Source organism: Arthrobacter sp. Marseille-P9274 (assembly GCF_946892675.1).
Classification (GTDB): Bacteria; Actinomycetota; Actinomycetes; order Actinomycetales; family Micrococcaceae; genus Crystallibacter.
Map to the genome: position 1 here is coordinate 224,197 of NZ_CAMPOV010000002.1, position 57,671 is coordinate 281,867.

At 65.4% G+C, this 57,671-nt stretch carries 54 protein-coding genes and 1 pseudogene (1 of these 55 running past the window's edge); 20 read left to right on the top strand and 35 right to left on the bottom strand.

The window, feature by feature from the left end; translation table 11 throughout:
• Positions 1–56: 56 nt before the first annotated feature.
• On the bottom strand, positions 57–620 hold the full coding sequence (locus OC550_RS14250; protein ID WP_262106557.1) for a nuclear transport factor 2 family protein: 564 nt from the start codon (positions 618–620) through the stop codon (positions 57–59).
• A gap of 168 nt (positions 621–788) precedes the next feature.
• On the opposite strand from OC550_RS14250, the gene OC550_RS14255 reads away from it, so the two are divergent.
• From OC550_RS14255 to OC550_RS14275, 5 genes are all read left to right on the top strand, one after another.
• Positions 789–1,967 carry a thiolase family protein gene (locus tag OC550_RS14255; RefSeq protein WP_262106558.1) on the top strand — a complete coding sequence of 393 codons (1,179 nt, stop codon included), beginning with the start codon at positions 789–791 and terminating at the stop codon, positions 1,965–1,967.
• 19 nt (positions 1,968–1,986) lie between these two features.
• Positions 1,987–2,745, top strand: coding sequence for an SDR family NAD(P)-dependent oxidoreductase (locus tag OC550_RS14260; RefSeq protein ID WP_262106559.1), 759 nt, complete (start codon positions 1,987–1,989; stop codon positions 2,743–2,745).
• Between the two features lie 31 nt (positions 2,746–2,776).
• The gene (gene npdG, locus OC550_RS14265) at positions 2,777–3,445 is read left to right on the top strand and encodes an NADPH-dependent F420 reductase (protein ID WP_262106560.1); all 669 of its coding nucleotides are present in this window, start codon (positions 2,777–2,779) and stop codon (positions 3,443–3,445) included.
• On the top strand, positions 3,442–4,215 hold the full coding sequence (locus OC550_RS14270; RefSeq protein ID WP_262106561.1) for a crotonase/enoyl-CoA hydratase family protein: 774 nt from the start codon (positions 3,442–3,444) through the stop codon (positions 4,213–4,215). Before npdG ends, OC550_RS14270 begins: the two co-directional genes overlap by 4 nt.
• A gap of 169 nt (positions 4,216–4,384) precedes the next feature.
• A complete protein-coding gene (locus OC550_RS14275) occupies positions 4,385–5,650 on the top strand; it encodes a CynX/NimT family MFS transporter (protein ID WP_262106562.1) in 1,266 nt (421 codons plus the stop codon).
• Positions 5,651–5,782: 132 nt separating this feature from the next.
• On the opposite strand, the gene OC550_RS14280 is transcribed toward OC550_RS14275, so the two are convergent.
• From OC550_RS14280 to OC550_RS14305, 6 genes are all read right to left on the bottom strand, one after another.
• Positions 5,783–7,450 carry an FAD-dependent oxidoreductase gene (locus OC550_RS14280; RefSeq protein WP_262106563.1) on the bottom strand — a complete coding sequence of 556 codons (1,668 nt, stop codon included), beginning with the start codon at positions 7,448–7,450 and terminating at the stop codon, positions 5,783–5,785.
• 246 nt (positions 7,451–7,696) lie between these two features.
• Entirely contained in the window at positions 7,697–8,428 is a 732-nt protein-coding gene (locus tag OC550_RS14285) for a FadR/GntR family transcriptional regulator (RefSeq protein WP_262106564.1), read from the bottom strand.
• 97 nt (positions 8,429–8,525) lie between these two features.
• Positions 8,526–9,794 (bottom strand): NAD(P)/FAD-dependent oxidoreductase, encoded by a 1,269-nt coding sequence (locus OC550_RS14290; RefSeq protein WP_262106565.1) that lies wholly within the window; start codon positions 9,792–9,794, stop codon positions 8,526–8,528.
• A 5-nt stretch (positions 9,795–9,799) separates the two neighbouring features.
• Positions 9,800–10,120, bottom strand: a complete 321-nt coding sequence (locus tag OC550_RS14295; RefSeq protein WP_262106566.1) for a (2Fe-2S)-binding protein — start codon at positions 10,118–10,120, stop codon at positions 9,800–9,802.
• 111 nt (positions 10,121–10,231) lie between these two features.
• Complete coding sequence (locus tag OC550_RS14300; RefSeq protein ID WP_262106567.1) at positions 10,232–10,723, bottom strand: HtaA domain-containing protein; 492 nt, start codon at positions 10,721–10,723, stop codon at positions 10,232–10,234.
• Positions 10,724–10,853: 130 nt separating this feature from the next.
• A complete protein-coding gene (locus tag OC550_RS14305) occupies positions 10,854–12,119 on the bottom strand; it encodes a cytochrome P450 (protein ID WP_262106568.1) in 1,266 nt (421 codons plus the stop codon).
• Positions 12,120–12,331: 212 nt separating this feature from the next.
• Here OC550_RS14305 and OC550_RS14310 point away from each other — a divergent pair, with 212 nt between their 5' ends.
• Positions 12,332–12,529, top strand: coding sequence for a ferredoxin (locus tag OC550_RS14310; protein ID WP_262106569.1), 198 nt, complete (start codon positions 12,332–12,334; stop codon positions 12,527–12,529).
• Positions 12,530–13,296: 767 nt separating this feature from the next.
• On the opposite strand, the gene OC550_RS14315 is transcribed toward OC550_RS14310, so the two are convergent.
• The 3 genes from OC550_RS14315 to OC550_RS14325 all read right to left on the bottom strand — a co-directional run bounded on the left by OC550_RS14315 (position 13,297) and on the right by OC550_RS14325 (position 16,016).
• Positions 13,297–13,959 (bottom strand): IS3 family transposase, encoded by a 663-nt coding sequence (locus tag OC550_RS14315; RefSeq protein ID WP_262106570.1) that lies wholly within the window; start codon positions 13,957–13,959, stop codon positions 13,297–13,299.
• Positions 13,956–14,282 (bottom strand): helix-turn-helix domain-containing protein, encoded by a 327-nt coding sequence (locus OC550_RS14320; protein WP_262103508.1) that lies wholly within the window; start codon positions 14,280–14,282, stop codon positions 13,956–13,958. The genes OC550_RS14315 and OC550_RS14320 overlap by 4 nt, the downstream gene beginning before the upstream one ends.
• A 258-nt stretch (positions 14,283–14,540) precedes the next feature.
• Positions 14,541–16,016 carry an aldehyde dehydrogenase gene (locus OC550_RS14325; RefSeq protein ID WP_262106571.1) on the bottom strand — a complete coding sequence of 492 codons (1,476 nt, stop codon included), beginning with the start codon at positions 16,014–16,016 and terminating at the stop codon, positions 14,541–14,543.
• A gap of 389 nt (positions 16,017–16,405) precedes the next feature.
• Here OC550_RS14325 and OC550_RS14330 point away from each other — a divergent pair, with 389 nt between their 5' ends.
• From OC550_RS14330 to OC550_RS14350, 5 genes are all read left to right on the top strand, one after another.
• A complete protein-coding gene (locus OC550_RS14330) occupies positions 16,406–17,989 on the top strand; it encodes a GMC family oxidoreductase (RefSeq protein WP_262106572.1) in 1,584 nt (527 codons plus the stop codon).
• 18 nt (positions 17,990–18,007) lie between these two features.
• Positions 18,008–18,454 carry a nuclear transport factor 2 family protein gene (locus tag OC550_RS14335; RefSeq protein ID WP_262106573.1) on the top strand — a complete coding sequence of 149 codons (447 nt, stop codon included), beginning with the start codon at positions 18,008–18,010 and terminating at the stop codon, positions 18,452–18,454.
• Positions 18,455–18,587: 133 nt separating this feature from the next.
• A complete protein-coding gene (locus OC550_RS14340; protein ID WP_262106574.1) occupies positions 18,588–19,025 on the top strand; it encodes a nuclear transport factor 2 family protein in 438 nt (145 codons plus the stop codon).
• Between the two features lie 54 nt (positions 19,026–19,079).
• Positions 19,080–20,033, top strand: coding sequence for an alpha/beta hydrolase (locus OC550_RS14345; protein ID WP_262106575.1), 954 nt, complete (start codon positions 19,080–19,082; stop codon positions 20,031–20,033).
• Positions 20,030–21,628, top strand: a complete 1,599-nt coding sequence (locus OC550_RS14350; RefSeq protein ID WP_262106576.1) for an NAD(P)/FAD-dependent oxidoreductase — start codon at positions 20,030–20,032, stop codon at positions 21,626–21,628. Before OC550_RS14345 ends, OC550_RS14350 begins: the two co-directional genes overlap by 4 nt.
• A 227-nt stretch (positions 21,629–21,855) precedes the next feature.
• On the opposite strand, the gene OC550_RS14355 is transcribed toward OC550_RS14350, so the two are convergent.
• From OC550_RS14355 to OC550_RS14475, 25 genes are all read right to left on the bottom strand, one after another.
• The gene (locus OC550_RS14355) at positions 21,856–23,343 is read right to left on the bottom strand and encodes an aldehyde dehydrogenase family protein (RefSeq protein WP_262106577.1); all 1,488 of its coding nucleotides are present in this window, start codon (positions 23,341–23,343) and stop codon (positions 21,856–21,858) included.
• Positions 23,340–23,813, bottom strand: a complete 474-nt coding sequence (locus tag OC550_RS14360) for a MaoC family dehydratase (protein WP_262106578.1) — start codon at positions 23,811–23,813, stop codon at positions 23,340–23,342. Before OC550_RS14360 ends, OC550_RS14355 begins: the two co-directional genes overlap by 4 nt.
• On the bottom strand, positions 23,810–24,700 hold the full coding sequence (locus tag OC550_RS14365; RefSeq protein WP_262106579.1) for a CoA ester lyase: 891 nt from the start codon (positions 24,698–24,700) through the stop codon (positions 23,810–23,812). Before OC550_RS14365 ends, OC550_RS14360 begins: the two co-directional genes overlap by 4 nt.
• Entirely contained in the window at positions 24,700–25,866 is a 1,167-nt protein-coding gene (locus tag OC550_RS14370; protein WP_262106580.1) for an acyl-CoA dehydrogenase family protein, read from the bottom strand. Before OC550_RS14370 ends, OC550_RS14365 begins: the two co-directional genes overlap by 1 nt.
• A gap of 33 nt (positions 25,867–25,899) precedes the next feature.
• Positions 25,900–27,555, bottom strand: a complete 1,656-nt coding sequence (locus OC550_RS14375) for an AMP-binding protein (protein WP_262106581.1) — start codon at positions 27,553–27,555, stop codon at positions 25,900–25,902.
• Positions 27,556–27,888: 333 nt separating this feature from the next.
• The gene (locus tag OC550_RS14380; RefSeq protein ID WP_262106582.1) at positions 27,889–28,935 is read right to left on the bottom strand and encodes an LLM class flavin-dependent oxidoreductase; all 1,047 of its coding nucleotides are present in this window, start codon (positions 28,933–28,935) and stop codon (positions 27,889–27,891) included.
• A 41-nt stretch (positions 28,936–28,976) separates the two neighbouring features.
• Entirely contained in the window at positions 28,977–29,735 is a 759-nt protein-coding gene (locus OC550_RS14385) for an SDR family NAD(P)-dependent oxidoreductase (protein ID WP_262106583.1), read from the bottom strand.
• Positions 29,736–29,925: 190 nt separating this feature from the next.
• Positions 29,926–30,735 carry an enoyl-CoA hydratase/isomerase family protein gene (locus OC550_RS14390; RefSeq protein WP_262106584.1) on the bottom strand — a complete coding sequence of 270 codons (810 nt, stop codon included), beginning with the start codon at positions 30,733–30,735 and terminating at the stop codon, positions 29,926–29,928.
• A complete protein-coding gene (locus OC550_RS14395) occupies positions 30,732–32,312 on the bottom strand; it encodes an AMP-binding protein (protein WP_262106585.1) in 1,581 nt (526 codons plus the stop codon). The genes OC550_RS14390 and OC550_RS14395 overlap by 4 nt, the downstream gene beginning before the upstream one ends.
• A 21-nt stretch (positions 32,313–32,333) precedes the next feature.
• Entirely contained in the window at positions 32,334–32,807 is a 474-nt protein-coding gene (locus tag OC550_RS14400; protein WP_262106586.1) for a thioesterase family protein, read from the bottom strand.
• The gene (locus tag OC550_RS14405) at positions 32,804–33,301 is read right to left on the bottom strand and encodes a MaoC family dehydratase (protein WP_262106587.1); all 498 of its coding nucleotides are present in this window, start codon (positions 33,299–33,301) and stop codon (positions 32,804–32,806) included. Before OC550_RS14405 ends, OC550_RS14400 begins: the two co-directional genes overlap by 4 nt.
• Positions 33,298–33,744 (bottom strand): hypothetical protein, encoded by a 447-nt coding sequence (locus tag OC550_RS14410; RefSeq protein ID WP_262106588.1) that lies wholly within the window; start codon positions 33,742–33,744, stop codon positions 33,298–33,300. The genes OC550_RS14405 and OC550_RS14410 overlap by 4 nt, the downstream gene beginning before the upstream one ends.
• A 29-nt stretch (positions 33,745–33,773) precedes the next feature.
• Positions 33,774–34,250 (bottom strand): nuclear transport factor 2 family protein, encoded by a 477-nt coding sequence (locus OC550_RS14415; protein ID WP_262106589.1) that lies wholly within the window; start codon positions 34,248–34,250, stop codon positions 33,774–33,776.
• 42 nt (positions 34,251–34,292) lie between these two features.
• Complete coding sequence (locus OC550_RS14420; RefSeq protein WP_262106590.1) at positions 34,293–35,456, bottom strand: ABC transporter substrate-binding protein; 1,164 nt, start codon at positions 35,454–35,456, stop codon at positions 34,293–34,295.
• A gap of 53 nt (positions 35,457–35,509) precedes the next feature.
• A complete protein-coding gene (locus OC550_RS14425; protein WP_262106591.1) occupies positions 35,510–36,226 on the bottom strand; it encodes an ABC transporter ATP-binding protein in 717 nt (238 codons plus the stop codon).
• Entirely contained in the window at positions 36,219–36,956 is a 738-nt protein-coding gene (locus OC550_RS14430) for an ABC transporter ATP-binding protein (RefSeq protein WP_262106592.1), read from the bottom strand. The genes OC550_RS14425 and OC550_RS14430 overlap by 8 nt, the downstream gene beginning before the upstream one ends.
• 32 nt (positions 36,957–36,988) lie before the next feature.
• Complete coding sequence (locus tag OC550_RS14435; RefSeq protein WP_262106593.1) at positions 36,989–37,948, bottom strand: branched-chain amino acid ABC transporter permease; 960 nt, start codon at positions 37,946–37,948, stop codon at positions 36,989–36,991.
• Positions 37,945–38,832 carry a branched-chain amino acid ABC transporter permease gene (locus OC550_RS14440; RefSeq protein WP_262106594.1) on the bottom strand — a complete coding sequence of 296 codons (888 nt, stop codon included), beginning with the start codon at positions 38,830–38,832 and terminating at the stop codon, positions 37,945–37,947. Before OC550_RS14440 ends, OC550_RS14435 begins: the two co-directional genes overlap by 4 nt.
• A gap of 80 nt (positions 38,833–38,912) precedes the next feature.
• Positions 38,913–40,082, bottom strand: a complete 1,170-nt coding sequence (locus OC550_RS14445; RefSeq protein WP_262106595.1) for an ABC transporter substrate-binding protein — start codon at positions 40,080–40,082, stop codon at positions 38,913–38,915.
• A gap of 97 nt (positions 40,083–40,179) precedes the next feature.
• Positions 40,180–41,916, bottom strand: coding sequence for an FAD-dependent oxidoreductase (locus OC550_RS14450; protein ID WP_262106596.1), 1,737 nt, complete (start codon positions 41,914–41,916; stop codon positions 40,180–40,182).
• Between the two features lie 556 nt (positions 41,917–42,472).
• On the bottom strand, positions 42,473–42,979 hold the full coding sequence (locus tag OC550_RS14455; RefSeq protein ID WP_262106598.1) for a pyridoxamine 5'-phosphate oxidase family protein: 507 nt from the start codon (positions 42,977–42,979) through the stop codon (positions 42,473–42,475).
• Positions 42,980–42,989: 10 nt separating this feature from the next.
• Positions 42,990–43,796, bottom strand: coding sequence for an amidohydrolase family protein (locus OC550_RS14460; RefSeq protein WP_262106599.1), 807 nt, complete (start codon positions 43,794–43,796; stop codon positions 42,990–42,992).
• Positions 43,793–44,974 (bottom strand): acyl-CoA dehydrogenase family protein, encoded by a 1,182-nt coding sequence (locus OC550_RS14465; RefSeq protein WP_262106600.1) that lies wholly within the window; start codon positions 44,972–44,974, stop codon positions 43,793–43,795. The genes OC550_RS14460 and OC550_RS14465 overlap by 4 nt, the downstream gene beginning before the upstream one ends.
• A gap of 123 nt (positions 44,975–45,097) precedes the next feature.
• The gene (locus OC550_RS14470; protein WP_262106601.1) at positions 45,098–46,261 is read right to left on the bottom strand and encodes an acyl-CoA dehydrogenase family protein; all 1,164 of its coding nucleotides are present in this window, start codon (positions 46,259–46,261) and stop codon (positions 45,098–45,100) included.
• A gap of 178 nt (positions 46,262–46,439) precedes the next feature.
• Positions 46,440–47,228 carry an enoyl-CoA hydratase/isomerase family protein gene (locus OC550_RS14475; protein WP_262106602.1) on the bottom strand — a complete coding sequence of 263 codons (789 nt, stop codon included), beginning with the start codon at positions 47,226–47,228 and terminating at the stop codon, positions 46,440–46,442.
• A gap of 172 nt (positions 47,229–47,400) precedes the next feature.
• Here OC550_RS14475 and OC550_RS14480 point away from each other — a divergent pair, with 172 nt between their 5' ends.
• From OC550_RS14480 to OC550_RS14520, 9 genes and pseudogenes are all read left to right on the top strand, one after another.
• A complete protein-coding gene (locus OC550_RS14480; RefSeq protein ID WP_262106603.1) occupies positions 47,401–49,437 on the top strand; it encodes an FAD-dependent oxidoreductase in 2,037 nt (678 codons plus the stop codon).
• On the top strand, positions 49,430–51,577 hold the full coding sequence (locus tag OC550_RS14485) for an acetate--CoA ligase family protein (RefSeq protein ID WP_262106604.1): 2,148 nt from the start codon (positions 49,430–49,432) through the stop codon (positions 51,575–51,577). Before OC550_RS14480 ends, OC550_RS14485 begins: the two co-directional genes overlap by 8 nt.
• A gap of 12 nt (positions 51,578–51,589) precedes the next feature.
• Positions 51,590–52,603, top strand: a complete 1,014-nt coding sequence (locus tag OC550_RS14490; protein WP_262106605.1) for an LLM class flavin-dependent oxidoreductase — start codon at positions 51,590–51,592, stop codon at positions 52,601–52,603.
• Positions 52,604–52,692: 89 nt separating this feature from the next.
• Positions 52,693–52,758 (top strand): annotated as a pseudogene (locus OC550_RS14495) (hypothetical protein); the annotation flags it as partial.
• Positions 52,759–52,813: 55 nt separating this feature from the next.
• On the top strand, positions 52,814–53,404 hold the full coding sequence (locus OC550_RS14500; protein WP_262106606.1) for an SDR family NAD(P)-dependent oxidoreductase: 591 nt from the start codon (positions 52,814–52,816) through the stop codon (positions 53,402–53,404).
• A 51-nt stretch (positions 53,405–53,455) separates the two neighbouring features.
• Positions 53,456–54,721 (top strand): acyl-CoA dehydrogenase family protein, encoded by a 1,266-nt coding sequence (locus OC550_RS14505; protein WP_262106607.1) that lies wholly within the window; start codon positions 53,456–53,458, stop codon positions 54,719–54,721.
• A gap of 65 nt (positions 54,722–54,786) precedes the next feature.
• Positions 54,787–55,971 (top strand): thiolase family protein, encoded by a 1,185-nt coding sequence (locus OC550_RS14510; protein ID WP_262106608.1) that lies wholly within the window; start codon positions 54,787–54,789, stop codon positions 55,969–55,971.
• A complete protein-coding gene (locus OC550_RS14515) occupies positions 55,971–56,837 on the top strand; it encodes a 3-hydroxyacyl-CoA dehydrogenase family protein (RefSeq protein WP_262106609.1) in 867 nt (288 codons plus the stop codon). Before OC550_RS14510 ends, OC550_RS14515 begins: the two co-directional genes overlap by 1 nt.
• 438 nt (positions 56,838–57,275) lie before the next feature.
• Positions 57,276–57,671: the 5' portion of a DUF5129 domain-containing protein gene (locus OC550_RS14520; RefSeq protein WP_262106610.1), read on the top strand. It continues 1,035 nt past the right edge of the window; 396 of the gene's 1,431 nt are visible here — the first part of the coding sequence; its start codon is at positions 57,276–57,278; its stop codon lies off the right edge, out of view.

Sequence of the window (57,671 nt, forward strand, 5' to 3'; positions counted from 1 at the left end):
GGCCGCTTGAACAACCGCCGCCACGGGCCCGCTCGCGCTGATCGTCCGCGGACTGCTTAGAGGTAGGCCTTGAGCCAGTCGCTGCCGCTTTCCGAGTAGAGGGCTTCCGGCCAATCGGCTGGGCGGTGGTCCCCGTAGGCCCGAACGCTGTTGGGGTCCCCCAGCCCCTCGGCGAGCTCGGCGACGGGAAGGTAGTACATGTAGGACATCAGCCGATCCGCGAACTGCCACTTGCCATCCACGCGGCGGTAGGTGTCCTTGTACCTGAGCGCCACCTGCATGGCGACGCCATTGCGCGACACCTCCGCATGGGAGGCCAGCAGGCCGGTAGCGACGTTTGGATCGGCGTCATCGAACCGCACGACGTGTCCGTGGCTGTAGTGGTTCGTCGGGCCGAGGGCGGCGAAGCGCCCCAGGTACGTCTGGACGATCTCCTCGATTCCCGAGGCGGAGAAGACGCCGTCCTGCGACCGCAGCGTCGCGTCCGCCGCAAAGATCTGGCGAATTCCGGCCTCGTCGCGTTCGTCCATAACGAACCCGTAGAGGATTCCGAGTTCCTGGATCGCCGCGCGGTCCTCAAGCCGCCGGATGCGCTCTTCCATCAACGTTGATGCTGTCATCTGCTACTCCTAGGTTGTGATTGCCGGGCGAATTGGCCTCACCGCCCATCCAGTATAACCGTATACATGAATTGAGGATAGGGCCGGAGCCGGAGCCTCGTCATGCGGCAAATTCTTCATTGCCTCCTTCATGACAATCATGATAAGCAATATGCAGGAGGTTGACCCATGACTATTGATGCCTTGATTGTCGACGCACTACGCACTTCCACCGGGCGCGGCCGCACCGGCGGAGCGCTCGCCGAGATCCATCCCGTGGATCTGCTCGCGCAGGCACTGACCGCACTGGTAGAGCGCAGCGGGATCGACCCCGGGGAAGTCGACGACGTTCTGATTGGATGCGTCTCGCAGACCGGCGAGCAATCCGCGACCCCGGGTCGAATGGCCTGGTTGGCCGCCGGGTATCCGGTCCACGTGCCGGCAACCACAATCGATCGCAAGTGCGGCTCCTCGCAACAGGCCGTTCATTTCGCGGCGCAGGGCATCCTCTCCGGCGCCTACGACATGGTCATCGCCGGCGGCATCGAATCGATGAGCCGGGTCCCCATGGGCTCCGCCAGGGCAGGAGCCGATCCCTTCGGCCCAACTGTCACAGCACGCTATTCCCCCGGCCTCGTGTCCCAGGGCGTGGCCGCGGAATTGGTGGCCGCCAAGTTCGGCGCCAGCCGCGAGGCTCAGGACGAATACGCCGCCCGGTCGCACCGCCTCGCCGCGGCCGCTTCCGCTGCCTTCGAGCGCGAAATCGTCCCGGTGACGACCCCGGACGGCACCATGGTGGAGCGCGACGAGACCCCGCGGCCGGACACCACCACCGATCGCCTGGCCGGGCTCAAGCCGGTCTTCGAGACGCCGGAACTCGCCGCACGGTTCCCCCAGGTGAACTGGTCGGTCACGGCAGGGAACTCATCGCAGATCTCCGACGCCGCGAGCCTCGTCCTGATGGTGAGCGACCGCAAGGCGCGCGAGCTGGGGCTCGAACCCCGCGCCCGGGTACACGCCATGGCCGCGGTCGGGGACGACCCGCTGCTGATGCTCACTGCGCCCATCCCGGCCACGGAAAAGATCCTTGCCCGCTCGGGCATGCAGCTGGACCAGCTGGACCATTTCGAGGTCAACGAGGCGTTTGCCCCGGTTCCGCTGGCGTGGCAGGGCCACTTCAACCTGGACATCGAGCGGGTCAATCCCCGGGGCGGGGCCATCGCCCTCGGCCACCCCTTGGGCGCCTCCGGCACCCGGCTGCTGACCACCATGCTGCACGCGCTGGAGGACAACCGGCAGCGCTACGGACTTCAGGTCATGTGCGAGGCCGGCGGCATGGCCAACGCGACCATCATCGAACGTCTCTAACCACCCGAGGAGAACAGCCATGAACATTAACGGAGCATCCGTCGTCGTCACGGGAGGGGCATCCGGCCTCGGGGCCGCGACGGTCCGCCGGCTCACGGAAGAGGGCGCGAAGGTCGTCATCCTAGATCTGCCCTCGTCCCCCGGCGAGCAGGTGGCCGCCGATCTCGGCGCCGTCTTTGCGGCCGCCGACGTCACCGATACAGACAGTGTCAATGTCGCGCTCGACACGGCCGAGGGACTTGCCCCGCTGCGCGCGCTGGTGCACTGCGCCGGCCGGGGAGGCGCCGTGCGCCTGGTCGACCGCGACGGCAACCCCGGTTCCCTCGAGGCCTACGAGGGCGTTGTCCGGACAAACCTCATCGGCACGTTCAATGTCCTGCGGCTCGCCGCCGCCCGCATGGCCAAGAACGAAGAACTGGACGGCGAACGCGGCGTATGCGTCCTCACCGCTTCGGTGGCAGCCTACGAGGGACAGATCGGCCAGATCCCCTACGCGTCGGCCAAGGCCGGCATTGTCGGCATGACACTTGTGGCCGCACGGGACCTGGCCAGCAAGCGCATTCGGGTCATGACCATTGCCCCCGGGCTCTTCGACACGCCGATCCTGGCCCGCCTGCCGGAAAACGTGCGCGACTCACTGGCGCAGAGCATCCCCCACCCCAGCCGGCTGGGGGTTCCGGAAGAATACGCATCCCTGGCCCAGCACATCATCGCCAACCCCATGCTTAACGGAGAAACCATCCGGCTCGATGGAGCCATCCGGATGGCTCCGCGCTAGATCCACGCCGCACGAAGGAACGGAAGAGAACATGACGCACAAGATCGCAGTCGTTGGCGGCACCGGACCGCAGGGACGGGGCCTGGCCTACCGTCTGGCAATGGCGGGCCACGCCGTAACCATCGGTTCACGGGACGCCTCGCGGGCTGCCGAAAAGGCCGAGGAGATCGCGGCTAAGATCGACGGCCCGGCGACCATCGTCGGGGCTGAGAACGCCAACGCCGCTGCCAGTTCCGAGATCGTACTGCTGGCCGTCCCTTGGGACGGCCATGCCGAACTCGTCTCCTCGCTGGCGTCCGAGCTCCGCGGAAAGACAGTCATCAGTTGCGTCAACCCGCTCGGCTTTGACCAGAACGGGCCCTACGGTCTGACGCTGGAGGAGAGCGCCGCCGAAGAAGCCCAGCGGCTCGTCCCGGCGGCCGCCGTCGTCGGCTCCTTCCACCACGTGGCCGCGCTGTCGCTGTGGAAGAATGAGGGCCCCCTCGACCATGAGGACATCCTGGTTTGCGGCGACGACAGCGAGGCGAAGGACGTGGTCATGGACCTTGCCGCGGCCGTAACCGGAAAGCGTGGCATCGATGCCGGCGCCCTGCGGTTGGCGAGGCAGCTGGAACCCCTAACCGCGGTGCTGATCAACGTCAACAAGAACTACAAGACCCGCTCGGGCCTGGCCGTTACCGGCATCAAGGAGCACGCATGAGCCGCGAAGAAAAGCCGCTGATCGTCGAAGAGCGCGGCCGGGTGCTGGTCCTGACCCTGAACCGCCCGCACGCGAAGAACGCCATGTCATTGCAGCTCTCGGAGGAACTGGCAGAGGCTTTCGAGCTCCTCGACACGCGGAAGGACCTCAGCCTGGGAGTCATCACCGGGGCCGGAGGCACCTTCTGCGCCGGGATGGACCTGAAGGGGTTCGCGCGCGGCGAAATCCCGATCGTTCCCGACCGCGGCTTCGCGGGGTTGGTCCAGCGCCCCCCGCGCAAACCTCTGATAGCTGCCGTGGAGGGCTACGCTCTGGGCGGCGGATTCGAGATCGCTCTGGCCTGCGACCTCATCGTCGCTGCGGAGAACGCGACCTTTGGACTGCCCGAGGTGAAACGCGGGTTGACCGCCAACGCCGGTGGGTTGCTGCGGTTGCCCGACCGGCTTCCGTACCATTACGCCATGGAGTTGGTCCTCACCGGGCGCATGCTGCCGGCTCCGGAGGCCGGCGAGCTGCACCTGGTCAACCGGGTGACGGAGCCCGGAGCGGCCCTGGACGCAGCGCTGGAGTTGGCCGAGGAGATCGCCAGGAACGCGCCGCTCGCCCTGGCCACTTCCAAGCAGGTCATGGTGGAGTCGGTCGACTGGCCGGTGGAGGAGAAGTTCGCCCGCCAGCACGCCTTCGTCGACCCGATCCGCAAGTCCAACGACGCCGCCGAGGGGGCGCGGGCTTTCGTCGAAAAGCGCGTTCCCGTCTGGACCGGGAGCTAGCCAGAAACCTCGGGTTCCCCGTTGCTGCCCGCACCGCACCACACAGCAAGGACGGCATCCGTCCAAATGGATGCGGTGGGGACCGCAGCGCTCAGGCGCCTCATACCTCGCAGGGTCCGCCGTCCTGGATCCGTGCGGCAATACTTCGGCACGAGCACAGGAGGCAGCTTTGAGCGGTGGAACGGCGCCTCCGAGCAGTGCCCTAGGATCGCGCCCCCTCTGGGCAGGAAGGGCCCTGGCACTTACGGGCATCGTGCTGGTGGCGCTCAACCTGCGCTCGGCTGTCACCGCCATGTCGCCGATCGTCGGCCGGATCGACGCAGACATTCCGTTGAGCGATGTTGCACTGGGGTTCATCGGCATGCTTCCCCCGCTGATGCTGGCGTCCGGCGGCCTGCTGGGTCCGATCCTCTCCCGTTGGATCAGGCTGGAAACCAATCTGGTGCTGGCGTGCGCCGGAATGGCCGTCGGACATCTGGTTCGCTCCCTGGCTGGCGACTTCACGCAACTGCTGGCGGGCAGCATTGTGGCGATGCTTGCGATGGGCGTGGGAAACGTCCTGCTACCGGCGCTGGTCAAGAAGTACTTTCCGGACCGGATTGCCCTAATAACCAGCATCTACGCCATGCTGTTCTCCGTCAGCACCGCCATCCCCGGCACCGTCTCACCCATGGTCGCCGATGCGGCGGGATGGCGAAATTCCCTGCTGATGTGGGGCATCGCGGCCGCCATTGCGGCGCCTCCATGGATTGCGCTGGCTCTCAGGGGCAGGTCGAAGGCGCGCCAGGAGCCGGATGGTTCGGCGATCGTCTCCGCCGACCGCACCGCGGGCGCCAGGCTCTGGCGTTCGCGCGTGGCATGGGGGCTGATGCTGATGCATGGACTCTCCGCGCTCAACGGATATGCGATGCTGGCCTGGCTGCCTGAGATTCTGGCGGATATCGCGGACACTTCGGGCGTCGAGGCCGGCATTCTCCTGTCCCTCTACGCCGTGACGGCTGGCCCGCTGGCCCTCATCGTTCCAGCGATCGCCCTGAGAATGCGCAACCCCGGAGTGCTCGCCTACCTCGGCGCAGCCATGTTCGTAGCAGGCTATGCGGGTCTGATGATCTCCCCCAACTTCCTAACGCCGCTCTGGGTCCTCGTCTCGGCGTCGGGCACCGGACTGTTCCCCGTGATGCTCACATTGATCAATGCCAGGACCCGGACCCCCGAAATGACCGCCGCGCTGAGCGGTTTCGTACAGGGAAACGGAGCACTCATTTCCGTTGCCGGCCCCCTGGTCGTCGGCCTCCTCCACGACTGGACCGGTGGATGGACGATTCCGTTCTGTTTCCTCATCGCAGCCGCGGTGGGCATCGTACTCGGCGGGATGCAGCTGCGGAGCCCGCTCTCCGTCGACGAGGAGCTCCTGGAGTACGCCGACCGTCGCTGAGGGCACGCGTCAACACGCTGCCCTCCCGCGCCGGGGGCCCTATACCGCAGGGCAGGACCATAGACCGGGGACAGGAAGACACCAAAGGTCCGGCACCGTTCACGGTGCGGACCTTTGGCGTGTTGTGTGGGCTTAGGCGCAAACGGCCGCGGCGGACTCCTCCTGCACGTCCGCCGTCGTCCTGCCCGCCGCGGTGCGCCCCGCCAGGTAACCGAACACGAGGCCCGGCCCGAGGGTTCCGCCGGCGCCGCCGTAGACCATGCCGGTGGGGCCTGCCATGACATTACCCGCTGCAAACAGGCCCGGGATGACCTCGCCGTCGACGGAGAGGACCTCCGATCTGGGCGTTGTGCGCGGGCCGCCCTTGGTCCCCAGCGTGCTGCTGTGCAGTTCCACGGCGTAGAACGGGCCCCGCTCCAATGGTCCGAACGTCGACCCCGCTCCGGGATAGGCATCCCTGTTGCCGACGAAGCCGTCGAAAGCGCTCTCGCCGCGCCGGAAATCGGGGTCCGAACCCACCCGGGCGTGGCCGTTCCAGCGCTCGACCGTCTCCACCAGCGCGTGGGCCGGCACTCCGATCTTACCCGCCAGGCCGGCAAGATCGTCGGCGCGGGTGACCCATTCGGGCACCGCGGAGCCCGGCGCGGCGCCGAAGCCGCCGAAACGCTCCACCATCTGTGCGTCGAATACCACCCAGCAAGGGAGGTTCCGGTAGTCGAACGAGGTGGGATCGAGTTCGTGGAAGGCCCCGCCCATCGCGTTGTAGTTCGCGGCCTCGTTGGCGAATCGCTTGCCCTCGCGGTTGATCATGATCGAATGCGGCACCGTGCGCTCGCGCTGCACCAGGTACACCGCCTGGGAACCGTAGGCGTTCTCCCCCGGCAGCGTGCAAACCGGGACCCACCAGGCCTCACGCATGTTGCCGAGGCTGGCTCCGACACGCATTGCCATCCGCAACCCGTCGCCCGTGTTGGTGGGAACGCTCGCCGGATGGCTGATCGGCCCGCGCAGGAAATCCCGGGCAAGATCCTTGTCCCACTCGAATCCACCCGTCGCCAACACGACGCCTTGGCGCGCCAGCACCTCATGCCGGCCCAGCGGCCCCTCAAGGCAAACGCCGCCAACGGCTCCGTTCTCAAGAAGAAGTTCGACGGCCCGCTCCCCGAGATGCACGTCGACGCCCTTATCCAGGCATCCCTGCAGCAGTGCGGCGACCATCGCGCGGCCCAGCCCCTCGACCTGCCGCTCCTCGCGCTCGCGTGCCACCTCCGGCGCCAGGAATCCGGACCCACCGCCTATGGGCGTCTCTCCCACGAGCATGCGGCGCGGAGTGCCACCGAGTCTTGCCGCCCATTCGCCCAGGCGCTGTAGCGAAAACAGTTGCGGCTCGAGCGAGCGTCCCCCGCCTGGTTTTCCGCCCTGCTGCTCGGGGTGGTAGTCCGGGTAACCCGGAACCAGCGACATCTTCAGCGGCGTGGTGTCGAGCCAGTCCAGCAGTTCCGGGATCGTGTCGACGAAGGCCTCCACCATCTCCGGGAGGATCATGCCGTTGGACAGGGACTGCAGATAATCGAGCGCATCGGTGCGCGAGTCCCGGACCCCCTGTTCGCGCGCATACTTGTTGTCCGGCATCCACGCGACGGCGCTGGATAGGCACGTGGTGCCGCCAACGACCTGCGCCTTCTCGAAGACCGCCACCTTCGCGCCATCGTCCGCCGCCGCCAGTGCGGCACAGAGGCCCGAGGCGCCACTACCCAAGACAACGACGTCGTATGCGGTACTACCTGCAATAGTGCTCACTTGCTCACTCCCCGTTCTCGTCATCGATGTGGGGCTGCAGACGCGGCCCGTCGTCAGATGTACGGCGGGATTCGCCGCGGCATGGCTGGGTCGCATCGTGCACGGCTCCCGCGGATCGGAGCCCGCACGCGGGACCCGACGCCCCAAAGACCTACGTCACAAGGAGAAGCTAACACTAAACGGCGATCATCACAATCGTTATACTAGATTCTGGAAAGCTTCCTTCAACACCACGAAGCGGCCTGGCTAGAGCGTCCAGGAGATCGGAGTGTTGAGGACCTCGGGGAACTTGCGTTCAACATAGTTCGCGTACTCGATGATGTGGTCGTGCATGGCGCTCGCAGCAGCGGTCGGATCCTTGGCTGCGAGGGCCTCATAGATGGCCGCGTGCGCTTTGTGGACAGCGACCCTGCGGTGTTCCGGATAGTCGACGCCGATGGCCGTGCCGTCCAGCATTCCCAGGAGGGTATCGATGAGGTGTCCGAACAGGGCGTTGCCGGAGTTGTGCGCGATGATGTCGTGGAACCGCTTGTTCATCTCCAGAAAGACCGATTCGTCCCCGACCTTGTCGAGCATGTGGTCCACGCTGTACTTCAGCTCCGCCAGCTGCTCCTCACCCATGCGCAGCGCCGCGAGCTGGGCCATCATCGGCTCCAGGGCCGTCCGGGCTTCGGTAATGGTGCGGAACGGGGCGTTCTCGAACTGCAGCAGCAGGGTCAGGGCGGTCGCGAGGCCGCTGCCGTCTGGCTGCTGGACGACCGGACCTCCGCCAGGCCCGGGCTTCAGCACGATGATGCCCTGCAACTCCAGGAAGCGCAGCGATTCCCGCAAAGTCCCGCGCCCGATGTTGTACTCCTCCAGCATCACGCGCTCGGGAGGCAGCCGATCCCCCGGCTTGTTCCCCCTCTGCTGGATGTCGGCGACGATTCGCTTGGCCACCAGCACGGCCGTCTTCTGCGGCCGTAACGAGGTCTGCATGGATCTCCTTCACAAACGGGGTTTTGGCGGCGCGGACGCCGTAATAATCGAATCATAAGTATAGTCCGACTATTAGACTTCTCCGCGCCGCGGCCCGTCAGAAGATTGGTTCCAATTCCACCATCAATTTCTTGAGCGGCGTCCCCGCGTCCCCGGCCCTGTCGACCGGCACGTTGAGACCCTTGGCCAAGAGGGTCTTGACGGCCATGAAGTCGACGGGGTTATTGATGCAATCCACCGCAATGACTTGCCCGGCGCGGTAATAGACCACCGAGAACTTCTCATCGGACATCGTGCCTCGCACCACCACCTGGTCGTGACCCGCCGAGAGTCCGGCCATCTGCAGTTTCAGATCGCCTTGGTCAGACCAGAACCACGGCACCATGCGGTAGGCGACCTTGGAGCCCATGATCGTGGCGGCGGCGTTCCGCGCCTGTTCGACGGCGTTGTTGACGCTCTCGAGCCGCAAGCGCTCCGGCGCACCGTCGCGCGGCAGCGGATTCGGCATGTCTGCGCAGTCGCCAGCGGCCACGGTGGTGCCGTCAGAAGCCAGCGAATGCTCATCCACAACTATCCCGTTGCCGCAGGTCAACCCAAGGGATTCGGCGATCTCCGTCCGCGGAACAACCCCAATGCCGACCAGGACGACGTCGGCCGGCACGATTTGACCACCTTCGAGTTCGACGCCGGCGACCCGGCCGTTGCCGTCGCCGGCGAAGCGGACGATCCGCGCGTCCAACGTGACGTCCAGGCCTCGCGACCGGTGCGCTTCGAGGAAGAAGTCCGAAGTGGCCTCCCCCACCGCCCTGCCGATGAGCCTGGGGGCCGCTTCAAGGACAGATACCGTCTTGCCCAGCTTCCGGGCACTCGCCGCAGCCTCCAGCCCCACGAATCCGCCGCCTACCACTACGACGTTTTTCGCGCGTTCCAACCGCGCCTTCAAGTCGTCCGCATCGTCGGCGTCGCGCAGATAGAGCACTCCATCCAACTCCGCGCCATCGACGTGCAGCTGCCGCGGCCGGGCACCTGTCGTCAGCGCCAAGCGGCTGAAGGCGAACTGGCTGCCGGAAGCAGACGTCGCCACGCCGGCGCCGTCGAGCCCCTTGTCGATCGAGACGATGCGCTCGCCCAGGACCAGTTGAATGTTGTTCTTCCCGTAGAAGTCCTGGGTCCGGTACGCCAGCGTCTCCGGCGTGACGAGCCCCTGCAGGTAAGCCTTGGATAGGGGCGGACGCTGGTATGGGGGGTGCCGCTCCGCCCCGACGATGATGATGGGCGCCGCGTAGCCCAGCTCGCGGAGGGAGCTGGCAAGTTGCACACCAGCCTGTGAGGCCCCGACAATGAGGATCCCGCTGTTCTCGGACATGGTGATCAGACCTGGCTTTCCGGCGTTTCGACGTAAACGTGGTCGCCCTCTTCGAGCTTCAGCTGGCACGATAGCCGCGAGTTGCTGCGACGCTCCTCGGTGGTGCCGTCGAGCATCTCATCCTCGAGTTCGCTCATGGCTGTCAGCCCTTCCAGATCCTCCTCACGGACGAAGACGTGGCAGGTGGAGCAAGCCAAGGATCCGCCACAATCGGCCACGATTCCGGGGAGCCCGTTTCGTACCGCGATCTCCATTACGGAGTCCCCGGCATTGCCACCGAGAACATTGACATCGCCCGCAGCCGATGCATAGGTCACCTTTGGCATAGTCTTTCCCTTTCCATCCGGAAGATTGCCCAATTCATGATCATGATTGTAACTATAATTGGCGGAATGCAAAAGGGGTGCCGCGAAGTTTCGCCCAAGGAGCCGCGACGCCTATGCTGCAGAGAATCTGACCGGTTCCAGAAGTTCGCCGATTGCATAGACGCCGTTGAAGACCTCAACGCCGGCCGGCAACAGCTGCGCCTCCCACTGCTCCCAACCTTCCGGGAGGCGGTCCGCACCCGGCCCGACCGGGACCAGCGTTGCCAACTCGATGCGGTGCTCCCTGTCGGGCCAGTGTTCGGCGTCGATCACCGTCAGCACCGCCCCTGCCTCTCGGAACTCGATCCAGGGGTCGACGATCATCACGAAGAGCATGCCCCCGTGCCCCTTGTACCGGAGGTCACCCCGGTACTTGACGAGCCCTTTGCGGCGTGCCGGATCGTAGCCCGAGGCGTCGTCCAGCTCGAAGAAGTAGACCCCGTGTCCGGTGTCCGTGGCGCCATAGCCCGCGCCCCTCCGGCCGTCCGGCATGGAGTCGATGTAACGCGTGAAGCTGCCCTTGACCCCCCAGGAAAGTCCCGCGCGGTTCACTGGCTCGTCCATGCTCGGCACCTGTGGGGCATTCATACTAATATCCGTCATCCTCTTCGATGTCTTTAAGCGCGGCCGGACCGCCGCCCGGAAAGGGCAGCAGTCCGGATCGCCCGCCCGCCCCGCGTGCCGGAGCAGATTGCTAGAGCCGCTCTTCCAGCAGGCGCTTGCCCGGGGTGAACGTCGCCGGCAGCTTGTCAAACCCCGTGTTGACTCCCTGCCGCGGGTAACGGACCACATTGGCATGGTCCACCTTGTAGTCCGGCATGCGTTCCAGGACCTGCGTCAGTATGGTCTTAGCCATGAGGCGGCCCAGATGGGAACCGGCACACCGGTGGCTGCCCACCCCGAAGGACATGTGGCGGTTCGGCATGCGCTCGATGTCCACCTCGTCCGGGTTATCGAAACCACCGGCGGCGTCGCGGTTGCCCGAGGACCAGGCGAGCAGCGCCCGGTCCCCCTTCTTGATCTTGACGCCATGGAAGTCCGCGTCCTTGCCGACAGTCCGGGCCAGGGCTTGAGTCGGCGAGAAGAAGCGCAGGAACTCTTCAACGGCGTTCTGCATCAGGTCGGGATTGTCGATCAGCCGCTGCCGCACATCCGGGTTCGCGGACAGCCACTCGAGCGTCTGGCCGCTGAGGGAGGCCACGGTGCCAACGCCGCCGGAGATGATCAAGTCGACCATGTTCAGCACTTCTTCCTCGGTGATCGGCCTGCCGCCGATCTCGTGGCTGAGGATGAAGCTGATCGGATCGTCTCCGGGGTTGCGCTTGCGCTCCGCGATGACCGCCTTCACCCTCTCGGTAAGCGCGGGGATCTCCTCCTGCGTGACCTTGATGTATTCGGGGCTGCCCAGAGGAGCCGAGAGGACCTTGCGGTGGGCGAAGGAGTATCGGCGCCAGTCCTCGACCGGCAGGGACAGCCAGTCGATCGTGATGATGGAGGGGATGCCAGTCAGCGTCGCGAAGTCAGCCTCTCCGTTTTCAATGATTTCGTCGATGAACAGGGTGGTGTACTTCTCCACCATCGGCCGCATGGCCTCGACCCGCGAGGGCGTGAGCAGCTGGTTCATGATCCGGCGGTACGGCATGGACGCCGGCGGGTCGAGGTCGATGGGGAAATGCTCGGTGATCGGGCGCTTGGGGATCAGGATGGCCTGGCCTTCGCCGCCGTGGGGACTGCGAGCCGAGGAGAACATCTCGTCGTCGCGGGCGGCATCGAAGATCGCCTCGTACCCGCTCAGCACCCAGTAGCCGCCCCACGCCTCAGTCCAGGTGATCGGACCTTTGGACCGCATCCTGCGATAGCTCGCCACCGGATCCTTGCCGTGCTCGTCCGCGTTGTGATCGAAGTCGACGACCGGGCGATCGGTCCGTGCCGCTGCCTCAACGACCGTTTGCTCTGTCATGGAACTCCCCTTTACTTCCGGCTTCGCGATTCGCGCGACCCAGAGGACCCGGCGTCCGCAGCGAAACTCGTCCTTGTATCTACTAATTATTATAATAGAATCGAGATTAAGCCCAGTCTAGGGGTCCGCCATCAGATTTCGCGAACGTTTTTCGGTGCGGACCGCGAGACCGGCCCACCACCGTTCGGGTAGGACAACCAGAAGGAGTACCGATGCGCATTGAACTTGACCGCAACGTCTGCCAGGGACACGGCGTTTGCCAGATGACCGCCGCGAACCTGTTCACGCTCTCCGACGACGACGGCCTGGCAATCCAACCCCCGAACCCGATCGACCCGCAGTTCCAGGATGAGGGACGCCTGGCCACCGCCAGCTGCCCGGAACGCGCCCTCAGCGTCATCGAAGACTAGCGGGACGGCGGCGGGTCGGATACGGTCCGCCGCCGCATCCGGGACACCTCGCACGCTAGCCTCAGTGGTCTTGGCTACAGCCGAGGACCGTGGCCGTTGCCGGGCCATGCCGCACTGGCAATGCCGAACCAATCAAGACGCCGGCTCGGGGCTCCTCATCGCTGGTCAGGCCTCGCATTGGCGAGCTGATCCCGTCGAGCCTAATAGGCCGGAAATTGAGCGAATCGAGTTCCAGGTTGCCCGCCAGACGGACGTTTCGCTGCCCGCGGGACGTCGACCCCTTACCCAGACGAACACATCGGAGTGCCCTGGACCTACCGCTCCGCAGGGACATCAGGTGGCTCGTTCCGGTGGCATTTACCGCGAAACGCAGGTCTGGTCGAGGCTCGGCCCGCCCCGGCACGACGAAACCCTGCCCTAAGGGCCCGCGCCAGGCGAACAATCTCGAGGGCAGGATCGGCGCCTCCACCCGGTTCCCCGAACGCGGCCAGGGGCCGTTGCCTTCCGTATCGAAAACGTCGGTTGCTCCCGTATCGCGCCAGCCAGGCACCCGGAGGACTACCGGTCGACGGCGGCGGTCCGGCCGCACCGATCACGCGGGGCGCCCATCACCGCTTGATCGATCACGACCGCACTTGGTGAGCGCATCATTGATAGATCGTGGAATGCCGGGAAACGTCGGGCCTCGCCATACATGGCTCAACCGGACCAGGAAGGGCGCCTCGGATTGAACTGGTCCCCTGAAGCTGGACTGGGTAATTAAGAGCCTAAACCTTGAGGGCCTGAGCACGGTATTGCACCGGGCTCAGGCCCTCGAGCTTTGTGGAGATCCTTTCGGTGTTGTACCAGCGGATGTATTCGTGGATGGCTGATGTGAGTGCGCCGGTGCTGAGGAATCGGACATGGTGGAAGAGCTCTTCCTTGAGGTGTCCGAAGAAGTTTTCCATCACTGCGTTGTCGTAGCAGTTGCCCTTGCGGGACATCGATTGGATGGCGTTGGCGCCCTGCAGGAGTCTCCGCCATGAGGCGTGCTGGTATTGGAATCCCTGGTCTGAGTGCACGATCGGTTTCTGCCCATACTCGAGCGTTGCCAGCGCCATACGCAGTGAGGTGTTGGTGAGCGCCAGGTTCGGGGACAGGCCGACGGTGTAGGAGAGGATCTGCCGGTCGAAAAGGTCCATGACGGGTGAGAGGTAGAGTTTTCGACCGTCGACTCTGAACTCGGTCACATCCGTTACCCACTTCTGCCCGTATCTGCCGTGGTTCTTTGTGAAGATGGTCGTGGCAGCGCTCTTGACTGCTTCCTTCGGGTCGGGAGCCCTGAGTCGGGCCTGGTGGTAGAAGAACGTCGAACGGGCCAAGCCGGCGACCTGCAGCAGAACCGGCAGCGAAAAGTCGGCCTTGAGGGCGATGATGGCCTGAACCTTCACCGTTGTTTTGGTGCCCTCAAGGCCCGCAATTTTCCCAGGTAGGCCACTTCCGCCCGCAGCCGTTCATTCTCCCGGCGCAGCCGCTCCAGTTCAGATGGCTCCGCCGGCGGTGGAGCGCCGGGCTTCCTCGGTCTGCCTTTAGGCTTCGGACGCAGGGCGTCCGCGCCCTGGCGGTGATATACCCGTACCCATGTCTCGAGCAGACGAGGTGAGGACAGGTCCGCCTCAGCCGCGAGGTCCGAAGCGCTCTCACCGGCCAGGAACTTCTCTACCAAGGCGAGCTTAAACTCGAACGAGTACGCCTTTTTTGTCGGTTTGCCCACGAGCGCTCCTCGACCATGGATCCTCCACCGCCGATAAAGGTGCCTAACCGGCCAGCGGGCCACGCCCAGTATGGTTGCGGTCGCCGTATCTGCGATGCCCTTCTCGAACCACGCTACAGCGGCCTCCCGCTGCACAACCGACAACGAACTACGTGCATACATAAAAGTGCTCCCCGGATGTCGGAACTGAATTTCTCAGTCCAACTTCCGGGGAGCACTTCAGATCTCCCGACGGCGCCCTTCCCGTAGCTGCCGCGCCTACGGAAGCTGGATGAGTTTAGTTTCGTGGAACTCGTCAAATCCTTCGATGCCGCCTTCGCGGCCGAGGCCGGACTGCTTGTAGCCGCCGAAGGGCTGCAGCACGTTCATGCCCCAGGAGTTGACGGAGATCTGTCCGGTGCGCACCTGTCGGGCGATCGCTTCGGCGGTGGCACCGTCACCGGCGAACACTGCGCCGGAGAGCCCGTACTCGGTGCCGTTGGCGATCTGTACGGCCTCCTCGATGGTGTCGAACGGGATGACCGAGAGCACGGGGCCGAAGATCTCCTCCTGTGCGATCCGCATGTCCGGGGTGACGTCGGCAAACAGAGTCGGCTCGACGTACCACCCGGTTTCCAGATGCTTCGGCCGGCCGCCGCCGGTGACCAGGCGCGCGCCCTCGGCCTTGCCGATTTCGATGTAGTTCTCCACGCGCTCGCGCTGGCGCTCGGCCGCCAGCGGGCCCAGCACGGTGTCCGACTCGCGCGGGTCGCCGATCTTCAGGCTCTCCATCACGGCCTTGATTCGCTCGACCACCTCGTCCTGGCGCGAGCGCGGGACCAGGATCCGGGTCAGGGCGGCACAGACCTGGCCGGAATGCCCGACACCGTAGAACACCAGTTCCGGGAACACCGTGTCCAGGTCGACATCATCGGTCAGGATGGCCGCGGACTTCCCGCCCAGTTCCAACGTAACGCGGGCGATCCGTTCGGCCGCGATGCCCATGATCTTCCGGCCCGCGGCGGTGCTGCCGGTGAAAGTAATCATGTCGACGTCCTTGTGCCGGACCAAGTACTCCCCGACCTCGCGGCCTGCGGGCAGAAGGCTGATCACGCCCTCGGGAAGTCCGGCTGCCTCCAGCGCCTCGGCAAAGATCATCATGCTCACCGGCCCTTCCGGCGCCGGCTTGACAACCACCGTGCACCCGGCGGCCAGGGCCGGGGCGAACTTCAGCGATGCCGTAGCCACGGGGCCGTTCCAAGGCAGGACCGTAGCGACAACGCCGATGGGCTCGCGGACTAGGCGCCCCTGGCCACCCGGCCAGGAACGCTCTTCCTCGAAGCTGAACCGCTCGTGCAGGGTGACCACGTCCTCCCACACCTTGACCGCGTTGTCATGGAAGGCCGTGCTGGCCGCTGCCGGAGCACCGATCTCGGCAGTAAATGCCGCAGACATTTCCGGGATGCGCTTCTTGACCTCTTCCCCGACGCGGGCCAGCACTGCGGCACGTTCTGCCGGGCTCATGCGCGGCCAAGGGCCCGCATCGAAGGCCTTGCGCGCTGCCGCTACGGCCGCATCCATGTCCGCTTCCTGTGCATCCGGGACCGTTGCGATCACCTGGCCGGTCATCGGCGACACGACCTCGATCACGCTGTCGCTGGACGGTTTGACCCACTGGCCCCCGATGAAGAGCCGGTCAAAACTACGCAGCCTTTGGGATGCCTCTGCCGATACCGCCGAAGTTGCTGTTGTCATTTCTGCTCCTAACCTCCAAAACGCTTCCCTGACTCGCGAGGCGCCAAATCCGCGCCCCCGCGACCTCACTTGGCCGTGAGGACGGGTGATCCCCGGCGGCAACGCGCATGAGCATGCGGATGCTCAAACCTATGAATGATATGCAGCATTTGTCAATGGTGCGAACGGAGTTTCGAAGCCGGAGAACCGGGCGGCATGGCAAGAGGGAACGAAAGGCGAATCGAGCGCCGAGGCTTAAATGTAACCGTTGACACATTCCGTCCCCATCCATACGGTGTGAATCATGCGCCTGGATTGACTACACGTATACGTGCTGCGTCTGGGGCCAGGAGCATCAGAGTGCGCACTATTCCAAGAGAAATTCCACTACTCGGCTGGGAGATACACCCATGGCTAAAACGACAGTGATCATTGGGGCAGGAAGCGGCGGCGGTGCGTTAGCAGCGCGTCTGACCGAGGACAAGGACCAGAATGTCATTCTGGTAGAAGCAGGTCCGGACTATGCGGAACTGGCGCTGGTGCCGGACGACGTCCGCGACGCCGGCGAGATGAGCGTGGAGAAGCATGACTGGGGCCTGAAGGCCTACTTCCTTGAGCCGCAGGACGCACGCGAGGCAATGCCTTACCCCCGCGGACGAATCGTCGGCGGATCCTCGGCGGTGAACGCCGCGATCGCTGAACGGGCCACGCGGGAGGATCTGGACACCTGGGTTGCCGCGGGCAACCCGGAATGGTCCTACGAAAAGACGCTGCCGTACTTCATGCGCTTGGAGAATGACCTGGACTTCCCGGACGCCCCGGGACACGGCTCGTCGGGTCCTATCCCGATCAAGCGGCACTTTGACGACAACTGGCCCGCCGCCACCCATGCCTTCGCCCAGGCATGCGCGGACCGGGGCTTCTCCCGTTCGGACGACGCCAACGCCGATTCCGCTACCGGCTTCGGCCCGACCCCCCGGAACCTGATCGGCGAGGAGGAGCTGCGTGCCAGTTCACTGCTGACGTATCTAGCCGAGGCCCGTAAGCGCCCCAATCTGACCATCCGGCCCGACACCCTGGCCCGGCGGGTTGTCTTCGAGGGGACCACGGCCGTCGGCGTCGAGGTTGAGCATGACGGCAGGATAGAGGTGATCTCCGCGGACCGCGTGGTCCTCGCCGGCGGTGCCATGCACAGCCCGCATCTGATGATGCTCTCCGGCATTGGCCCCCGCGATATCCTGGAGCGCCACGGCATTGAACCGGTCATCGTCAACGAGGCGGTCGGCCGGAACTTCCAGGACCATCCCTTCGCCCCGATGGTCGCGCTGCTGAAGGAGAAGACGGACCGGAACGGTGTCCGTGCGCGCCTGAAGTACAGCACCGGCACGGACGATCTGGTGGACGACATGATGATTTTCGCTGCCGTCCTGGATCCGTCGACCATGAACATCCCTGCCGACACCAAGGGCCGCAAGGCCCTGATGATGAACAACCTGCTGGCCAAGCCCCGCTCGGTCGGCTGGATCACCCTGTCATCGCCGGATCCGAAGGTGCAGCCCGAGCTGCACGTGAACTTCCTCTCCCACCCCAGCGACATCGAGCGGCTGAAAGGGTCGCTGCGCCTGTCCTGGGACATGATCACTTCGTCGCCGCTGGCGGACGAAATCCAGGAGATCTGTTTCCTGGACGCTGAGACGGTCGCCGACGATGCCAAGCTCGAGGCCTATATCCGCGCGTTCGCCTCCACCTCACTGCACGCCGCGGGCACCTGCCGGATGGGACCGGCAGGCGATCCCACCGCCGTCGTCGATCAGCATCTGGCCGTGCACGGCGCGCAGAACCTCTGGATTGCCGATGCGTCGGTCATGGTCAACGTGACCACCGGCCTGACCAACCTCACCGCCTACATGATCGGCGAACGGCTGGCCGAATGGCTCAAGAACGGCACGGACGCCCCCTCGGACGAGACCGAACTCGTCTCGGTGGCTCCTTAATCAGGAAGCGGGGAAACCATGACAGCAGCAGAAACAACGACGGCGGCGCGGAGCGTGGAGACGCACGTGGAAGCGATCCGCCGCCTGACCCACGAATACTCGTGGGCCGTGGACAATTCCAGGCTCGACGACATTGTGGCCCTCTTTACCGAGGACGCGGAGTGGGATGTCACGGCTTTCGGCATGGATACAGTGCGGGGGGCGGATGCGATCCGCGCTTTCTACGCCGGCCTGATCGAAAACACCACGCACCGCTGCCACCTGGCGCTGAACCATCTAATCGACGTCGACGGCGATACCGCCGTCGCCCGGGTCTATATTCATGCGTTCGTCACCATGCCCGACGGCAGGCGGGACGAATCCCTGGGCTACTACTCGGACAACTACATCCGGACCGGACAGGGCTGGAAGTTCCAGCGGCGCGCAGCCTATCCGCTGCTGCCCGCGCCGCCGGCACCGGTGTAGCCAAGGCCCGGACACAACCGGGCCGGACATGCCGCGGGGTTTCCCCCGGGCGGGAAACCCCGCGGCACCAGCAATAAACCGATGGGCCTGGACAGCGAACGCTGCGCCGGACCCGAAAGATAAGGGAGCAGACATGTCCGCAGTACAGACACCCGAAACGACCGTCGACGTAGACGTCGAGCAAATCCGCCGCCTGGTCCACGAATACTGCCGGGCGATCGACACCTTCCAGCTCTCCGGCGTGGTCGGAACCTTCACCGACGACGCGATCTGGGACATGAGCGCACTGGGGGCCCCGAAGGCCAGCGGCATCGACCAGGTAAGGGCTTCATTCGGTGCCCTGATCGATAACCTCACGGCCTGCTGCCACTTCACGACGAACCATCTGGTCGACGTCGACGGCGATACCGCCACGGGAACGGTCTACTGCCATGCCTTCGCCGACGGCATCGACGGCAGCCGGGTGGAAAACCTGATCCTGTATACGGACGGCTACACCCGGACGGCGGACGGCTGGAAGTTCCAGCGCCGCACCGTCACTCCGCTGATGCCCGCGGCCGCCGCCGGATAACCCGTCTCCGCACCAGCCTTACCTGCCATACAACTCAATGAAGAGGAACTAACCATGGCACTTGACAACGCAACTCTGGCCTTCCTGGCCGCCGCGGCCGAAGCCGCGGGCCCGGACGCGAAACCGATGTGGCACCTCGAACCTGCCGACGCGCGCGCGGTTTCAGCAGGCATGACACCGATGTTCGGCACCGGCCCCGACATGAATTCCACCCAGGAGCACCTGCTCACCGGCATAGACGGCGGACAGTTCGCCGTCCGCGTCCACATCCCGGTCGAGAACCCGGCAGGCGTGTTCGTCTATCTCCACGGCGGTGGGTGGGTCCTCAGCGACATCGACGCCTTCGATACCCTGGGCCGGCAACTGGCCGCCAAGTCCGGCTGCGCGGTGGTCCTGGTCAACTACCGCAAGGCCCCCGAATCCCGTTTTCCCATCGCCGTCGAGGATTCCTGGACCGCGCTGCAGTGGGCCGCCAGCCACCTCGAGGAGATCGCCGGTGCGCAGGTGCCGCTCTTCGTCGGCGGCGACAGCGCCGGCGGCAACCTGTCCGCCGTCATGGCCCTGCGGGCGCGCGACAACAACGGCCCGCAGTTGGCCAAGCAGATCCTCGTCTACCCGGTCGCGGATGCGGACTTCAGCCGCGGCTCCTACCTGGAGGATGAGAACCAGACGCTGCTGACCACGGAATTCATGCAGTGGTTCTGGGACCACTACGTGCCCAATCCCGAGGACCGAGGGCACCATGAGGCCTCGCCGCTGCGCGCCGAAAGCCTCGAAGGCGTGGCCCCGGCGCTAGTGATCACCAGTGCGCACGATGTGCTGCGCGACGAAGGCGAGGCCTACGCCCAGCGCCTGCGGGAAGCCGGCGTCCCCACCGAGCACCGGCGCTGGGAGGGCCAGATGCACGGCTTCTTCTCCATGGTCAACGTCCTGCCCGCGGCGGCCGCAGCGATGGACTTTGTCGCGGCCAGAGTCCGCGCCGACCTGAAGCAGGAGGCAACCCGGTGAGCACCACCCGTGAATTCGACGTTGCCATCGTCGGCGCAGGCTTTTCCGGCCTGTACATGCTGCACAAGCTCCGCGGCCAGGGGCTTTCCGCCGTGGTCTTCGAAAAGGGCGACGGCGTCGGCGGCACCTGGTACTGGAACCGCTACCCGGGCGCGCGCTGCGATGTGGAGAGCCCTCACTATTCCTACGCATTCTCCCCCGAGCTGGAGCAGGAATGGGAGTGGACCGAGCGTTATCCCTCCCAGCCGGAAATCATGTCCTACCTCAATCATGTCGCGGACCGCTTCGGCCTGCGCGACGGCATTGAGCTGGAAACCGAGGTCACCGCGGCGGCTTTCGACGACGATACCAACCGGTGGAGCGTCAGCACGGACCGGGGCGAAACGGTGAGCGCGAAATATGTGGTGATGGCGACGGGGTGCCTTTCCGCCGGGCGCATTCCGGAATTCGACGGGCTGGAATCGTTCGCAGGGGAGATCTACCACACCGGCTCCTGGCCGCACGATGGCGTCGACTTCACCGGCAAGCGCGTGGGCGTGATCGGCACCGGTTCCTCCGGCATCCAGGCCATTCCAGAGATCGCGAGGCAGGCGAAGCAGCTGACTGTCTTCCAGCGCACCGCCAGCTTCAGCGTCCCTGCAAGGAACGCGCCGCTTGACCAGAAGGAATGGAAGGAGATCAAGGCGAACTACCGCCACCTGCGGGAACTTGCCCGGCATTCGGCAACCGGCCTGCCCTTCACCGGCGGAACGACGTCGGCCCTGGAGGCCACGCCTGAGGAGCGCAAGGCCAACTACGAGGCCCACTGGGGGCTCGGCGGCTTTAGGATTGGTGCGGCCTACAGCGACCTGATCCTGAACAAGGAAGCCAACGACACGCTGGCGGAGTTCATCCACTCCAAGATCGACGAGCAGGTGAAGGATCCGGAAACCGCGGAACTGCTCAAGGCCCGCGATTACCCGGTGTCCACCAAGAGGATCTGCGTGGACACCGACTATTACGCGACCTTCAACCGCGACAACGTCTCGCTGGTGGACGTACGCAGCGCGCCCATTGTGGGCCTGAGCGAACACGGCCTGAAAACCGAAGACGGCGAATATGAATTCGACGTGATCGTCTTCGCCACCGGTTTCGATGCTATGACCGGATCCATGCTGAGGGTCGACATCACAGGTTCGGGCGGCCTCTCGCTGCGGGACAAGTGGGCCGCGGGTCCCCGCACCTACCTGGGCCTGTCCATCGCGGGGTTCCCCAATCTGTTCTCCGTGGCCGGGGCCGGCTCACCGTCCGTGCTGACCAACATGGTCACGGCCATCGAACAGCACGTGGAATGGATCAGCGACCACATCGCCTACCTCGAGGAGCGCGGTCTCAGCCGGTCCGAGGCCTCTCCGGAGGCGGAGGACCGATGGGTGGACCACGTGAACGAGGTCGCAGGGATGACGCTCTTCAACCAGGCCAACTCTTGGTACCTCGGCGCCAATGTGCCCGCCAAGACGCGAGTGTTCATGCCCTACGCCGGCGGCCTCGGAGCCTACCGTGCCAGATGCGATGAGGTTGCCTCGTCGGATTATGAAGGCTTCACGCTGAGCTAGACGTCAGCCCGGCTCTGCGAGAGCCGCGGAACTGCTCCTCGGAAGTTGGACTGGACAATTCAGTTCCGGCAAACGGGGAGCAGTTTCGTGTGCTCAACTCGTCCGCGCTACGAGGCCCAGCGGGCTGCGTGGAGCGCTGGCGGCCCGGCGCCGTTACGCTCCCCTACAGCAGCAAGAAAGTCCGGCGGCCGATAACGGCCGCCGGACTCCTTACTCTGTGGCGCTGCCTATACGCGCCACTGGATGTGCTTGGTTTCCAGGTATTCCCGGATACCCCATTCGCCTAGTTCGCGGCCGACGCCCGAGCGGCCGTAGCCGCCGAACGGGGCATCGGGACGCATGGCGCCGCCGCCGTTGATCCACACAGTGCCAGCGCGGATCTGCTCTGCCACCCGGCGGCCCTCGGCCAGGTCCTCGCCGCACCACACGTTCGCCGCCAGCCCGTAGGGGGTGTCGTTGGCCAGCCTGACCGCTTCTTCGGTGTCTTTGAACGGCACGATTACTGCGACCGGGCCGAAGATTTCCTCCTGCACGGCGCGCGCGCTGTGCGGCAGTCCGCCGAGCAGCACTGGATTGACGAACCAGCCCTTCTCCGGCAGCGGCTTCTTGACCTCGAGGAGCTTTCGGCCGCCTTCGGCCACCGATCCATCGATAAACCCCCGGACCCGGGCCTGGTGGTCAGGGCGGATCATCGGGCCGACGTTCGTGGCCCGGTCCCAAGGATCGCCCACGACCATCTGGTCGAACGCAGAGGCACCTGCCTCGAGGAATTCGTCGTGCAGCGCCTCGTGCACCAGAATGCGAGCCAGCGCCGCGCAGCCCTGGCCGCCGTTGCGCGCCCAGCGCAGGTGCATTTCGACGGCGATCTGCTGCACGTCGACGCCGGGGAGGACTAGCGTGGGAGACTTTCCGCCCAGTTCCAGCGTGACGTCGGTGAGGTTGACGGCGGCCTGGGCCATGATCTTGGCACCGACCCCGTCGGATCCGGTGAAGGAGACCTTGTCCACCCCCGGATGCGAGGACAGCTGCTGGCCGACGTCGACTCCGCCGATGATGACGTTCATGACACCGTCCGGCAGGCCCGCCTCGCGGATCAGGTCGCCCATGAACAGGGTGGTGAGAGGAGTGCGCGGCGATGGCAGCAGCACCACTGTGCAGCCGGCAGCCAATGCGGCACCGAACTTGAAGACGGCCAGGTTAAGGGGGTAGTTGTAGCCGGTAATGGCTGCCACCACGCCGACCGGCTGGTGGACAACGTCGCTCATCGTCGGGTGCGGCTTGTCATAGCTGCCCAGGTGCTGGATGCGCTCCTGCTTCGCGGCCTCGGCGGCCCAGCGCAGATGCTCGTCGACGGCCATCTTGACCTGCAGGTATTCAGCCAGCGCAATGGGGGTGCCGACCTCGTTGATGATGGAGGGCAGCAGGCGGTCCGCCGCGGCTTCGAGCACGTCTGCCAGCCGGTGGATGTGGCGGGAACGCTCCTCGCCGCTGAGGGCGGCCCAGGCCGGGAAGGCGGCGCGGGCCGCGGCGACGGCGTCGTCGACCTGCCGGCTGGAGGCGCCGGCGACAGTGCCGATGACCGCTTCGGTGGCCGGGTTGAAGACGTCCCAGCTCTCGCCCTCGGGCTGTACCTCGGCGCCGCCGACCAGGAAGGTGCGGGTTTCGGGCACCCAGTCCTTGAGCGGATGCTGCTCGGTTTCGATGCTCAGCGTCATGCTACTACTCCTTCCTTGGGCCGCCTGGCCATAAGACCGACGCGAACCATGTCGCAGACGACCTGGTCGCGCTGGTTCAGGCCGAGATGCTTGAACCAGACGATGCCCGAATCGTCGCGGGACTTCGACTCGCGCTTCTTGAGAATTGTGGTCTCCGCCCGGAGGGTGTCCCCGTGGAACACCGGGTTCGGGAACTTGACGGAGTCGTACCCGAGGTTCCCCAGGGTGGTGCCCATCGTCAGCTCCGGCACGTGGAAGGCGCCGATCAGGGCGACCGTGAAGAGGCTGTTGAGCACCCGCTGTCCGTGAATCGTCGTCTTGGCGTATTCCTCGTCCAGGTGCAGCGGTGCCACGTTCATCGTCAAGGAAGTGAACATGACATTGTCCATCTCCGTGATGGTCCGGGTCAGGGCGTGCTTGTAGTGCGCGCCTTCCTCGAATTCCTCGAACCACAGTCCGCGCATCGTCATTTGTTTCCTCCACTGGTGATCTGTGCCGCGCGGTCGAGCCACTCCACGGCTTTGTCGTAATGTGCTTTGTCGATGTGCAGCCCCCGGTACCGCAGGGCCCCGGCGCCGTCGGCCGCCGCGGACTCGTAGGCTTTGACCATGCCCTCGTAGAAGGCGATGTCGTCAGCCGACGGGGAGAACACGGAGTTGACCGTGGCGACGTGCTTCGGGTGGATCGCGATCATGCCGCGGAAGCCGAGCTGCCGGCCGCGGACGGCGAACTCGCGCAGTCCGTCGAGGTTCTCGAGGTCCTCCCAGAGACCCGTCAGGGCATGGATGCCGGCCTCGCGGCAGGCGAGGAGGACCCGGCTGCGCAGGTACAGGGTCTCAAGGCCTTCCGGGGTCCACTCGTATCCGACGGCGCGCGCGATGTCGGCGTGCTCGGCGCTCGGGCCGATCATCGCTCCGACGCGGGGCGAGGCGAGGGCCACTTCGCGGCAGTTCTGGATCGCCTGGACGGTTTCGACCGGGACGATGTACTCCAGTCCGGCGACTCCGTTGCGTTCCTCGAAGTGGTCTAGCAGGGCGTCGTACTGCAGGACGTCCGCGGCCTGCTCGATCTTCGGGGCGAAGATGCCCGTTAGGCCAGGCACCACGACCGCCTCGAGGTCGCCGCCCGTCAGCCGGGTGGCCAGCGGATTAACCCGGACAAAGAGTCCGACGTCGGGGTTGGTCTCCCGGACCCGGCGGATGGATTCGGCCACGAGGGCCCGTGCCCCGGCCTTTTCGGCTGCCGGCACGGAGTCCTCGAGGTCCAGTACCACGCAGTCCGCGCCGGCGCCGACCGCCTTCTCCACCCAGTTGGGGCGATGGCCCGGAACGAAGAGGATGGAGCGGTAGGCGCGCATCAGTAGCTCCTCGGCAGCTCGAGCACATGCTCGGAGAAATAGTTCAGCACCATCTCCTGGCTGATTGGCGCGATTCGCATCAACCGGGCCTCGCGGAAGTACCGTTCCACATGGAACTCCTTGCCGTACCCGAAGCCGCCGTGCACCTGGAGCGCGACATCGGCAGCGAAGAAGCCGGCCTCCGCGCACAGGTACTTGGCTGCATTGGCCTCGCGGCCGCAGGGAATGCCGTTGTCCACCATCCAGGCCGCCTTCTGCACCACTGCCTCGGCGGCGTCCAGCTTGATCTGGGCCTCGGCCAGCTGGAAGGCGATTCCCTGGTTCTTGCCGATGGGACGGCCGAAGACCTCGCGCTCGTTGGCGTAGCGGACGCCGCGGCGCAGGGCCGCCTTGCCGATGCCCAGGGCTGCGTTCGCAGAGATGACGCGCTCGGCGTTCAGTCCCCCCAGGATCGCCCGGAAGCCGTGGCCTACCTCGCCGACGACGTCCTCGTCGGCGACGAAGAGCTCATCGATGAACAGTTCGTTGGTGTCGACCGCGTTGCGTCCCATCTTCGGAATCGGGCGGATGGAGACGTGCTTCGGGTCCATTTCGGCGAAGAACAGCGTCATGCCTGCGGTGCGCTTGCCATTGGGGTCCCGGGGGCTGGTGCGGGCGAGGATGAGCATCCGCTCGGCCTCCTGCGCCTTGGTGATCCAGACCTTCTGGCCCGAGATCAGATACCCGCCGTCCACCTTCTTGGCGAAGGTGGAGATGTTGGTGGTGTCAGTTCCCGCGTCCGGCTCGGTGACGGCGAATGAGGTGTGCAGTTCGCCGGTCACCACGCGCTTGAGGAATCGGTCCTTCAGGTCCTTGCTGCCGTGGTGGATGATCGGCTCGAAGCCGAAGATGCCGATGTGGACGGCGCTGCAGCCACCCATGCCGGCTCCCGAGGCGGCGATTTCCTGCTCCACGATGGCCGCCTCGGTGACGCCGAGCCCGCCTCCGCCGTATTCCTCCGGAATCGTCAGTCCCAGCCAGCCACCGTCGGCCACCGCGTTGTAGAACTCCCAAGGGAATTCCTTGGATTCGTCGTGCTCCATCCAGTATTCGTCCGGGAAGCTCTTGCACAGGTCCCTGACGGAGGACCTGATGTCGTCGTGCAGGGGGTTAGGGCTAAGGTCCATGGGTTTTCTCTTTTCTCGTAAGAGGGGCGGCCTTCAGGAAACGGTTACTGCCTGGCGGTCGAAAGTGTTCGCATCGATGGGTTCCGTGCGCAGGACCGCCTTGCGGATCTTCTGCGAGGGGGTCTTGGGCAGCTCGTCGACGACGCGCAGGTAGCGAGGAATGGCGAATGCGGGGATCCGGCCCTCGCACCAGGCGAGGATATCTGCCGGTGCGACGTCCTCAATGACGACGACGACGGCCAGGACTTCGTCCTCCCCCGCCTCGACATCTGCCGGGACGCCGACGACGGCGCACTCGACGACCGCGGGATGCCCCATGACTGCTGCTTCGATCTCGTACGAGCTGATGTTTTCCCCGCGGCGGCGCAAGGCATCCTTGTAGCGGTCGACGAAGTAGAACCAGCCGTCCTCGTCCTGGCGGAGGGCGTCGCCGGTGTGGAACCACAGGTTGCGCCATGCCTCGAGTGTCTTTTCCGGCATTCCGTAGTAGCCGTTGCTGCACGTCCAAGGCTGGACGGGGCGCACCACGAGCTCGCCGACCTCGCCGACCGGGACTTCCCGGTCCGTGTCCGGATCTACGAGGCGGATGTCGAACCATTCGGAGGCAGCCAGGCCCGCGGCACCCGCCGGCCTGGGTAACCCGTACGGGGACAGGATCGGGGCGCAGGTCTCGGTCAAGCCGAAGGCGTCGACGAACGCCTCGATCCCATAGCGCTCCTTGAACTGCTCCACGATCGTGCTGGCTGTCGGCGCCGCGTAGACGGCGCGGAGGACGTTATCCCTGTCGTTCTCGCGGGGCGGCTGCTTCCACGCGAAGTCCATCATGACCCCGACGAAGTTGGTGACGGTTACGCCGGAGTCGCGGACGTGGTCGATCCAACGGCTGGCGCTGAACTTGGGCCGAATGACGGCACGCCCCCCGGCGATGATGACCGGATAGACGGCCATGAACTGGGCGTTGCCATGGAACAGCGGCGTCGTCGTCAGATAGGTGTCCGCGTCCGTCAAACGGGTAAGGCAGACCACTTCCTGCGCGAAGAAGTAGAGCTGCGAGTGCGGCATCGAGACGCCCTTGGAAGGGCCGGTCGTGCCGGACGTGAAGAAGATGGCACCCAGGTCCTGGGAACGCGGCGGCGCCATGTCCAGCACCGGCCCCTGTTCCAGGTCCTCCCACGGCGCGGCGTCCCAGCCGTTAGAGCGCAGCAGGTCCAGGGCCGCATCGAGCAGCCCGGTGCCGGTGTCGATCACCCAGAAGCGCTCGATGCTGCGCGCGTGCCGGGCAATGGCTACGAACCGCGGCGCGAATGTATCGTCGATGACCGCGAAGCGCGCCCCGACGACGTTGAGCTGGTGGCGCAGGAACTCGCCCTCGTAGTTGGTGTTGATCGGCACCTCCACGAAGTTGCCCACGGCGGCGCCCCACCAGGAACGCACCAACTGTGAGGAGTTCATGGCCATGATGGCCACCCGATCCCCGGCATTGCCGCCCGCGGTGATCCAGGTGCCGGCGATGTGCTCTGCGCTGGCGAGCGCCTCGGCGTACGTCCAGCGGGCGTCCTCCACCGGCGCGTCCAGGCACACGGCGTCCGGACGCACGGACGCGTGATGACGTAGGACCCGGTCAAGCGTCCAGGTCTCAGGGTCCGGGAACGTCGGAACGAGATCTGTGTAGACCTGCCGCTTGCTCATCGATTGCCTCCATACATCGAATCTTCCTTGAACTCCATGCGCGGGATACCGGATTTTCCGGCGGCGTCCGAAGCGCGAAGCCACTCTACGAAGTGTTATCCAGCTAACAATTCAGAACCGTAGCACCGACTCCCGGTCCCTGACAATGATGCGACTAGATTATGTCGGGGCCCAGCCAGGAGCGCACCGGACCTGCTGCGTGCAGCAAAAAGGGACCGGGAGACAGTCGATCCTGTCACCCGGCCCCTTACTTGAGGCACCGCCCAGCCGGCGTTGCCCCCGCGGGGGCAACGCCGGTACCGCAGACGCTGTTCCCGCGCGCCGCAGCAGGGGTTATCGTGCGCCCACTGCGCCCATCGCCTTCTCGAACGAAGTGCTCTCAAGCCCTGCCAGGGGCTTGACCACCTCGTCGCCTACCTTCTTGAGGTACGCCGCCGTCTGCTCGGCGTCCATTCCCGGCCAGTGCGGGCGGATCAGGAGCGGGCCGATCGGCAGCCGGGCGGCAATGTCACTGATCTGGTTGCGCACATCCTCGGCCGAGCCCAGGAGGACGTGGTCGCGTATCGTATCCACGAAACCGTCGCGGACCGCTTCGTCGGACAGCAGGTCCATCCCCCGATCCGCATAGGCCTCGTACTTCACGCGGGCAACAGCGGCGAAGTTGTTCACTGCGTCGTCGAAGTCGCGGCCGATCATCAGCTCACGGCGCAACGGCAGCTTGTTCAGCGGCAGGCCCGCAGCCACGCGCTCGTCGACGTAGATGCGGATGAGTTCCTCCACCTGGTCGACCGTCTGCTGCGGGGTGATTGTCCAGACATCGCCCAGCCGGGCTGCGCGGCGCACCCCGTTCTCCTTCATCGCACCCAGCCAGATCGGCGGCCGCGGATCCTGGAGCGGCCGAATGTGCGTTGGGGCGTCCTCGATGTTCCAGAACTTGCCGTGATGAGTCACCCGTTCCTGGGTCCAGAGCTTGGTCATCACCTCGATGAGCTCGTCAAGAAGCTGGTATCGCTGCTTGAAAGGCACGCCCATCGTCTCGTACTCCGCGGGCAGGTACCCGGTGCCGATCCCGACGACGAGGCGGCCTCGGGTGATGATGTCGAGCGTAGCGAGCTCCTCCGCCAGGATCACCGGGTGGTGAACCGGCCCCACCAGGACGGTAGTTCCCAGGCGGACGTCGTCGTCAAGCTCGGCGGCCAGGCGGCTGAGCAGCGGAATCGGCTGCAGCCAGCGAAAGCCGTCGTAGAGGAAATGCTGTCCGATGGTCAGGTACTTGAACCCCGCCTCCTGCGCCGCCTCTATCTTGCGCAGCATGAGGTCAAGATGTTCGGTCGGCGAAGATTCGACCGGCTGGTCCCCCATGAGGATGCCGAACTCCATGATGATCTCCTTGCTCTCCTGCCCCGAAAAGGGGCACTGGTCTACTTGGCGGTGAGCCCGCCGTCGACCGGGATGGTGATTCCGGTGACGTAGCTGGACAGGTCGCTGGCCAGGAACAGGGCCACGCCCGCAATTTCCTCCGGCTGCGACGCACGTCCCAGCGGGATCTGCGCGAAGAAGGCCTTCTTACGCTCCTCGACCTCTTCGGGAGAGGCGCGGAAGAAGCCGGGGAGGCCCGGAGTTTCCACGGAGCCGGGCGCGATGGCGTTCACGCGGATTTTGTCTGCGGCGAAGGCCAGCGCCAGGGAACGCACGAGCGCGATCAATCCGCCCTTGGTGAAGGAATACAAGGGGCTAAACGGCGATCCAACCAGGCCAGAGCTGGAGCTCTTGAAGATTACGGATGCACCATCGGCGGCCTTGAGCAGATCGGTCAGGTAGTGGGTGAGGTAGAAGCTGGCGCGCGCATTGATCTCGATCAAGGCGTCCCACTCCTCCTCGGTAAGGTCCAGGCCGGCGGCCCCGGGGATGCCGACGTTGTTGTACAGGACATGGAGGACTCCGTGGTCCTTCTCCACCTGCTTGGCGACGCCCTTTAAGGCTTCCAGGTCGCGGACATCCGCGACGATCCCTGTGGCCTGCCCGCCCTTTTCGCGGATCCCGTCCACTACGGCCTTCGTGGCTTCCTCATCCCGGTCGACGACGTAGACGAACGCGCCCTGCTCGGCAAAACGCTCGGCGCCCGCCTTGCCCATCCCGGAGGCACCAGCAGTGACCAACGCGACCTTGTTCTGCAGCATAATTATCCTTCTTCGATGCTCGGATGAATCGTCAGCGGGAGGCACCGGGTTCGCAGCAGAACTGCTCTCGCCACCCCTCAGCTATTTATAATCATCATTATTACTGATGCTCCGCCAGTCTTCAAGAGGTTTCCTCACCGCGTCACAATGGACACTCCCGCGGGCACCCCTCGGTCACGCGCGCTTACCGTCACAAGGATGGGCTCGTGTCCAATTCCGTCCTGCTGCGCCCCCGATCCCGGCCGGAGCGCTGGCGGAAAGCGGTGACGGCCTCCGCGTGTTGAGCCGTGCCGAACAAGAGGGCCGTCGCCTCGACGGACTCGCTAAAACCGGCTGTGGTGTGCCGCTTGATAAACGCCTTGCCCACTTGGACCGCGAGGAGCGGCTTGGCTGCTATCTCCCCGGCAAGGCCGAGGGCATGCTCCAACAGTTCGCCGTCGGGATGCACTTCCTGGACCAGGCCGCAGGCCCGTGCCTGGCACGGATCGATATCCCGGCCCGTGAGCGCCATGTAGCTGGTCCATTGGGGGCCGATTACCTGCGGACCCCGGACGATCCCGAAGCCGGGCTGGAGTCCGACGTCGACTTCCTTGAAGGAGAACCTGGCCGATTCCCCGGCGAGCACCATGTCGCAGGCCAACGCCAGCTCCGTCCCTCCTCCATAGGCCAGGCCGTTCACGGCGGCGATGACGGGAACTGCGCAACGTTCCACGGAGTGGAAGGCGTCGTAAACCCGCCGCAGGTGTGGCCGCACCCGGTCCGCGTCGCCGTCCAGGTCGTGGAACATGTCGATGTCTCCGCCGGCGGAGAATGCGCGACCCTCACCTGTGAGAACGACGGCGCGGACGTCGTCGTCCACTCCGAAGCTTCCCATCACCGTGGTCAGCTCCCGGAACCAGAGCTGGTCCATCGCATTCAACTTCTCCGGTCGCGACATGCGCAACTCGACCACGTTCGGGGAGCGCCTGATGATCCTGAATCGCTGCAGCGGCTCGTTCATCGCGCCGTCGCCTGGCTGTCCCAGGTATCGTCGGTAACTCCCTCGGCACGCAGCCGGTATTTCTCCACCCGCTGACTGGGGGTCATGGGCAGGGAGTCGACGAACCTGACGAAGCGTGGCACGGCGAAGGAGGTGAGCGTTCCCCGGCAATGGTCCATGAGCCCGGCAGGGTCGAGGGTCCGGCCTTCCCTGGGCACAACGGCGACCATCACTTCTTCTTCGCTGAGCGCCGACGGCACGCCATAGGCGGCCACTTGGGCGACGTCCGGATGATCGCCGACCACGCGCTCGATCTCCCAGGACGAGATGTTCTCCCCGCGCCGGCGGATCGAGTCCTTGACGCGATCTACGAAGGTGAGGAAGCCCTCGTCGTCAAGATGCCCGCGGTCTCCGGTGTGGAACCACAGGTTGCGCCAGCTGCTAGCGGTTGCTTCGGGCATGCGGTGGTAGCCGTCGAACATCCACCCGGGTTTCTTTGGACGGACCACGATCTCGCCCGTCGTTCCGGTGGGCACAGGTTCATCGAGGGCATCGACGACGGCCACCTGGTAGTTCTCCGACTCGTTGCCTGCGGTCCCGATTTTCCGATCCCACGGTGGCATGTCGGTAACGATCGAAACTTCGGTGCTGCCGTAGATCTCCGTGAGGCGGACTCCGAATCGGCGTTCGAAGTCGGCGAAGATCTCCGGCGGGCACGGTGCGCCGAAGCCGAGACGGACGGGGTTGTCGGCGTCGTCGTCCCGGGGTGGCTGCTTGTGCAGAATGCTCATCATCGCACCCTGGTAGTTGAAGGCGGTGATGCCGTGCCCGCGGCAGATGTCCCAGAACCCGCTGGCAGAGAACTTGCGGTGCATGACGAGGTCCGCACCAACCTCGATCGCCGCCATGACGCTGCAGTAACGCGCGTTGCTGTGGTACAGCGGAAAGACGGAGTACAGCCGATCGTCCGCCGTGTACTCGAGCAGCCTCGTGGTGTGCCGGGCAAGGTTGATGTTGGCGCGATGGCTGAGCAGCACGCCCTTCGGGGGCCCGGTGGTTCCGGAAGTGTAGAGGATCACCGCCGCCGATGCCGGATCGACCTCGGGCGCCGGTTCATCGGGGTGGGCCAGGAGGTCGTCGAACGTCAGCCGGCTGACGTCCGCCGCGGCTGTCGGTGTCCTGCCACCGGCCACAACCAGGTGCCGGACCGAGCCGAGGCCCCGAATCAACCTTCCAACCGCTGCTTCGAGCTCGGCATCGCACACCACCACCGCAGCGCCGGACTGCTCGATGCAGTACCGCAGCAGTTCGGATCCGCCCGTCGGGTTGAGCGGAACCTCCACGAGGCCGGCCTTCGCGAGGCCGAACCATGCTTGCAGGGCCTCGAGGCCAGCGGACATGACCACGCACACCCGGTCGCCGGGCGCCAATCCCAGCGAACGGAAACCTGCTGCAACGCGGCCCGTTGCGGTGTCGAGGTCGGCGACCGAGGTGGCGCACCCCTCGATCTCGATGGTGGCCAGAGGATGCCGGCGGGCGGCGTCATTGAGCCAGTGGCCGATAGACAACTGTTGCTGCCCAAGTGCTGTGCGTGACATACGGTCCCTTTCTGTCCGGACTCAGCGCCGAGCCGTGCCGTCCTGCCGAGGTGGCAGGGTCGATAGTACGGCGGCAAGGCGGCCGGGGACCGGAGTCTTTTCCCACTCGGGGTTGCGGCAGGCGAACGCCATGTGGCCACGCGTGACGAGGACCCCGTCACGCGTGAAGTCGAAGCCGAGCGTGTAGGAACTCGCCCCAAGGCGGTCCAGCATGAGCTGGCACGACAGGCGGTCGAAGACCCGGGCCGGCTGCTCGTAGGTCGCCCCCGAGCTCGCTCCGACTGTCACGATGCCCAGATCCTCCAGCATCTGACCGCTGCGGATGCCGTGCGCGTGCAGCCAGGTGCTGTAGGTGCGTTCCATCCAGCGGTAATAGATGGCGAAGTACGCGATGCCGACGACGTCGCAGTCGCCGTACGCGAGCTGGAATGCCAGCCGCCCCTCAGCAATCTCCTTTGCGCCGGTATCTTCCAGCGCACCCATCGTCGTAGTCATGGTTTGTTCCCCTCTTCGGTGCGAATAGCGTCCGCAGCCACCATCGCCGTCTCGACGGCGACGGTCGCCGTACCCCGCAGCACCGCCCGTCCGCCAACGATAGATAGCTCGACGTCGCATTCGGCCAGGTATCCGCTAAGGCCCTCCGACGCTCGAAGGGCCGTGACGACACCGGTCGCCCTGACCCGGTCACCGGCGGCAACATTGGCAAGGAAGCGCACGCGAAACCGCCGCAGGCAGTCGTGTGATCCGGTGAAGGCGGCGAGCATGTTCATGACGTAGCCCATGTTGAGCGGGCCTTGATTCACCGGCCGGTCCCCCAGCCCGAGCGCCTGGACGGCGCGGACATCGAAGTGGATCGGATTCGGATCCTGCAACAGCGCCGCCGTGGTCTTCATCTTCTCGACGCTGGTGACGACTTCCAGGGGCGGGAGCTGCATTCCGACACAAATGTCAGATGCGGCTGGGGCCGGACGGACCTGCATGCCGCTCATGCTCCACGCCGAGGGAAGACAATTGAGTTCCGGCAGGTCGCTGCATGGCCGCCATCGGTCTCGTCATGCAGCTCCAGCTGGTATTCGACCAGGTCGAACAGGCCGGCAGTGCGGCCACGCTTTCGCATGACGGAAACGATGCCCCCGCTCACTTTGTAGCTACGATTCATCCGCACCGGCCGATGCAACTCGGTCTCGTGCTCGCCGATCATCGGGCCGTCCTCCGCCGTGGCTTCGAACCAGGCGAAGAGTTCGTCCCAGGTGATGCCCATGCCGGCGGTAGCGGCAAGCCAGGCATGCAGCGGGTGGGCGATGGCATCTTCCGGCCGGTCTGCCGTCGCGTCGGCAAGCAGCCACGCGCGGTAGGGCTCGACCGTGTAGACCCCTCCCGGAAACCGGCGTCCGACCTGGGCCCTGATGCTCTCAGGCAGCTCGACGGGCACGGCCGCACTTGCCCGTGTACCCGTCCTCATCAAGACCGGGGCATCGGCGCGAAAGAACTGGCGTTGAGCGGGGCAAGCATGTCCTCGCCGACCAGGGCGATGCGCGTCACCCGGATGCGCTTGGCGGTGAAGACCCAGGTGCCGTCCCGTTCCGCGATTTCGTCGTCGTAGCGGCCCCAGGTGAAGCGTGCTCCGTCCGGATGCGTCGTGATGGCCAGGAAGCGCGATGCCACGGCCAGCGATCCGTCGTCCAATTCGGTGGCCGACAGATTGGTGGTCATATGCTGGCTCTCCTGCACATCGGATTGCGCAAAATCCCGGTATAGGTCCAGGAACGCCTCGCGGCCCGCCCGGGGTGACCCGTCGGCACTTCGAACCAGAACGATGCCCGGATGCGCGATGGCCGCCAGCCCCTCCAAGTCCTTGGCGTCGACCATGCGGGTGTAGGTGGTCAGTAATTGATGGGCACGGAAGTGGTGAAGCATGGCTACCGAGTTGTCTGTCACGTCGGACGCTCCTATCGATATATGCCCCCTGGATACGCGGCGCTAGTCTGAGATGATGGCTTCCTGGGTGCCGTCCCACCGGGCCAGTACACCAGGGACCCGCATGTCGTTGCCTTCGAAGGTAATTTCGCCCATGGCCCCCGTGAACCCTTCCCCGGCAACCTGCTCGAGGCCGTCGCGGATTCCTTCCCGGGACGAGTCGCCGCTGGCTTTGATCGCGCGGGCAATCCACCAGACCGCGTCGTAGCCTTCCGCCGCATAAGTCTTCGGCAGCTCGCCGAATTCCTGCTCATAGGACTCGGTGAATTTCTTTGCGTGCTGGTCCCTTTGGGCAGCGGAGAAATCAACCGGGTACACCATGTCGACAGCATGCTGCCCCGCCTGGGCCGCGTTGCCACCGGCGTTGTTGGTGTTTCCAACGAACTGCCCCTCGTAGCCGGCCTGGCGCAGCTGCGTCATGGCGGTCACCGATTGGGAGGATAAGAGCAACACCACAATCGCATCCGGATTCTTCTGCGCGACTTCCTGTGCAGGCGACGTGAAGTCCTGGGTCGTCGTCTGCACCGGGATGCTCTCCACGATGTTCAGGCCCTCCGCCTCCGCCATCGCAGGGAAATGGGTCTCAGCGAGTTCGGCGAGCGTCGGATAGGTCGAGTTGTACAACACCGCGACATCGGTGAGTCCCTCTTTGCGCAGGAACTCGGCGGCATGCCCGTAGAAGGTGTGCATGGGCGCCGTTGCGCGGAAGGTATAGTCGCCGATCACTACACCGTCGGAGGCCGACTGGGTGAAGACGACGGGAACCTTCTGCGCTTCCACGACGGGGGCAACGGCAGCCGACTGCTGCCCTTGGACTGGACCCAGGATCACGCTGACGTCCTGGTCGGAGAGGGCCCGGGTCGCCTCAGCTGCTGCACGCTCGATCGCACCTGCGCTATCGATCTCGTCGAGGACAAGCGACTTCCCTTCGCCGAGGAATTCCTGCCCGTTGATCTCCTTCACCGCGAGTTCAGCGCCCCGTGCTGCTCCGACTCCAGCGTAGGCGACAGGTCCCGTGAGGTCGCGTACGCCGACCATCTTGATCTCGTCCGCGATCCCTGGTTCGGCGGCTTCGCTCGTCGGGGACGCGCCACACCCGGCGAAGGCCAGCATAGCCGGCACGATCAGCAGGGCCCCTGTCTTCCTGCAGGTCGAGGTCCAGTCCATTTGTTGCTCCTGTCTTGCTCAAATGAGTCTTCGTCAGCCGCAGCGCGGCGTGGTCATGCGCCGAGCGCGGCTTCACCCAGGAAGGCGTGCACCAGCGCTGTGTCCGTCTGCGCTTCTTCCGCTGTGCCGGTCCACACCACCTCCCCGCGCTGCACCAGCACGACGTCGTCCGCAACCGCCAAGGCGGCGTCGGCATTCTGCTCCACCATGAAGACCGCGATCCCGGTGTCCGCGATCCCGCGGACACGGGACATGACCCGGTCCACCATCCCCGGCGCCAGGCCCATGGATGGCTCGTCGAGGAGCACCACCTTCGGCTGCGACATCATGGCGCGTCCGAAGGCCAGCATTTGCTGCTCCCCACCGCTGAGCAGGCCGCCGGGCATGGCCTTCCGCTCCAAGAGGATGGGGAACTTCTCGTAGATCCCGGCGACGGTGTGCTGCGCGTCCGAACGGCTCACGGCGTATGCGCCCATGCGTAGGTTCTCCTCGACCGTGAGCGATGCGAAGATGCGGCGCCCCTCCGGCACCATGACCACGCCCTGCCGGACCTGCCGGTGCGCCGACTGTCCCAGGATCTCCTTCCCGTCCAGCTTCACCGAGCCGCTCCGGGCCTTCAGCAGGCCGTGGATGGCACGCAGCGACGTCGTCTTTCCGGCGCCATTCGAACCGAGGACTAGGGTGACGCGACCGGCCGACGCGGACATCGAAACACCGCGTACCGCGTTCACCGAGCCGTAGCTCACGTGCAGATCGTTGACCTCAAGCATGCTTGCTCGCCTGCTTTCCTAGATACGCTTCCTGGACCGCGGGGTTGCGCACGACTTCGCGCGGGTCCCCTTCCACGATCAGTCTTCCGAAGTTCATCGCGAGGAGGCTGTCGCAGGTGTCCACCATCATCTGCACGTCGTGTTCCACGATGAGTTGGGTGAGCCCCTCCGCCCGCAGGGACGACATGAGGGTTGAGACCTCCTCCTTCTCGGCGCGGCCCATGCCGGCCGTGGGCTCGTCGAGGAGCAGGAGCTTTGGTTCCATTGCTATGGCGCGGGCAATCTCCACGCGGCGACGGTTCCCGTAGGACAGCTCGTCTGGCCTGAACTTCGCCAGATGGTCACATCCGGTGCGCACCATGGCCTGTTCGGCCCGCTCTTGTGCCAACTGGCGGGCAGCCCTGCCTCTTGCGGTCAGCGAGTCGGTGCCGAGCAGGACGTTCTCCAGCACGCTTCGCTCCTCGAGGAGGCGCACGGTCTGGAAGGTCCGCGCGATGCCACGATGGGGCACCGAGTGCGGGTGGTCACCGGCGTAGTCCTCCCCGAGAAACTTCAGCGTTCCCCGGGTCAGGGGGACGTGCCGCGTGATCGCACCCACGAGAGTGCTCTTTCCCGAGCCGTTGGGGCCCAGTATGCCGGTGATCTTGCCCTCCGGAAGCCCGAAAGTCAGACCGTCTACGGCTTTCACGCCACCGAAGTGCACAGCGACGTCGTCGGCTTCGAAAATCATTTGCGGTCCAGCGCTTTCATTCTGCGGGCGGTTCACAATTTTCCTCCTTGGGGGGACGCCAGGCTGCGCTCCGGCTCGGGGTCGCTGGATTCGTCGTCGGGCATCATCACGGCGTCCGACGACGGCGGCGCGGGAGGCGTGGTCCGGCGCCGCGACCGCCAGCGGTGAATCAGGTCCTTGGCCAGGCCAAGGACACCTCTCGGGAGGAAGATCGCCGCCAAAGCGACGAGGAAGCCGTAGATGATCGACTCCCACTCGGCTACGACGCTCAGGACCGTCGGCAGCCAGGTGATGACGATGGCTCCGATGAGGGCCCCAAGCCACGAGCTTGACCCGCCGATGATGATGACGGTCAGCGCCATGACGACCATGTGGAAATTGATCTCGGCGGGCGTGATCGTGGAGCGCAGTAGAGTGGTCACAGCACCTGCCAGGCCTCCGATCAGGCCGCTGGCCAGGAAGACCAGCTTCCGGTACCGGGTGACGTTGATGCCCAGGGCGGACGCGAGTTCGGGGTCCTCCCGCACGGTATCGATCTTTCGTCCGAACCGCCCGCGTTCGAAGATGGCCAAGCCTGCGATGACGAGTGCCAGCAACAAGAAGACCTGCAGATTAGTGATGCCGCCGAGGGCTCCGAAGATCCCCGAGGCCCCTCCGGTGAGGCTGCCGCCGTTGGTCGCGACCACCGCGACAATCAGCGTGAACGCGACAGTCGCCATGCCTAGGTAGAGCCCGGACAGCTTGTGGATGATGAGGCCCAGCAGGTAGCACAGGATGCCGGCGAGCAGGGTCCCGAGGGCCACGGCGGTCCAGGTATCCACGTCGAATTTCGCGTAGAGGATGGCCGCCGTGTAACCGCCGATCCCGAAACAGCCCACGCCGGCGAAGGAGAAGACCCCCATCCGCAGCGGGAGCTGGATACTGAGGGCCAGCAGCAGTGTTGTCATCGTCGCCTGGAGGACGATGGCGTTCGTGGTGTACCAAGCGATCATGTCCGACGCACCTCCTGGCGTCCGAAGATGCCCTGCGGTCGAACCAACAGGACGATAAAGATGAGTCCGAAGGAGACGGCATCCACCCAGGTCCCCAGGTTCGCCGCGAAGATCAGCGTCTCGGCCCCAGCCAGGACGAAGGCGCCGAGGATGACACCCGCCATTGATCCGAGGCCGCCAAGGACGATCATCGCGAAGGCCTTGATGAGGAGTTGGTCGCCGGTCGCAACACCCATCGCCTGCAGCTGGAAGACCTGAAGGGCGCCAGCCAGCCCGGCAAGTCCACCTGCGATCGTCATCGTCCCGATGGCCATGACCGTACGGTTGACACCCATGAGCGACGCGGTCTCGGAATCGACCCCGATGGCGCGCAGGCCAAGGCCTCGGCGCGATGCGCGGAGCCACAGGGTCAGTGCCACGGCGATACCGACTCCGGCGATGATGACGATCAGCGACGTGTTCGTCATGCGCAGCCCCATGAACTCATAGACCTCGGAGCTGTACGTGGAGTTGGCGAAGCCGAAGGGAGCGGAGGCAGTAGCCCGGTCCACGATCGCGATCGGGATGGCGGCGACGCCGATGCCGCCGATTAAGACCCGTAATTCGGCGGACCGGTGATTCGTCGATCTCTTGAGGATCTGCTCGAAGGCCAGCCACTGGGTGAGGGCCGACAGCGCGGCGCCGACCAGGACGGAGATCAGGATGAGCATCGGCATCGGCATCGCCACGTACTCCGAAACGAAGTGCGCGCTGAACGCCGAGAAAACGAAGATGGCCCCATGCGCGAAGTTCAGGATGCCGATGGTGCTCCACGCCAGAGCCATGCCCAGGGCGAACAGCAGATAAATGGACCCGAGGGTCAGGGTGTTGAGCAGCTCTTGCACGCCGCCGTCCTTTCAATTCGACTGTGGTGTCGATTCCTGGGCGCGGTCCGGGCACCTAGTGCCCGGACCGCGCCCTTAAGTCACTCGGTTACGAGCTGCTCCTTGGAGCCGTCCCACTCCACCAGGACGCCATTCACACGGATGTCGTTGCCCTCGAAGGAAAGGTCGCCCATGACGCCCTCGAACCCTTCGGAAGCAACCTGCTTCAGGCCCTTCTGGATCCCCTCGCGGCTGGAGTCGCCGCTGGCTTTGATCGCCCGGGCGAGCCACCACATCGAGTCGTAGCCCTCCGCTGCGTACTGGTCAGGGGCCTTGCCGTACTTCTCCTTGAACCCTTCGATGAACTTGACGGCGAGTTCGCTTTCCTGCGTTGCGGAGAAGTCGACTGGATAGACAAGCCCGGCGGCGTGCCTACCCGCCTGGGCCACGTTGCCCGCGGCCTGGACTGAGGAAGCCACGGTTTGGCCCTCATACCCCGCCTGGCTCAGCTGCGTCAGTGCTGTCACCGACTGTGGCGCGATGAGGAGCATGACGACGGCGTCCGGGTCCTTCGCTGCGATTTCCTGGGCCTGTGCGGTGAAGTCCTGCGTGTTGCTCTGCACCGCATAGCTGGAGGCGATAGTAAGGCCGTGCTCTTCCGCGAGCTTCGGGAACTCCTTCTCGCCAATCTCGGCGAAGGTCGGGAAGGTTGCGTTGTAGAGCACTGCGACGTTGGTCAGGCCCTTGTCTGCAAGGTACTTGGCCGCGATGTCGTAGTAGCTGTACATGGGGGCCGTGCCCCTGAAGGTGTAGTCCCCGATGACCACGCCATCCGAGCCCGCCTGGTTGAAGATCGTTGGCACTTTGGCCTGTTCAACTATCGGTGCCACCGTTGCCGCCTGCTGCCCGGAGACCGGACCGAAGATCGCCTGGACTTCAGGGTCGGCAATGGCGCGGGACACTTCGCTGGAGGCACGCTCGATCGCATTGGCTGTGTCGACCTCTTCGAGCGAGAGCCTGACGTCCTTTCCAAGGAAGTCCTGCTCATCGATCTCCTCCATCGCCAGCTGCATCCCCTTGGAGGCGCCGACACCCGCGTAGGCCACCGGACCAGTGGTGTCGTAGACGCCCTTCAGCTTGATGTCGCTCGCGATTCCGCCGGCGCCGCCCGCGCTCGCTTCGCTGCCGCCGCCGCAGGCAGCGAGCAGGGCGATGCCGGCGAGTGCCGCCGTCGCCTTGAGCAGCCGGCCTCGTGTTCCAGGAACTTCCATGGTCCTACCATCCGTTCTAATGATGAATATGATTTATAGAGATAGTAGCCTGCCCATCCTGGCAGTGGCTACCCCTCAAGGAGCGGGATACGTACGGTCAGCGGACGGCCGAATGCAGCCCCGCGCTAGCCTCGTCCGCGCCGGCCGACAGCTCGTTCGCGACCAGGTAGGCCAGCGTCAGTCCGCGGCCGAGTGCGATGCCGCTGTTGTACCCGGTTCCCGTCGTCGACATCCCGGCCGCAGAGCCCACGGCGTATAGCCCGCCGATTGGGTTACCCTGCCCGTCGAGAGCGTGGCCCTCACCGTCGATGCGTACTCCACTGGAACCGATTCCGGTCCCCACGAACTTCAGTCGGAGCCCATGGAACGGGCCTTGGGCGATCTCACCCAGCACGGGGTTGGGCATGTTCGTCGGATCGCCGGCAAACTTGTTGACGTAAGTCACGGTGCCACGCCCGAAGTCCGGATCCTCGCCCTTCCGGGCGTTCTCACTGAAGCGCTCGGCGGTCCGCGACAGCTGCTCGCCGTCGATGCCGAGCTTCTCCCCCAGCTCCTGGAGGGTCGGCGCAGAAGTCACCCACCCCTCCGGATACTCCCCGCCCGGGGGCGTGGCGGCCAGTCCGTACTTCTGACGATGCTGGTCGTCCCAGATGAGGAAGAAGGGAAGGTGCCGGTCGGCGGGGTTCAGCGTCTTGGCAACGATGTCGACCCAGTAGGAGTCGTTACAGTACCGGCTGCCGGTCTCGTCGACGATCATCGAGTGCGGCATCGCATACTCGGGGCCGTAGCCGTAGCCGGTGCCGACCTGGGAACGCCATCCGGGCAGGATCGGCACAGCCGTCGGCGGAATCTTCGTAATGTCGCCACCCACGGCACGCGCCAGTCGGATTCCATCACCCCGCAGCGTCTCGGGTGCGACGCTGCCAAAGTCCTCCGGATCCATGCCGAGCATCTCGCGGACCAGCTCGGGGTCCCAGTCGTAGGTGCTCGTGGCCAGGACGACCGGTCCGTCGACCTGGACGACGCCGTCGGGCGATTCGGCCCGCACGCCCACCACGGCGCCGGAGGAGTCCGTCAGGAGCTCAACCACGCGGTGCTCGAGCCGGATCTCGATCGACGGTTCAGCGAGCACACGGGCAAGGAAGGAGGCCACGACGCCGGTACCGAACGTCAGGGGATCCCCATCGGCGGCACCGGCCGCGCCGTGGCTGCCATCCGCAAGGCCAAACGCCGGCAGGCCCGCATGCCCATGCTTGGACGGCGCGTCATCCTCCACGTAGCTGGCCCGGCGCCCCTTGCCCAGCATTTCGTCGTAGGTCTGCCCGACCGGGAAGTACGGGCTGTAGCGCAGCCGCTCCCGCCACTCGCCGAGCACGCTGCCATCGATCACCGCGTTGGTGAGGTAGCGGCCCTCCGGCAGGGCACCTTCCGCTTCATTGTGGTAATCGGCTAGCCCCGGAATCATGGCCCACCGAATGGCGCCGACCTCCTCCCAGTACTTCATAGCCTTGGGCGAGGTCTCGATCCAGCGCCGCATGGCCACCTCGTCAAGCACCTCCGGCGCGTCGTGCGCAATGTCGCGGATGTACTGCTCGGTAAGGCCCAGGGAATCCCCGATGCCGTTCCTCTCGGCGACATGGTTGGCACCGGACCACACCTGCCCCCCGGAGTAGGCGGCGGCGCCACCGACCAGATCGGACGCCTCGAGCACGATGGCCCTGCCGCCACGCAGCGCCACCCCCAACGCAGTGGCCAGGCCGGAGAGGCCGGCCCCGACGACTACGACAGGCTCACTACCGTTCGGTAGCGACTTACGGTCCGCATCAACCATCATCGAGCTCCCTTATCTTCGCGTGTGACTTTAGTCACTGATAGATAATATGATTATCAGCAATTAGTCAAGGGTGAAGTTTTTGCCCGGAGACTCCCAACGCTGGTGAGCCGTGTTTTGGGGGTCCGGAACGGACACGGGAGATCGCCGCAGGGATGCTCGGACGGGCACAGCGACATGATCGCCGGGATCTGCCGAAGGCGATGTCCGTGATTGGCGCATGGGCCGCGCTCGTCAGGAATTCGTGCACGTCAGGCGCCCAGCGGGTCGGCAGCCCTCCCCGCATTGACAGTCGCGGGAGCCAATGACGCATGGGTTTAGCTCATGGTCGGAGGACGATCGGGACGAGGCGATGCCGGCAGGGTCGCCGGCCTGCTCCCAGTTCCACGTCGACGGTACGGAACCCTCCCGTTACGTATAAGCGGTGGCAATACCACCCGAGGTTATGAGGTCGCGTGGTATCGCCGACGGAGGCCGGGCAGGCAGACGCGGCCGCAACTCGCTGCCGCGGACACGGTCCTCAGTCGCTCGCTCCGGGTGCACCTTCGACCGGGGCGCATCACGGCTTGCGGGTGGTACCGCCCCGACCGTTTCCCGGCATCTTGTTCGAGTCGTGGCTCACGACCACCGCAGTCGGATGGAACTGGATGACGACCCGCTTCGCACTGTCCAGCAGTCTGATGAAGCTTTCGGGGTCTTCCGGCTGGTGCCTTGCCGCAAACACTTCAAGGAACCTCGCTTTGATGAGGGGGTCGCGGTGAATGATGGCCGTCCCCCGCATGGACAGCATGCGGCGTCCGGGAAGATTGGTGCCTGCGTTGGAGATCACCAGACTGACCCGCGGATCCTTGTCGATGCCGCGTACATGCCCCCGGCCTTCCACGGCCGTAACCCAGAAGGACCCGTCGTATTCGACGTAACTCATGACGACGCCGCTGGCCCACCCGTCTTCGTTCGTGAAAACGAACGTGCATTCGGACTGCGACCTGATCAGCTCGGCCTGGCTGTCCTTGTCCAGGCCGAGGCCCCGCAGGTCTTCGAGGTTGTCTACTCCGGTCTTTGGCATGTCCTGCTCCTCAATTGGGCGACAGCTGCAGCAATCGGGCAAGGTTACAGCCAAGCACCTGCCGGGTCTCCTCGTCGGTCAGGCCAAGCCCGTGAATGGCGGCAATCTCCTCGCCGGGGTTGGTCATCGGCCAGTCGGACCCGAAGACTATCCTTTCGGCTCCGTGGTTGCGGATCAGCCTACGGACCCGGTCCGGCGCGAGAGTGGTCAGCGTGGGCGGCCAGGACGTTTCCAGGATGACGTCGGCACCGGAGAGCATCTCCTCGGCGTCATCGAGGATCTTGTAGCCGCCGAAATGGCAGGCCATCAAGGTCAGGTCGGGGAACTGCCGCGCGATGTCGGCAATCATCTTGGGACTCGACAGCGCGTTGGTCCGCGCGTCCCCTCCTTGGCCAACGTGGGTGATGACGGAGATTTCCGACCCGAAGGCGTCCAGGATCCGCCACAACCTCGGATCGTCCAGTGCGAAGTTCTGGAACAGCGGATGCAGTTTCACGGTCCGGATCCCGTGGCGGCGCAGGCTCGCCATGTTCTCTTCGAGCGGAAGGTCCACGTGGACCGTGCCCACCGGGTGCCGCCGCCCGCTGGCCAGACCGGCTACGAAGCGGTTGACGGAGTCCACGTGCCGCGCTTCGTTGGCGATCCCCAGGCAGCAACTTGCCTGGACACCATGGGCATCCATCGCCGCGTCGAGCCCGGCCACCGTGCCGTTCCCCCGCGGCTCCAGGCCCGGCACCGGGTTGGAGTTCAATGCCAGACCGGCAATCTTGTCGGGCCAAACGTGGGTGTGCGCATCGATGATGAGTTCGGGTTTCATTTCGCCACTTTCTGCAAACGCCGGGCCAGCGAGTCGAGCAACACCTCGGTGGAACCCTCGTAGATGCGCAACGGCCGGGCATTGCGGTAGAGGCGTTCGATCTTGGAACCCCGCACCAGTCCGAAGCGGCCCATGACCTGCACCGCACGGTCCACTACGCGGCCAGCGGTCTCGGTGGCACTGATTTTGGCCATGGAGGAAAAGTCCAGGTGGCCCAGCGGATCGGTGCGGGCCAGCGCGGCCGCGCGGTAGGCCATCGATCGTGCGGTCTCAACCTCCGTCCAGGACAGCGCCAGCGACTGGGCGACCGGTCCCAGTTCGATCAGCGGGGCACCGAACTGAGTGCGGTTTTGCGCGTGCTTCAGGGCTTCGTCGAGTGCAGCCTGGGCCAACCCGACGGCGGAACCCGCCACCGACACCCGGAAGACGGCCAGTGCCTGGAGCATCAGCGAGAATGCCTTCCCCGGGATACCGAGGCGGTGGCTGGCCGGGACCACGACGTCGTCGAACTCCAGTTCACCGAGGATGTGCGGCGCAATCAGGTCGTCTCCGGCGCGGGCGGTCAAGCCCTGGGCGTCCGCCGGAACCAGCACCATGGAGTATCCGTCGCCTTCTCGCCCCAGCACGCAGTAGAAGGAGGCGGCGCCGCCGTTGGTGATGAAGGACTTGCGGCCTCGGACCCGAAGGCCCCCGGCGACCTGTTCAATGGTTGTCTGGACGGCGCGCAGGTCGGAGCCGACTTCCGGTTCGGTGAGGGCGATGGCGGCAATGGCTTGGAGCGACACGACTTTGGGAAGCCACTCCTGCTTCAGTTCCTCGGTCCCGCCGACAGTAAGTGTGTAGGAACCGATTCCCTGAACGCCAAAGAGCGAATCCAAGTGCGCCGACGAGTACATCAGCGCCTCACGGATAACAGTGATGGCAAGCGGGTCGAGCGTCTCCGAATGTCCGCCGTACGCCGCCGGCACCACGTGCGCGGCCAGCCCGGAAGCCGCTAGGGCCGAACGCATCGGCTCGTAGAGCCCCGAGGACGCGTCGGCCTCGGTGGCCACCGGATCCAGTTCGGCGGCCAGTGCCCGGGCACGCTCCTGAATCTGTTTGTGGCCGTCGTCCAGGTCAAACCCTCCGCCCACAGTCAGCACGGCAGCATCCATGTCCATCTCCAGCTCAACGCTCACAGCTCTTTCCGCTCCTTCAAAGAATTACACCTCTGTCAACATCATTAGCACGACGGTCCGCGAGCCTCGCCGCCCCACTGCACGGCTCCGGCCGCGGTACATACCGCGGCCGGAGCCAGTGCGTCAGCGCCGCTGGTCGAAGCGACGCCCGAGGACCTCCGACACGATGCGGATGCGCTGCATTGACGGCGTGCCGCCGGCGATGGCCCAACCATGGGAATCGCGGTGAAGCCGCTCGAGTCCATACTCCTCGGTGTAGCCGTTTCCGCCGTGCACCTGGATCGCCAGGTCGGTGACCTTCTTCGCCATCTCGTTGGCGGTGCACTTGGCCAGCGATACCTGCAGCGGGTCCGGAATCCCGTTCTCACCGCTGTGGGCAGCCCGCTCCACCAGCAGTCGCGCCGCCTCGACCTGAAGCACCATGTCGGCGACCGACATCTGGATCGACTGGAATTCCACCAGATGCTTGCCGAACTGTTCCCGTTCCTGGATGTAAGCCAGCGTCTTGTCCAACGCCGCCTGTCCGATCGCCAGGGACATGGTGGCATTTCCCATCCGCTCGATCGAGAACGCCCCGAAGAGCGAACTGAACTTCCCGGCCGGCACCACGACGTTCTCCTTCGGCACGAGCACGTCGTCGAAGATGACGTCCGCGGACGGGATGCCTCGGAAGCCCATCAGCCGCTCAGGTACGCCGAAGCTGACCCCGGACATGGTTTTGTCCACGACGATGGCGCCGATCCCCTTGGCCCCGGGCGCGTCGGAGAGTCGTGCGTAGACCAGATAGTGGTCCGCCTCTCCGCCGTTGGAGATCCAGCGCTTGGCGCCGTTGAGGACGTAGCCATCGTCCCCGACCGGTCGCGCGGTGGTCCTGGCGTCGGTCGCGGCAGAGCCGGCGTCCGGTTCCGAGATGGCCACCGCCATGGTCTTGTCACCGGTGATGATGTTCGGTAACAGCCGCTCGCGCTGTTCCTCCGTGCCCAGGTGATTGATCACCTGGGCAGGACCCGTATTCGACTCGAAGATCTGGAAGGCCGCCGGCCGGCAGACTTTTGCGAATTCCTCGATCACCGCGAGCGCTTGAGATAACGGCGCGCCGGCACCGCCAAAGCGTTCCGGGTGCGCGATGCCAAGGAACCCGAGGTCTCCGAGCCGCTTGCGCTCGGCCAAGGATATCGGCGTCCTTGTTACATCCAATTCCTCGGCCATCGGCGCGTAGACCTCTTCGGCCACTTGGGCCGCCAGCTTACGGGTTTCGGCATGCTCATCAACAACGGAAACCGTCACGGCCCCCACCTCCAATTACATCGATCCATGGGCAACGCCCTGGAAGGGCTCTTCAACCTCGGGAATCCGGCTCTGCAGTGTCGCTGGACCAGAATCTAAGTGTCTGTTGTATTCATTATCCTAGATTTTAGTAGGAAAGGAAAGCCCCCTTCCTGCAAAAGCGAAAAGGGGCCCTGGGTCAGGCTGAGCCCACGGAGCCCGCGGTGGCGCGGAAGCGCGGCTTACGCTTCTCCATGAACGCTTGCGCCCCCTCTCGCATGTCGTCGCTGCCGATCGCCTGGATAAGGGATTCAAGACCCGCCTGCATGTTGTCCTTCGAGGCATTCCACCACATGTTGGAGCTCACCTTTGCGATCTCCAGGTAGCGCGGGCTGAGTTCGTGGATCTCGGCGAGCCAGCGGTCCACGCCCTCCTCGAGCAGCCCGTCCGGAACGACTTCGTTGATCAGGCCCATCGCATAGGCCTGCTCAGCCGTGTACCGCCGGCACATGAAGGACATTTCCTTACTGCGCTTCTCTCCGATCTGGACGGCGGCGAGATTGGTGGCACCGAGCACCGGCGCCGAGCCCACCTTCGGCCCGGTTTGTCCGAAAGTCGAACCCTGGGTAGCAATGGCGAAGTCGCAGGCAATGACCAACTCGTTGCCGCCGCCGGCCGCTGCTCCGTCCACCGCGGCGATGACGGGGCGCGGGCACGCCCGAATGGCATCCACGAGACGCAGCGAGGTCGTGAACAGTTCGCGCAACTCCTCCGGGTCGGGGTCGCTCAACTGGCCGAGAGCACCCCCGGCGCAGAACGATCCCCCGCTGCCCGTGATGACCACGGCCTCCGCCCTGAAGGCGGACTGCAACCCATCGATCATGGCCTTGGCCATTTCCAGGTCGTAGGCATTCCGCCGCTCCGGACGCTCAAGCCTAATGCGGACAACGCTTCCATCGTCCTTCACACTGACTCCGACTGACGACATGTCAACTCCAAACGTTAGGTAGGCCCGAGCCCCTGCAATGCACCCCCCTCGAGACGGGTCCATGAAGAGTCTATGCACATAGATTGCGATCCAGCTCGGTTTCGACGGTTAAGCAAGGCACTCAGCAGCCTCCCGCCTTGACCCGGCTTCGAGCGCGATCTAAGTTAACTATATGAATCATGACCAACAATTGGAAGGTCGGCTCCAGAACGCCTTTCCGCACTTGTTCTCGCCCATCATGTTGGGGCCGATGCAGCTGCGTAACCGGGTCATGATGCCTCCGCACAACTCGGCAATCGGCAACCTCTGGGGAACTGACGAGGATGAGGCAACGCGTACCATCGCCTATCTCGAATCGCGGGCCAAGGCCGGTGTGGCTTGGATCGGCGGGGTAACTGGACGCATCCGGAATCAGTTCATTCCGGGGTTTGAACCCTCGGGGATCAGCGCAGAGACGAAGGGCTATTTCAGACTGCCTTACTTCGTCGATCGCGTGCAGCGGGTCACCGACACGCTGCACGCTGCCGGGGCAGTTGTCACTTGCCAGATGACCATGATCGGCGGCTTCCCGCACGCCCCCTCGGCCCGGCTGAGCTCGCCGGTCAGCAACCAGCTGCCGCATGTCCTCACAATCCGGGAAATCTCCTGGTTCGTGCAGGAGTACGGTTTCTCCGCGGGGCAGGCACAGCGGGCCGGGCTTGACGGCATTGAACTGCACGTCAACCATGACGACCTGCTGGAATGGTTCCTCTCGCCCCTGACCAACCATCGGCAGGACGCCTACGGCGGTTCGCTGGAGAACCGCGCACGGTTCGTCGTCGAGGCCCTGACCGCCATCCGCGATGCCGTCGGAACCTCGATGGCCGTAGGCATCAGGCTGAACCTCAAAGAAGAGGTTCCGGGCGGTTACGACGCCGCAGGTGGCATCGAGACTGCGCAGTACCTGGAATCGAAAGGCCTGATCGACTTCATCCATGCCGTCGTCGGCACCCCGTGGGGCAATCCGAGCTACATCCAGCCGCATTTCTTCGACGCTGGCCAGTGGTCGGAGCTTGCCGGTGACCTGCGGCGCGCCGTCTCGCTGCCGGTAGTGCATACCGGGCTGATCAACTCGCCCGAGATTGCCGAAAGGATCCTGGCCTCCGGCCACGCCGACGTCGTCGGCATGGCCCGGGCGCATATTGCCGACGGCCAGCTCCTGGTTAAGGCCGCCGAGGGCCGCACCGGGGAGATCCGCCCCTGCGTGGGCGGCAACGAGTGCATCAACCGCCGCTATGTCGACGGGCTGCCGTTCGGCTGCGCAGTGAACCCGCATACCAGCAACGAAGTCGAAGGACCTTGGCTGCGATCCGCCAACCCCAAGCGGCTGCTGGTCATCGGCGGCGGCCCGGCCGGGATGGAACTGGCAGGCCTCGCCGCCGAGAGCGGCCACAGCGTGGACCTGTGGGAAGCGCAGGATGAGTTGGGCGGCCAACTGCGCATCGCCTCCGCCGCACCGCGGCACGAACGGTTCGGCCGGTACCTACAGTGGCAGCAGAACCGCCTCGCGGACCTCGACGTCAAGATTCGGCTGAACCAGGCTGCCACCGTGGAGGATGTCCTGGCCGACGGCGCCGACGTCGTGGCCGTCGCCACGGGCGCTTCGGCTCGGCGTCCCTCGGTCCCGGGCGCGCAGGACGGGCACGTGCTGGAAATCCGCGACGTCCTTACAGGCAGGGCGACACCCGGCGAACGGGTCATCATTGTGGCGCAGGACGACCATATGCCGCCGCTGGCCCTAGCCGACCACCTCAGCTCCCGCGGCCACCAAGTGCGGGTCATCTACGCCACGAACGGCCCGGCCCAGCTGCTCGGGCGCTACATCGTCGGCGGCATTCTGGGTCGGCTCAGCGCACAGAAGGTGCAGTTCAGGTTTATGGAAGAAGTCACCGCCATCACCGCCGGCACCGTTACCACGCGCAATGTGTACTCCGGCCTCGAGGACCAGCTGGACGGATTCGACTCCGTGGTCCTGGCTTGCGGCGGAGTGTCGGAGAGCGCCCTGTTCGAAACACTGAACGAGCGCCGGGAAAACGTCCACCTGCTGGGCGATGCTTTTGCTCCCCGCCGGCTGGTCTTCGCCACCCGCCAGGCCTACGCGCTGGCCAAAATACTCCAGGGTCCCCCGGTACCGGAGATTCTGGCAACAGGGAGGACAGCCAGTGAATGAAGAAGAAACCTTGACCGGCACTGGCTTGGACGCCGCCGGCCGCCAACCGCTGGACTTGGGCGCGTTGCTCGCACCGCGTTCCATCGCAATTATAGGTGCCTCGGGCAACGATGAGGGGTACTCCTCGCGGAGCCTCGCTAATCTCCTGCGGACCGGCTATGCAGGCCGTATTTTTCCTGTCAACCCGCGCTACGAGGAACTGGAGGGACTCCGTTGCTACGCGAAGGTCAGCGACATCGGCGAACCTGTCGACGCGGCCATCCTGCTGGTCCGGGCCGATCTGGTGCCGGAGACGGTCCGCGACTGTGCCGGCGCCGGAGTCAAGGCCATCACGGTCTGCGCTGCCGGTTTTGCCGAAGACGGCGAGACCGGCCGGAACCGCCAGCGGGAATTGGTGGATCTGGCCCGTGCCCAGGGCAGCCGGCTGCTCGGGCCCAACTGCATCGGCGCGGTGAGCGTGACGGACAACGTCGTTGCCTGCCCGACGTTGAACATCACCGGCGCCCATACCGCCGGGCACGTCAGCATCGTCAGCCAGAGCGGCGGCATGGCGGTGAATCTCTTCAACCGGGCGCAGGGACGCGGCATCGGGATCCGCGGATTCGTCAGCGTCGGCAACGAAGGCGATGTCGACGTGGCGGACTTAATCGACGCGTTCGCCGACGACCCACAGACCAAGGTGATCGCGCTCTTCGTGGAGGAACTGCGGGATCTCCCGGCCTTCAAGGCCGCTGTGGCCAAAGCACACCGGGCGGGCAAGCCCGTGCTGGCCCTGAAAGTGGGCCGCTCGGACGCCGGACAGCGCAGCTCGCTCAGTCACACCGGCGCCATGGGCGGCTCCCACACCGTCTTCCGCACCATCATGGAGCAACTCGGCGTCCTCGAGGTCGATTCGGTGGACGCGCTGATCGACACGGCGGACCTCATGACGCGGGTCCCGGTGCCCGAATCGAACCGGGTACTGATTGTCTCGCCGTCGGGCGGCGAATGCAGCTACGCGGCGGACCGGGCCAGTGAACTCGGCTTGGACGTCCTGGCGCTGTCCGAGGAGACGGTCCAGGCCCTGTCCCGGACCATGCGCTTCGGCACTCCAAGCAACCCCTTCGACCTCACCGGGCAGGTCATCGGCAACATGGAATTCCTGCTCGAGGTCCTCGGCGAGCTCGAGCGTGCACCGGAATTCGACATGGTCCTCTACGCGATCCCGACGTGGGGCGCGCACGACGCCGAACGGCTGCTGCCGGGCTTCATCACGGCAGCGGAGTCCAGCACCAAGCCGACGGTCATCTCCGCGTGGACGGCCGACAACCTCACGGAACGGGGCGGGGAAATCCTCGCGGACAGCAGCGCCGCCCACTTTGCCTCGGCCGACGCGGCCCTGACCGCGCTGTCCCATCTAGCCCGCTGGGCTGCCCTGCGCCGCGGTGCCGGGGACGCCAGCGCCCGGAGTTCGGTCATGCCGGTTCCGCGTCCGGTGGAACTGCCCGAACTGCCAACGGAGCACCAGGCCAAGGCCTTCCTGCGGCAGCACGGTCTTGCCGTCTCCCGTGAAGTCCTGCTCGCGGATCCGGCGGCGGCCCCCAAAATGGCGGCGGAAATCGGCTGGCCGCTGGTGGCCAAGCAGCTCTGCGCCAACGTGGTACACAAGTCAGATCTGGGACTGGTGCAGGTGGGCCTGCGCGGCGAGGCCGAACTCGCCCGGGCCATGGAAGATTTCGCGGACATCGTCGCCGCCCAAGGCTTGGAGTCCGAAGGGCTGCTGCTGGCCGAACTCCGTCAGGGCGCCGAGGTAATCGTCGGCGGAGTGCGGGATCCGAAGTTCGGGCCGCTGGTGATGGTCGGCGCCGGAGGGGTCCTGGCCGAACTGCTCGACGACGTCGTCTTCCGCCAATGCCCGGTCACCCGGGAGGAGGCAGCGAAGGCCATCGGGGGGCTGGCCGTTGGACGCCTGCTGCGGGGCTACCGCGGCACCGCTTACGACCTGGACTCCCTGATCGAGCTGGTGGTGCACTTCTCCGAGCTGTTTGCGGCCTCCGACTGGCTGCACCAGGCGGATCTCAATCCTGTCATCGTTTCAGAAACATCGCAGGGCGGTGCGGTCATCGTCGACGCCGCCCTCATTCTCACCCCCGTCCACTAAGGAGTTTGGAACATGGCACTGAAGTTCGGGCTTGCCCTGATGAACGACTTCCCGCAGGACGTCGTGCCGGCCAGCCGTGTGGCGATGCTGCGCGAGCAGGTCCGCGCCGCCCGTGATGCCGGCATCGATTCGCTCTGGGTCCTGCAGCATTACCTGGGCGGTATGCCGACGTTGCAGCCGGTGCACCTGCTCTCGGCACTGTCCCAGGACGCCGGGAACATGAAACTGGGTACCAACATGTACATCCTGCCGCTGCGCCATCCCGTCGGCGCGGCGGAGGAATTCTCCACCTTGGACCATCTCTCCAACGGCAACGCGATCGCCGGCTTCGGCATGGGCTACCGCGAAAACGAGTTCAAGTCATTCGGCGTGCCGATGGAGGAGCGAGTGGGCCGCTTCGAAGAAAGTGTGCAGTTGGTGCGCCGGCTCTGGAGCGGGGAACGGACCTCCTTCGAAGGCAAGCACTTCCAGATCGAAGACGAGCGGATCAGCCTCGTTCCGGTCCAGCCGGGCGGCCCGCCCATCTGGATCGGCGCCGGCGCCCACCGCAAGGGTGCCGAGCGGGCCGCCAAACTCGGCGATGCCTGGATTGTGCCGCCGCACACCTCTCCCGAGAAGCTCGATATCGTCCTGGGACAGTACCGGGTCGAGCGGGAGCGCCTCGGTCTGGGCCCGGCCTCCGAGTTCGTGGTCCGCCGCGAGCTCGTCCTGGACCCGGACGCCGAGCGGTCACGGGCTATCGGGCTTGCGGCCCGGAATTCACTGAGCCGCGAGTATGCGAAGTACAACGCGCCGGACCAGACCGGCAATTACTCGCACCTGGCCTCGGCAGAGGCCGCGACGCAGACCGCGGACGCCTCCTACCTGTTCACCGATCCGGCCTCCGCCGTCGTTGCCCTGAAGGCGCTCGAAGCCCAGGGCCTGACCTACATCGTCCTGCGCATGCAGTGGTACGCGCTGGAACAGGAGCAGGTGCTGCGCACCCTGGAACTGTTCAAGAACGAAGTCCTGCCTTCCTTCCAGTGACCGGCGTTGCTCGCGAGAAATGAGGGATCACCATGACACCTCCCGTGCTGCAGGATAAGGTCTCGCTCGTTACCGGTGCGGCCATGGGCATGGGCGCGGCGACCGCCAAACTCTTCGCCGCGGCCGGTGCGCGGGTAGCCGTGGCCGACTTCAACGAGGCAGGGGCCAAGACCGTCGCGGAGATCGAGGCGGACGGCGGCACCGCCTTCTATGTCAAAGCCGGACGTTTCCCAATCGGAGCAAGTCGAGCCGATGGTCGACCCGGTCGTCGCCGAATATGGCCTGCTGGACATAGCGGTGAACAACGCCGCCGTCACGCCGGACGTCAACCCGCTTCCCGAACTCGACGAGGACTACTGGGACAGGTTGATGTCCATCAATCTCAAGGGCGTGGCGCTGTCTCTCAAGTACGAACTGCGGCACCTGATCACGCAGGACCAAGGTGGTTCTATCATCAATGTCTCCTCCGTCCGCGGCTTCCGGCCACGGCCCAATGCGGCGGCATATGTCGCGGCCAAGCACGGCGTCGTCGGCCTGACCAAGGTCGCAGCCATGGAAAACGACTCCCGCAACATCCGCGTCAACTGCGTGGCTCCAGGCGCCATCGATACGCCCATGCTGCAGGCGTCGCTAGTGCACAGAGGTCAGACGGAGGCCGAGTTCGGTCCCCGGCTGAGCCTGCTGAACCGCTTCGGTACGGCCGACGAGGTTGCCCAGGCCACGCTCTGGCTGGCCTCCGACCTTTCCTCCTACGTCACCGGGACGACCATCCACGCCGACGCGGGCTATACCAGCAGCTAAGTCCGCCGGCATACCCATCCACCTGCCAATCCACGAGTCTTGGGAGAGTCCATGTCCTCCGCCACCGGAGCCCCCGCCACCGCCACCGAATCTGTCCTGCAAGCGCCGGCCCGACAGGCCGGACGCCTCTACCATGACCTGCTTTCCAGCCGGGAAACCCAAGAAATCCGTGAGCGGGTGCGCCGATTTGCCGACGACCTCGTAGCGCCCGCCGCCGGCCGGATCGCTACCGGCGACGAAGTGGACGACGGTTTCCCGGCGGATATCTTCGAAGCAATGGCTCGGGAGGGTTTGTTCGAGATCGCTTTTCCCTCCCAGGCGGGGGGACTGGGGCTGGATCGGCCGGCCTCGGCAACCGCTGCCGCCATCGAGGAGCTCGCCTACTACTCCAACTCCGTGGCGGCGATCTACGACGTCCATTGCGTCCTCGCCGGGACCGGGCTGAACCAGGGGTCACCGGAACAGCGCCGGCGGTGGCTCGGCCCCCTGATCCGAGGCGAAATCGTCGGTGCGTTCGCCACCAGCGAGCCCGGTTCTTCCAGCGACCTCAGCCCGCAGTCGGTCCAGACTGTTGGCACCCGGACAGGGGCGGGCTGGCGGCTGAATGGCCGCAAGCGGTGGATCACGAACGCCCCGGCCGCGGACGTGATCCTGGTCCTGGCCCGTACGGGTGATCGGCTGTCGATGTTCATCGTGCCGTCCACGGCCCCGGGGGTCTCCATCGGCAGGGCCGACCGCAAACTCGGGAACAAGGGCCAGCTCACCGCGGACGTCATCCTTGACGACGTCGAACTGCCGGAGTCCGCGCGGCTGGGGCCGGAAGGCGGCGGCCTGAAGATCGCGCTGTCGATGCTGACCTACGGGCGCATCGCGATCGCCGCAGCCGGGGTGGGTATGGCCCAGGCCGCGTTCGACCACATGACGGACCGGCTCAAGACCCGGGAGGCCTTCGGCGGCAAGCTCGGAAGGATGCAGCATTGGCAATTCCTGATGGCTGACCGGGCCTTGCAGCTCGAATCCGCCCGATCGCTCTATATCAAGGCGGCCCTGTTGCTGGACCAGGGAAACCTCTTCCCGGAGCCCGAGGCCGCCATGGCCAAAATTGCCGGCACGTCGCTGGCGGTCGACATCGCGCGTGACGCCGTCCAGCTCTTCGGCGGACTCGGATTCACCCAGGAACTCGGCGCCGACGGCACCACCGGGCCGGTGGAAGCCATCTACCGGGACAGCAAGGTCACCGAGATCTACGAAGGCGCGAACGAGATCCAGAAGTGGATCATCGCCCGCCATCTCCTGGGCCGCGAGGTCGCCGGCTGAGCACCGTCCCGTACAGCAAACCCATTCCCGCCGCAGCGGCGGACCCGAAAAGAAACGAGCCGCAAATGTCACAGGAAAAAATCGTCATCGTCGACGGCGCCCGCACCCCGGTGGGCCGATACGGCGGGGCGCTGATGTCCATGCCTGCCCACGAACTGGGGGCGGTAGCAGCCACCGCGGCCCTGGAACGCAGCGGTGTCGACGCCCAGGATGTCGACGAGGTCATCATGGGCTGCGTCGGCCAAGCAGGCTCCGACGCCTACAACGCACGCCGCGTTGCCATGTCGGCCGGCGTGCTGCCGTCAGCCACGGCGCTGACCGTGAACCGGCTCTGCGGCAGCGGCCTGCAGGCCGTCTGGTCAGCGGCCCAGCAGCTGCGCTGGGGATCGACCGACATTGTGCTCGCCGGCGGCGACGAGTCCATGTCCCGCATGCCATTCCTGGACTTCGAGTCCCGCGCCAATGCCAGGCTGGGCAACCGCACCGTGGTGGACGGAACCCTCGCGATGCTCACCGATCCGTTCAGCAACGAGCACATGGGTGTCACCGCCGAAAACGTCGCAGAAAGATACAACGTCAGCAGGGCGGAGCAGGACGAGTTCGCCCTGGAAAGCCAGCACCGGGCAGCCTCGGCTGCTGCGCGGCAGGCCTTCGATGAGGAGATTACGCCGGTCAAGGTCCTGGGCAGGAAGCCCGTGACCGTCACCGCCGACGAGCACCCGCGCCCCGACACGACCCTCGAGAGCCTGGCCAGCCTGCGCCCGGCCTTCCGGCAGGGGGGGTCCGTCACCGCGGGCAACGCCTCGGGCATCAACGACGGCGCCGCCGCCATGGTCCTGATGCGTGAGGACACGCTGCGTGAACGCGGGCTGGGCGCCCTGGCGACCCTGGAGCACGTGACGGTAGCGGGTATCGATCCGGCCATGATGGGCTATGCGCCCACCTTGGCCCTGCAGAAGCTCTTCGCGGAGACCGGCCTGAAGCCCGGCGACCTCGGCATCACCGAACTGAACGAAGCGTTCGCTGCCCAAGCTGTAGCCGTCATCCGGGATGCGGGGCTGGATCCGGCCACCACGAATCCCTACGGCGGCGCCATCGCCTTGGGCCACCCGGTGGGAGCCACCGGCGCCATCCTGGCCCTGCGCGTGGCCAAAGACCTGCAGCGCCGCGGACTTGAATTCGGCGTCGCCACTTTGTGCATCGGCGGAGGCCAAGCCGTTGCCGCCCTCTTCAGGAGGTGGGAGGCCTGATGAACACTATCTCTGCCGTCGGCGTCGTCGGTTCCGGAACCATGGGCCGCGGCATCGCCGAAAGCGCGCTGCGGGCCGGCATGCAGGTTGTCCTCTACGACTCCTCGCAGGACGCCTTGAGTGCCGCACGCAAGCACATCGAAGGCAACCTCCAGCGCTCGGTCGTCAAGGAGCAGCTCACGGCGCAGCAGGCATCGGACCACCTTGCCTCGCTCAAAACCGCCGGAGAGCTGGGCGCATTCTCCGGTTGCCAGCTCGCCATCGAAGCCGTGCCGGAAATCCTAGAGGTCAAGCTCGCGGTCCTGGCCTCCCTGGCAGAGCACGTTGCCGGCACCGCGATCATTGCCAGCAACACGTCCTCGATTCCCGTCACGCGGCTAGCGCAGGGCGTGGCGAATCGGGACCGCTTCCTAGGGGTGCACTTCTTCAACCCTGTACCGCGGATGCCGCTGGTCGAGGTCGTTCGGACTCTGCACAGCAGCGACGCCAGCGTCGCCGTGGCCCGGGATTTCGTGGAGTCCGGGCTGGGCAAGACTCCGGTCATCATCGAGGACCGCCCCGGTTTCGTGGTCAATGCATTGCTGATTCCGTTCTTGCTGGCCGCGGCACGGATGCTCGACAGCGGCTACGCGGAGGCCGAAACCATTGATACGAGCATGCGGCTCGGGTGCGGCCATCCGATGGGTCCTCTAACATTGGCCGACTTCATCGGCCTGGACGTTGTCTGCGCAGCGGCCGACGCCATGCACGGGGAAACGCATGATCCAGCCCTGGTAGTGCCCAACAATTTGCGCCGACTTGTAGAAGCCGGTCATTTCGGGGCAAAGACCGGGCGGGGCTTTCTTGCCCACGAAACGTCTGAATGATCGAACAGTCTTTACGAGGAGACTTCCTCACTCTCCCGTCTAGGGGATCGAACCGTTAGAAACGAGAAATGTGTGAATCAGGGCCAAGCAAACGGGGCGTTGTCTGACTTGCATTGGACGGCCGCCCCCTACGACGATTGGCAACGACTTGTGGGTTCCCATGTGGAGGTCCGGCGGCGTGGGTGCCACGTGCGATTAGGCGTAGTAGAGTCGGCAACCCGAGATGGTGCAGCCATCTGGCTCGCTCAAGAGGCAGCTCTCACCCGGATGCTCGTGCACAAGGACGAGGGCTACCAGGTCTGGGTCAGGCCGCTCCAATTCCAATAGGAACCTCGCGTATTTCCTCCGCGTCCGTCGGGTGTTGAGGAAACTGAGCCGTCTCAGCCGTCGGCCGTTTTGGATAAGGTGCTGGAAGGGAGCGCAGCGAAACGGGGGAACATGAGGACATTGCTCGGCACCTTGGTACTGGCCGTGGCGGCGCTGTTGGCGCCCGCGGCCGCGGCATTGGCGGACACGCCCACGGATGTCGTCGTCGAGGACAAGGCCGGCGTCCTGGACCTCAATACGCTCCGGCCAGCCGTAGAGGACATCGAGTTCTACGAGCCCACCAAGGTCGCCATCTATACCTACCGCGGTTCGGCATCGGACAACCTGAACGAAGAAGTCCTGCGCTTCGCATGCTCGGAGCATCCCGAGTGGATCAGCCAGGACGGGCAGAAGTGGGCGGACGGGTTGTACATCTTCGCGCTGGACCCCGAGGGCAGGCAGGTCGGCACGTATATGGGCGAGGACCGCAAGGTTTCCCTCGACCAGCAGGCAGATATCCAGGACGTC

Coding starts and splice junctions, on each gene's coding strand:
- OC550_RS14250 (WP_262106557.1), bottom strand. CDS start 620: ATGACAGCATCAACGTTGATGGAAGAGCGCATCCGGCGGCTTGAGGAC.
- OC550_RS14255 (WP_262106558.1), top strand. CDS start 789: ATGACTATTGATGCCTTGATTGTCGACGCACTACGCACTTCCACCGGG.
- OC550_RS14260 (WP_262106559.1), top strand. CDS start 1,987: ATGAACATTAACGGAGCATCCGTCGTCGTCACGGGAGGGGCATCCGGC.
- npdG (WP_262106560.1), top strand. CDS start 2,777: ATGACGCACAAGATCGCAGTCGTTGGCGGCACCGGACCGCAGGGACGG.
- OC550_RS14270 (WP_262106561.1), top strand. CDS start 3,442: ATGAGCCGCGAAGAAAAGCCGCTGATCGTCGAAGAGCGCGGCCGGGTG.
- OC550_RS14285 (WP_262106564.1), bottom strand. CDS start 8,428: ATGCAGACCTCGTTACGGCCGCAGAAGACGGCCGTGCTGGTGGCCAAG.
- OC550_RS14290 (WP_262106565.1), bottom strand. CDS start 9,794: ATGTCCGAGAACAGCGGGATCCTCATTGTCGGGGCCTCACAGGCTGGT.
- OC550_RS14295 (WP_262106566.1), bottom strand. CDS start 10,120: ATGCCAAAGGTGACCTATGCATCGGCTGCGGGCGATGTCAATGTTCTC.
- OC550_RS14300 (WP_262106567.1), bottom strand. CDS start 10,723: ATGGACGAGCCAGTGAACCGCGCGGGACTTTCCTGGGGGGTCAAGGGC.
- OC550_RS14305 (WP_262106568.1), bottom strand. CDS start 12,119: ATGACAGAGCAAACGGTCGTTGAGGCAGCGGCACGGACCGATCGCCCG.
- OC550_RS14310 (WP_262106569.1), top strand. CDS start 12,332: ATGCGCATTGAACTTGACCGCAACGTCTGCCAGGGACACGGCGTTTGC.
- OC550_RS14325 (WP_262106571.1), bottom strand. CDS start 16,016: ATGACAACAGCAACTTCGGCGGTATCGGCAGAGGCATCCCAAAGGCTG.
- OC550_RS14330 (WP_262106572.1), top strand. CDS start 16,406: ATGGCTAAAACGACAGTGATCATTGGGGCAGGAAGCGGCGGCGGTGCG.
- OC550_RS14335 (WP_262106573.1), top strand. CDS start 18,008: ATGACAGCAGCAGAAACAACGACGGCGGCGCGGAGCGTGGAGACGCAC.
- OC550_RS14340 (WP_262106574.1), top strand. CDS start 18,588: ATGTCCGCAGTACAGACACCCGAAACGACCGTCGACGTAGACGTCGAG.
- OC550_RS14345 (WP_262106575.1), top strand. CDS start 19,080: ATGGCACTTGACAACGCAACTCTGGCCTTCCTGGCCGCCGCGGCCGAA.
- OC550_RS14355 (WP_262106577.1), bottom strand. CDS start 23,343: ATGACGCTGAGCATCGAAACCGAGCAGCATCCGCTCAAGGACTGGGTG.
- OC550_RS14360 (WP_262106578.1), bottom strand. CDS start 23,813: ATGACGATGCGCGGACTGTGGTTCGAGGAATTCGAGGAAGGCGCGCAC.
- OC550_RS14365 (WP_262106579.1), bottom strand. CDS start 24,700: ATGCGCGCCTACCGCTCCATCCTCTTCGTTCCGGGCCATCGCCCCAAC.
- OC550_RS14370 (WP_262106580.1), bottom strand. CDS start 25,866: ATGGACCTTAGCCCTAACCCCCTGCACGACGACATCAGGTCCTCCGTC.
- OC550_RS14375 (WP_262106581.1), bottom strand. CDS start 27,555: ATGAGCAAGCGGCAGGTCTACACAGATCTCGTTCCGACGTTCCCGGAC.
- OC550_RS14380 (WP_262106582.1), bottom strand. CDS start 28,935: ATGGAGTTCGGCATCCTCATGGGGGACCAGCCGGTCGAATCTTCGCCG.
- OC550_RS14385 (WP_262106583.1), bottom strand. CDS start 29,735: ATGCTGCAGAACAAGGTCGCGTTGGTCACTGCTGGTGCCTCCGGGATG.
- OC550_RS14390 (WP_262106584.1), bottom strand. CDS start 30,735: ATGAACGAGCCGCTGCAGCGATTCAGGATCATCAGGCGCTCCCCGAAC.
- OC550_RS14395 (WP_262106585.1), bottom strand. CDS start 32,312: ATGTCACGCACAGCACTTGGGCAGCAACAGTTGTCTATCGGCCACTGG.
- OC550_RS14400 (WP_262106586.1), bottom strand. CDS start 32,807: ATGACTACGACGATGGGTGCGCTGGAAGATACCGGCGCAAAGGAGATT.
- OC550_RS14405 (WP_262106587.1), bottom strand. CDS start 33,301: ATGAGCGGCATGCAGGTCCGTCCGGCCCCAGCCGCATCTGACATTTGT.
- OC550_RS14420 (WP_262106590.1), bottom strand. CDS start 35,456: ATGGACTGGACCTCGACCTGCAGGAAGACAGGGGCCCTGCTGATCGTG.
- OC550_RS14425 (WP_262106591.1), bottom strand. CDS start 36,226: ATGCTTGAGGTCAACGATCTGCACGTGAGCTACGGCTCGGTGAACGCG.
- OC550_RS14430 (WP_262106592.1), bottom strand. CDS start 36,956: ATGATTTTCGAAGCCGACGACGTCGCTGTGCACTTCGGTGGCGTGAAA.
- OC550_RS14435 (WP_262106593.1), bottom strand. CDS start 37,948: ATGATCGCTTGGTACACCACGAACGCCATCGTCCTCCAGGCGACGATG.
- OC550_RS14445 (WP_262106595.1), bottom strand. CDS start 40,082: ATGGAAGTTCCTGGAACACGAGGCCGGCTGCTCAAGGCGACGGCGGCA.
- OC550_RS14450 (WP_262106596.1), bottom strand. CDS start 41,916: ATGATGGTTGATGCGGACCGTAAGTCGCTACCGAACGGTAGTGAGCCT.
- OC550_RS14455 (WP_262106598.1), bottom strand. CDS start 42,979: ATGCCAAAGACCGGAGTAGACAACCTCGAAGACCTGCGGGGCCTCGGC.
- OC550_RS14460 (WP_262106599.1), bottom strand. CDS start 43,796: ATGAAACCCGAACTCATCATCGATGCGCACACCCACGTTTGGCCCGAC.
- OC550_RS14475 (WP_262106602.1), bottom strand. CDS start 47,228: ATGTCGTCAGTCGGAGTCAGTGTGAAGGACGATGGAAGCGTTGTCCGC.
- OC550_RS14480 (WP_262106603.1), top strand. CDS start 47,401: ATGAATCATGACCAACAATTGGAAGGTCGGCTCCAGAACGCCTTTCCG.
- OC550_RS14490 (WP_262106605.1), top strand. CDS start 51,590: ATGGCACTGAAGTTCGGGCTTGCCCTGATGAACGACTTCCCGCAGGAC.
- OC550_RS14500 (WP_262106606.1), top strand. CDS start 52,814: ATGTCAAAGCCGGACGTTTCCCAATCGGAGCAAGTCGAGCCGATGGTC.
- OC550_RS14505 (WP_262106607.1), top strand. CDS start 53,456: ATGTCCTCCGCCACCGGAGCCCCCGCCACCGCCACCGAATCTGTCCTG.
- OC550_RS14510 (WP_262106608.1), top strand. CDS start 54,787: ATGTCACAGGAAAAAATCGTCATCGTCGACGGCGCCCGCACCCCGGTG.
- OC550_RS14515 (WP_262106609.1), top strand. CDS start 55,971: ATGAACACTATCTCTGCCGTCGGCGTCGTCGGTTCCGGAACCATGGGC.